Source organism: Saccharibacillus alkalitolerans (genome assembly GCF_011090185.1).
In the GTDB taxonomy this organism is placed as follows: domain Bacteria; phylum Bacillota; class Bacilli; order Paenibacillales; family Paenibacillaceae; genus Saccharibacillus; species Saccharibacillus alkalitolerans.
The window spans coordinates 115,343-172,438 of record NZ_JAAFGS010000003.1 but is presented as its reverse complement, the minus strand read 5'-3'; the positions used below and the strand labels follow the sequence as shown (position 1 = coordinate 172,438).

The following is a 57,096-nucleotide window of genomic DNA, read 5'->3' as shown; positions in this document are numbered from 1 at the left end:
TGCACGAAATGAACCGCGAGGTGCTCTCCAAGTACGACGTGATGACGGTGGGCGAGATGCCGGGCGTGACGGTCGAAGAGGCGAAAAAATATACGGCGGAGGAGCGCGAGGAACTGCAGATGGTGTTCCAGTTCGAACATATGCGCCTCGACGGCGGTCCCGGCGGCAAATGGGACATCGTGCCGTGGAAGCTCCCGCAGTTCAAAGCCGTCATGCACAAGTGGCAGATCGGCCTGGCGGAAAAAGGATGGAACAGCCTGTATCTGAACAACCACGATCAGCCGCGCATGGTGTCCAGGTTCGGGAACGACGGCGAATACCGCGTCCAGTCGGCCAAGCTGCTCGGCACGCTGCTGCATACGCTCAAAGGGACGCCGTACGTGTATCAGGGCGAGGAGCTGGGCATGACCAACGTCAAGTTCCCCATGATCGACGATTACAAAGACATCGAAAGCCTGAACATGTACCGCGAGCGGGTCACGCACGGCGGCGCCGATCCCGGCACGGTCATGGCGGCGATCCAGACGAGAGGCCGCGACAACGCGAGGACGCCGGTGCAGTGGGACGACAGCGAATATGCGGGATTTACGACGGGCACGCCGTGGATCGGCGTGAATCCGAATTATGTCGCGATCAATGCCAAGCAGCAGCTGGACGATCCCGATTCGGTCTTTCATTACTACAAACGGCTGATTGCGCTGCGCAAACAAAATCCGATCATGGCGTACGGCGATTACGAGCTGCTGCTGCCGGATCACGAAACGCTGTACATGTATACGCGCACGCTGGGCGAGGAAACCTGGCTGGTGGCGCTCAATTTCTCGACGGATCCGACTCCGTTCGACTGGCCGCCTAATCTGGCAGGGCGCGAAGCGTCGCTCGTCATCGGCAATTATGGCGAAGAAGGCATGGAAAGCGGGCAGCTGCGTCCTTATGAAGCGAGAGTATACGCGCTGAAATAGGTTTTGCAAATTCGGAATATGCTCGCCTACTCCACAACAAGATGAAGAAAAGGTGGGATGACCATGGACGGAAGACATGGAAACGAAGACGGCGGGAATTCGAGAGTCGATCTCTACAAAAACGAAGCGGGCGGCGGTTACCGGGACGAAGGGCCTGACGAATCGGGTATCCGTAACGGGCGGTCGCCCTGGCTGGAAGTTTGGCTGCATCCGAGACAGGTGACGCGATGGTTCCTCGATTCGGCGAATCCGCTGCGCGGCGCGCTGGCGCTGGCGCTGGTCTCCGGCGTGCTCAATGCATTCAACTCGGCTTCGAACGGGAATTGGGGAGACGTGTACTCGACCGGCGGCCTCATCGCTAGAGCGATCGTTATCGGCCTGATCGGAGGGCTTATCGGTTATTATGTCGGATCCTTTTTAATCAAGTGGGTCGGCAGCTGGTTCGGCGGAGTCGGCTCCATGTCCGATATGCAGGTCGTCGTCGGACGGATTTCGGGCATGACGAGCATCGTGCTCGGACTGCTGCTGATTCCCGAACTGCTGATCGCGGGCCGCGAATTGTTTACGGAACAGACGCCGTATTTGGACGCGCATCCGCTCCGCAGCCTGCTGCTTGCGGCAGTGCTGTTCGTGGAATTCGCGCTGAGTGTCTGGATATTCGTCATTTTGCTGCACGCGATCGGCGAAGCGCACGGTTTCTCGGCCTGGAAGGCGCTGCTCGTCGAATCGATTTTGATCGTGGCGGTCGTCGTCGTCGTATTCGTCGTCGTGTTCGCCATGCTGGGGGCCGCGGGACCTTCGCCGGGATTTTGAGCGGTTTTCCCGATAAAAGCAAAGAAGAAGAGACGCTCCGCGCAAAAAGCCCGCGTACCGGTGTTCGGTACGCGGGCTGTGTCGGTCGAGAGCTTTTAGGAACGGCAGGCTTTATTTCGCGAGGCTGAGAATTTGCACGTCCCGGCCGGCGATATTGGCGGAACCGCTCAGCGCATCTCCGGTCAGCAGGTTGACGTAGTCGCCGTCGAGCTCGTAAGCCGATTCCTCGGCGTTGTGGTTCATGACGAACAGGAACTCTTCGCCGTCCTTGACGCGCCGGGTCACTTCGACGCCCTGCGGCGTATCCAGCAGCGGCCGAATGCCTTTGTCGGCGCACAGCTGCTCCAGCAGGCCGTCCAGGAACGACTGCTCCGGATCGGAAGCGACGTAATAGGCTTGTCCTTCGCCGTAAGCATTTCGGGTCAGCACCGGCATGCCTTTGTAGAAGTCGTCGCCGTACTCGGCCAGCGTCTCGGCGCCTTCCGTATGCAGCAGGTCGCACAGCATGTCGCATTCGTATTCGCCTTTGAGGCTGCCGAATTCGCCGCTGAGCACGATCTTGTTGCGCATGTCCGGGAACAGGGCGTCGATCTCTTCGACCCAGATGCCCAACAGATTGCGCAGTTCTCCCGGATAACCGCCCGTCTTGACCAGATCGGACTCGTCGACGATGCCGCTGAAGAAGGTCGTCAGGAACGTCCCGCCTGCTTTCGCGAAAGCTTCCAGCTTGTCGGCCAGGCCCGGCTTGACCATGTACAGCACAGGCGCGACGACGATGTCGTATTTGCTGAAATCCGAATCGACGCCGACGATATCGACGGGGATGTTCCGGTCGTAGAACGATTTGTAATATTTGTGGATCTGGTCGACGTAGTTCAGCGCGACGGTCGGTCCGCTGGACTTCTCGACGGCCCACCAGTTTTCCCAGTCGAACAGGATGCCGACTTTCGCGGGAAGGCGGGAGTCGAGCAGCCGGTCGCCGAGTTCCCCGAGTTCGCGTCCCAGCTCCGATACCTCGCGGAAGACGCGGGTGTTTTCATGGCCGACATGCTCGATCACGGCTCCGTGATACTTTTCGCACGCGCCGACCGAGCGGCGGAGCTGGAAGAACATGACCGTATCCGCGCCGTGCGCCACCGCCTGGTAGCTCCACAGACGCATGACGCCCGGACGCTTGAGCGAGTTGTAAGGCTGCCAGTTCTGTTGGCTCGGCGTCTGCTCCATCAGCATGAACGGTTCGCCGTCCTTGAGGCCGCGCATCAGGTCGTGCGCCATCGCCGTAAAGCTGACCGGCGTCTGCAGGCCCGGATAGTTGTCCCAGGAGACGATATCCATTTCCTTCGCCCATTTGAAGTAGTCGAGCTGTTTGAAAAAGCCCATCAAGTTCGTCGTGACGACGGAATCCGGGATATGCTTTTTGATTGCCGCGTGCTCCAGCTTATAACATTCCAGCATGCTGTCGGAATTGAAGCGCGAATAATCCAGCGAGATGCCTTGGAACGTCGAATTGTTGTCGCCCCAATGTTCGCTGAGATTGTTCGGCGTCACGATTTCGTCCCAATCGTAGAACGTATGGCCCCAGAAGTTGGTGTTCCAGGCCCGGTTCAGCCGATCCAGCGTGCCGTATCTCTCTTTCAGCCATACGCGGAACGCTTTCTCGCAGTTCTCGCAGTAGCAGTCGCCGCCGTATTCGTTGGAGACGTGCCAGACGAGCACCGCCGGATGATCTTTGTACCGTTCGGCGAGCCTGTCTGCAATCGCTTCCGAGAATTTGCGGTAGGTCGGGCTGTTCGGACAGGAGTTGTGGCGTCCGCCGAATTTGCGTTTGCGGCCGTCCGCGTCGGTGCGCAGCACGTCGGGATAGCGCTTCGCCATCCAGGCCGGATGCGCGGCGGTGCTGGTCGCCAGGCATACATAAGTGCCGTTAGCGTGCAGACTGTCGATAAGCTCGTCGAGCCATTCGAAATTGTAGGTGACTTCGTCCGGCTGATTCAGCGCCCAGGCGAAAACGTTGACGGTCGCGATGTCGATGCCCGCGAGCTTGAACATGCGAAGGTCTTCGCGGTGGGTGGCTTCGTCCCATTGTTCGGGATTGTAGTCGCCGCCGTAAAAAATTTTGGGAAGTTTGCTGCTAATCATTCAAATTCACCTCAACATATAAGAATAATTCTATATTAATTCAAGATAAAATATTATAAAATATAATAAAAAGGGAGAACGGTATAAGAAAAAAGAAATATTCGGGTCCAAAGGGGATACGGGGATGAACAGCGCGCACAGACGATATTTTACGGAACTCAAAGACCTGCCTCTGCCTCTTTACACGGAGAGCATCGGCTACAATCCCGACCAGGAAGCGATCTCCCGGCCGGAAGGATACAACTGCTATCATTGGCTGCAAACCGTAGGAGGCAGAGGCGAAATCACGATGGGCGGAGCCCGGTACATGCTGGAGAGCGGAACGGGCATTCTTCTTCTTCCCGGCGAAGCGCACGAGTACCGGCCGATCGAGGAGCGGTGGGAAACCTATTACATGACGTTCGGCGGCGCCCAGGCCGGAGCCATTCTCGGAACGTTGGGGCTGCCTGTCTCCTCCTACTACAATTGGGACCGCGGGGCCGAGCTGGACGGATTCGTGCCGGGACTTTTGAACAGCATCGGAAGCGAGCGGGATCTGTCGGGCCTCAACATCTCCGTGGAGGTGTATCGTTTTCTGACGCTGCTCAAAAAAGACGGCCGGGTCAACCGCATGCCGTCGCTGTCGAATTCCGTTCGCCGGCTGTCTCCGGTGCTGGAATTTCTCGATCGTCACTACGCGGATTCGGACATCGGGCTGGAAGACATGGCGCAGCGGGCGGACATTACGCCGCGGCATCTGAATACGCTGTTCAAGCAGGCGTTCGGCATGACCGCTTACGCCTATCTGATTCTGCTTCGTCTGCGCAAAGCGAAGGAAATGATGACGCTGCATCCGCGCATGACGATCAAGGAAGTGTCGGGTCTGGTCGGATTCCGCGACGCCAGTCATTTCGTGGCCACGTTCCGCAAGCAGGAAGGCGTGACGCCCGAGCAGTTCCGCTCGCTGCATTGAGCGGAACCCGAAGTCCGGGAAAAGACGCAGAACGCAAAAGAAAAAAGCGTTTTCTAACAGGAATATGCGGAATCAAGCTCGAATGTCTGAATTTATGCGAAGCGAAAGCCGGACGCGAGAGGCGGCGCGGGACGCTCCCGCCCGGGAAAGCGTTCGGCTGCGCGAAGCGAATGCGCAAATGCCGAGGAGATGGAAACAAAGATGAAATTGGCTCATAACGATAAGCTGCTGTTGATCGGAGACTCGGTCACCGATGCGGGCCGGGCTTACCCGGTCGGTTACAAAAACGGTCTCGGAAACGGTTACGCCGCTCTGGTCGACGCCCTGCTGCGCACCGGCTATCCGGAGCTGAACGCCCTGGTGCTGAATACCGGGATAGGCGGCAACACCGTCCGCGATCTGAAAAAACGCTGGCAGACCGACGTGGTCGACCTGAAGCCCGACTGGCTGTCGGTCATGATCGGCATCAACGACGTCTGGCGGCAGTTCGACACGCCGGAAGCGATCCATTCGTTCATCTCGCTGGACGAATACGAATCGACGCTGCGCGAGCTGCTGGACGCCGTACAGCCCAATCTTAAGGGATTGATCCTGATGACGCCTTATTACATGACGGGACAGGAAGATCCGATGCGCTCCATGATGGACCGCTACGGCGCCGTCATCAAGCGTCTGGCCGGCGACTACGGCGCGGAGCTGGTCGATACCCAGGCGGCGTTCGACCGGATGGGGCATCACATGATCCAGTCCTCGCTCTCGAACGGTTGGGATCACGTGCATCCGAATACGGCCGGCAGCATGGTGATTGCACGCGGGCTGCTCAACGCGCTCGATTTCGAATGGGAGCGGAGTTAAGGGCCGGCATGCTGTTTCGCTGCAGGCCCGGAGTCGCGGGACTGCCGGCTTATCGATTCGGAACGGCATAAGGAAGTCACGGACCGAAAGATTTGGGTAAAGATACGGCGGGAGCCGCAAAATATGCGGCCGGAAGACGATCATCAATCCATCAACGGAAGGAGCAGCGATATGAACGAATTGCAAGGCATAAAGCCGGAGCCGGTCTCCGAATACCGTGCTGTGCTCGGAGAAGGACCCAATTGGCTCGAGGACGTGCAGACGCTGATGTGGCTCGATATCGAAGGAAAACAGCTGCGCTTTTACAACCCGGAAGACGGAAGCGAAGAAGTGCATGAGCTTCCGGAAAGAGCGGGGGCGGCTGTCGGTCACGCGGACGGCAGAATCGTGCTGGCTTCGGAAAACGGCTTTGCTTTCTACGATCCGGACAGCCGCGACCATCAAGCGATCCACGACCCGGAAAATCGCTCGGACAACCGTTTTAACGACGGGAAGTGCGACGCGGCGGGACGGTTCTGGGCCGGCACGATGAGCCTGGAAGGCAAGGAGAAGCAGGGCAGCTTCTACCGGATGGACGGGGATCTGTCCGTGCGGCATATTTTCGGCGAAGTGTCCACGTCCAACGGTCTGGGCTGGAGTCCGGACGGCACGGTCATGTACTACATCGACACGGGCGCGGGTAAAGTGCAGGCATTCGAGTTCGACGCGGAAACGGGAGAACTCGGCGCCGATCGCATGGTGGTATCTTTCGAAAACGAGGAAGGTTTCCCGGACGGCATGACCGTGGACTCGGACGGCAATCTGTGGATCGCGCATTACGGCGGAGGCCGCGTCAGCAAATGGGATCCCGTGGCGGGCCTGAAGCTCGGAGAAATCATGCTGCCGGTCGATAACGTGACCTGCTGCGTATTCGGCGGAGCCGATTACGGCGATCTGTACATTACGACCGCGCAGGACGGGCTGTCCGACGAACAAAAAGCGGAGCAGCCGCTTGCGGGAGCGCTGTTCTGCTGCCGTCCGGGCCCGAAAGGACAGCCCGCGCATCTGTTCCGGCAGACGGCGGCCGAGTAGAAATCCGGGGGAACGTCCCTGCCGAATCGGGGAGGCGCTTTCTTTACGAGCGATACGGGCAAAGACCGCAGGCGAAGCCCCGAGGGGTAACGGGCGGTCTTTTCTTTTGGCCTTCTCGGTTCCTCGCGCGCCTGCGCCGCCCGGGCATCGGAACGGCGCGGCGGCGAAGAGGAGCGTCGTTTTCCTCGCCGCCGGGTTGTGTTACGATAGGACAAGCCGATATGAAGGCACAGCGGAGAGAACGGGAGGACGAACAGGCGTGAGAGTGGTAGCAGGGGAAGCGAAGGGAAGACCCCTTAAAGCGGTGCCGGGCAGCGGAACGCGCCCGACGACCGATAAAGTGAAAGAAGCGATATTCAGCATGATCGGTCCCTTTTTCGAAGGGGGAACGGCGCTCGATCTGTTCGCCGGAACGGGCGGGCTCGCGATCGAGGCGCTGAGCCGGGGCATGGAACGGGCGGTCTTCGTCGATGCCGATGCCAAAAGCATCGAGGTGGTGAAGTCCAACTTGAAAGCGACGGGATTCGAAGGGAAAGCGGAAGTGTACCGTAACGATGCGCAGAGGGCGCTCAAAGCGCTCGCCAAGCGGGAAACGAAGCTGGATTTGGTCTTCCTGGATCCGCCCTACCGAATGAAAAACGGGGCGGAACTGATGCTTAAAATGGAGGAAGCCGGTCTGCTGGAAGCGGGAGCCGTCGTCGTTCTGGAGTACGAATCGTCTTACGAATATCCGGAAAGCTTCGGCGCGTTCGCTCTGCGCCGCAAAGCGGTATACGGCGAGACCGCCGTATCCATTTACGATTGGACGCCGAAGGATCGCGAAGAAAGCCAGCCCGCAGAGGAGGACTTGGAGCCCTGATGGAAAAAGGAAGCAAGATCGAACGCATCGCCGTGTATCCCGGCAGTTTCGACCCAGTGACGCTTGGGCATATGGATATTATCCAGCGCGCCGCGAAGCAGTACGACCGGCTGATCGTGGCCGTGCTCAACAACTTGAGCAAAAAGCCGCTGTTCAGCGTCGAAGAACGGGCGCAGCTGCTGCGCCAGGCGACCGCGGACATGCCGAACGTGGAAGTGGACGTGTTCCGCGATCTGCTCGTCAACTACGTGGATCAGAAGAAAGCGCAGGTCGTCGTGCGGGGCGTGCGTTCCGTGACCGATTTCGAATACGAGCTTCAAATCGCCACGACCAACCGCAAACTGAACGAAAACGTGGAGACCATCTTCATGATGACCAACCCGCTTTATTCGTATCTCAGTTCCAGCGTGGTCAAGGAGATCGCCCAATTCGACGGAGACGTGAGCGAGCTGGTGACGCCGGAAGTCCAAGCGGCGCTGAAGGCCAAGCTGCACGGCAAATGAACGGCCGCCCGGCGGGAGAAAGCTCCCGCCGGGCGGCAGCACGAGAGTATAAAGCAAGAGGAGATGAACGACCATTATGCTGCGCTCCAGACTGCCGCGGATTCGGACTCTGGCTTATTTGCTCTGTCTCGCCCTATTGGTCTACGTCATGATCTACATGCCGACCTCGTATACGATCGAGCGCCCGGGCAGTGCGGACGAAGTGAAACCGATGGTCAGCGTGGCGGGAGCGGACCCGGAAGAAAAAGGTTCGTTCATGATGACGACCGTGTCGGTCACGTACGCCAATCTGGCGCTGCTGGGGGTGTCCCTGTTCGACGATAACGCCGAAATCGGGGAACGCAACAAGGATCAGGACGACGACGAGTACCGGATCACGCAGCAGTACTACATGAATTCGTCCCAGTCTTCGGCAATCGCCGCCGCTTACCGGGAAGCCGGGGTGAAATTCGACGTCGAAACGGAGTACGTGTTTATCACGACGGTTCCCGACCGCGATCCGCAGCAAAAAGAGTTCGTGGCCGGCGATAAGATCGTCGCTCTGGACGGCAAACGGGTGTCCACGCTGGAGGAACTGCGGGGGCTGCTGGAAAGCCGTTCCGCCGGCGACGAAGTCGACGTGTCGCTCGAGCGGGGAGGCCGTCAGCTCGAGGAGCGGGTGCGGCTGGTCGAGATCCCGAACGGCGACGGTACGACCCGTCCCGGTTTCGGCGTTTCGACGGGCGAAGTGCTGCGTATCGATCCCGAAGATCCGAAGGACGAAGTGCTTTTCACGCAGACGCAGGTCGGCGGGCCGTCCGCGGGCTTGATGTTCACGCTCGAGATTTATAACCAGCTGACGCCGGGCGATCTGACGCGCGGCTACCGCATCGCGGGAACGGGAACGATCAAATCCGACGGCACGGTCGGCGAAATCGGCGGCGTGCAGCACAAGATCGTGGCCGCCGAGCGAAAAGGAGCGGATCTTTTCTTCGTGCCGGAAGCGAACTACGAGTCCGCGAATGGAAAACTCGAAGAAACGGACGGAACGATGAAGCTCGTTCCCGTCAAGACGCTGCAGGACGCGCTGGACTATATCGGCCGTCTGCCGGCGAAGGGCTGAACACGCCCTGCGAAAGAAAAAAAGCCGGTCGCGGAATCAAAATTCCGTAACCGGCGGAGCGTAATAATCGGCGTACATCTCCCGGATGCCGGGAGAAGGGAAAGCCGAAGCGTGAACGGCGGCAGCCCGGATATCGAGCCCGAGCTGCGGATGATCGAAATCCGCGGCCCGGACGACGACGGGAAGCTTCGCCGTTTTTTTCATGGTCTTAAGCAGCTGCCGGCCTTTCGGCGAGAAGCCGAGCACGCGGATATACCGCGGTCCGCGGGCGAGGCTGTCGCGGCCGAACAGGGGGCCGCGGTGGTTCAGCAGCGCGTGCGCCAGCAGCCGCTGCAGCCGGGTGCGCGTATAGCGCTTGGTCTTGATCGCGGACAGCAGCGCCTCCGTGCCCGGCACGGGCAGGCGCGGCAGCGCGGCCGCGATGCGGTGCTCCAGGCCCTCGTCCATGCCGGGGACGAGGGCGAGTTCTTCCGGCGATCGCGTAATGAGCGCCGTCAGCAGAGGCTGCGCCAGCGCCTCCCAGCCGTCCGCCAGCATGCGGCCGGCCAGCGCCTCGCGCCGAAGCACGGCCAGCGAGGAGGGAGGCAGGTACGGGGCGGCCTCGCCGGGGCCGCCTTCGCCGCGCGCGAGCGCCGCGCGCACCGCCGTCGCGCTGGCGATGCTTCCGCCCGCGGGCAGGCCGGCATCGTGGTAGCCGGCCTGTTCGCGCCGCACGGCGAGCGGCGTTATGCCGCTGGCGAGCCGGCGCAGCGCCAGCACGTAATGCAATCCGAGCATGTCGTTCGGATTGCCCAGCAGGGCGGCGGCCGCGGCGGAATCGCCGCCGCCCTGCCCGGAGGCCGCCTTCGCGTAGGCGGCCGGGAAGCTCAGGCCCTCGGCCAGGGCCTGCTTCAGCGCTTCGCGCATGGCCGGCGATTCGCCGCCCTGCATGCGCGAAGCCAGCTCCTCCAGCGGCGCGATCTCGCCGCTCTCGCTGCCGAAGCAGAGGCTGCTTACGACGCCCGTGGCGTCCAGCAGCGACGCGCCGCCGAAAGCGAACCATTCGGCGGGCTGCAGCGCGTACAGGACCGGAAGCTCCAGGACGAGATCGACGCCGGCGGCCAGCGCCATTTCGGCGCGGGCGCGCTTGGAGAGGAGAGCCGGTTCGCCGCGCTGGGTGAACGGACCGCTCATGACGGCCACCGAGGCGTCGGCGCCGGAAACCCGGAGCGAACGTTCCAGGTGAAGCAGATGTCCGTTGTGGAACGGATTGTATTCGACGATCAGGCCGACCGTTTTCATAAAAAGAAAGCAGCTCCTCTCTTAACAGGCCAGAAAAAATATGGTAGAATAAAGATTCGTCCGGTATTGCCGAACCAGCCGTTTTTCGGTGCGAACGGCAATGCCGCGGGGAATGCAAACGGATCAACGGATCAACGGACGCTTCTCCTAGCTTACACGCGCGGAGGCTCCGGCGAAAGAGCAAAAGCGCTGCTCAAGCCGCGCCGCGCGCCGAAAAGGGCGTAAATGAAAAATACTTGACTGACGGTTGACAAAACGGAAGTGAAGTCGATATAATAACTTTGTTTGTTTGGAGTGATGAATATGCGTCTGCATCTGCGCAGAACGATTCAAAACGGCGAACCGGTTCGTTTGAACGGCAGCGTGCCGGTCGAACGATCGATCGAAGGTCGTACGGACGTGATCTCTGCGTCTCCTTTCCAGGCCGACCTGACGGCTTATCCGTCGCTGGACGGCATGGTGGAAGTGCGCGGAACGCTTTCGGGACATTTGGATATGGTTTGCTCGCGCTGTTTGGAGCCCGCCCATATCGAGCTCAGCATTCCGTTCGACGAACGGTTCAAGGAGCGCGAAGAAGGCGAAGAAGACCTTGAAGACGACGAGGACATGATTCTTTCGAACGAAGATGAAGTGGAACTCTCGCCGTATCTGGAAGAGTACGTGACGCTGGGCGTACCTAGCGCTCCGCTCTGCAAGGACGACTGCAAAGGGCTTTGCCAGACTTGCGGAACCAATCTGAACGAAACGGCCTGCGGCTGCGACAATACGGTAATCGACCCCCGGCTTGCCGGGCTCAAAGATTTCTTCAATTGATTGTCGATGCCCGTCGTGCTTTGACTTCGGCATCGGCAGGAACGCACGGAGTTTCAGGCTAAACGTCCGGCCTTCGGGCCGGTTGACTTGAATAAGGAGGTGTTAAACATGGCAGTACCTCAACGGAGAACGTCCAAGACGCGCCGCGACAAGCGCCGCACGCATTTCAAGCTGGCGGTGCCGGGCATGGTGAAGTGCGAACAATGCGGAGAGCTCAAACTGGCTCACCACGTATGCAAAGTTTGCGGAACTTACAAATCCAGAGAAGTTATCTCCCAGTAATGGGCGATAAAGGAATGAGTGCGCGTTTTTGATGGAGAAGTTTCCGAGCTTCAGGGAGACCGCTCAATCGATTGGCGGCAGTTATTCCGGCGGATTCGCTAACATTCTCGAACCCGAACCGGCTGGCCGGTTCGCGAAAAGCCTCGCCTTCGGGCGAGGTTTTTTTTGCGTTCGCGCGCTCCCGTGACGCCGGGCGAGCGCGAAGCGGCCTCGGGAAGAGGCGGACGTTCGGCCTTATTCTTCTCAAAGCGAGCCCGTTCGAAGCGCTTCGGCGGCGGGCCCCTTTCTTTTTCGGGAAGAATGCTTTATACTAGCGGTTAGTACCAGGTTCTAAAAGACTTCGCGACGGACCTACATAACAAGCGCACCCGATTGCGCGGCCTTCGCAAAGGCTTCGATTCAAAGGGGAAGCGGCCCGGAAGCGGGCGCGAAAACGGATCAAGCATTACCCAGGCGGTTCAGGAAAGGCCGGCGTTCTCGGAACGCCGGGATAAGGAGGAGACCGGCATCGAACGTTTACCGAAACGTCAGCGCCAGCAGAGGCTCGTCGAACTGATCGACGAGAATCCGTTCGTAACCGACCGGGAACTGACCCGCCGCCTTAAAGTCAGCATTCAGACCATTCGTCTCGATCGGATGGAGCTCGGCATTCCCGAGCTCCGCGAGCGGATGAAGCTGATGGCGGAACGTTCTTACGATCAGGTGCGGTCGCTGGCCGCGGAAGAAGTCATCGGCGACATTATCGACCTTCAGCTCGACCGGAGCGGCATTTCGATCTTCGAAATCCGTGAGGAGCATGTATTCAGCCGCACGCAGATCGCGCGCGGACACCATATTTTCGCTCAGGCCAATTCGCTTGCCGTTGCGGTAATCAACGACGAGATCGCGCTGACCGCATCGGCGGATCTGCGCTTCGTCCGCCCGATTCATCTTGGCGAGAAATGCATCGCCAAAGCTTATGTTCGGAGCAGTCCGGGCAGGGCGGCCAGGGCGAAAGTCGAAGTGCTCTCTTATGTGGGCGAAGAAATGGTATTTCAAGGGAATTTCGTCATTTACCGGTCCGACGACAAGAACCGGCAGGACGGTTAAAAGGCACATTTTCCGGCAACGTTCTTTTGAAGAATAGAGCATCGGCGAACGCGGCTTTTTAAGCAGAACACCTACGGGGAGGATACGGAAATGATTATTGCAATAGACGCCATGGGCGGCGACCACGCCCCGGACAGCACGGCGGCGGGCGCGCTCGCGGCCGCGTCCGAATGGAGCGACGTCACGATCAAGCTGGTCGGCGACGAAAACAGGCTGAACCCGCTGATCGGCGAAGGACGGCCCAATCTCGAGATCGTCCACGCGGGCGAGGTCATTTCGGGCGAAGACGAACCGGTCCGGGCCGTTCGGCGGAAAAAAGACGCCTCGATGGTGGTGGCCGGACGGATGGTCAAAGAAGGCGAAGCCCATGCGATGATCTCGGCCGGCAACACGGGCGCGCTGATGACGGCGGGACTGCTTGTCGTCGGCCGCATGACCGGCGTGGAGCGCCCGGCGCTTGCCCCGATGATTCCGACGCTCGACGAGAGCGGACAGGGGACGCTCGCGCTCGATCTGGGCGCCAATATGGATGCCAAGCCGGAGCATCTGGCGCAGTACGCCCTGATGGGCAGCCTGTACCGGGAGAAGGTGCACGGCATTCAGCGGCCGCGCGTCGGCCTGCTGAACGTGGGCACCGAGCCGGGCAAAGGCAACGAACTGACGAAGGCGGCGTTTCCGCTGCTGTCGGAGCTGCCGATCCACTTCGTCGGCAACGTCGAAGCTCGCGACATTCTGGACGGCGTTTGCGACGTGCTCGTCTGCGACGGATTCGCGGGCAATATTTTGTTGAAGTCGCTCGAGGGCACTGCAGGCGCGGTATTCAAGCTGCTTAAGCAGGAGCTGACGTCGTCGTTCAAAGCGAAGATCGGAGCGGCGCTCGTCATGCCGCAGCTGCGGGGATTGAAATCGAAAATGGATTATAAGGAACACGGCGGGGCGCCGCTGCTCGGACTGAACGGACTCGTGATCAAGGCGCACGGCTCGTCCGACGCGGAAGCGATCAAAAACGCCGTCCGACAAGCTCGAACGGCACTGGAACATCGCCTCGTCGAGAGCATTTCGGAAAGCATGGAACAAGTGAACCAGCAAATCAGCGGGAAGTGAGTGACATAGAGATGAAGAATTTACGGCCGGTCGGCGTGATCGGAACGGGCAAATACGTACCGGAGCGGATCCTGGACAATGCGGAGCTCGAAAAAATGGTGGACACGAACGACGAATGGATCGTCAGCCGGACGGGGATCCGCGAGCGGCATATCGCGGCTCCGGAGCAGGCGACTTCCGATCTGGCGTACGAAGCGTCGATCAAAGCGCTCGAATCCGCGGGAATTGCCGCCGAAGAGATCGATCTGATTATCGTGGCGACGATTACGCCGGATACGTCTTTCCCTTCCACGGCCTGCATCCTGCAGGAGAAGCTCGGCGCCAAAAAGGCGGCGGCTTTCGACCTCAGCGCGGCATGCTCTGGCTTCGTATACAGCCTGGCCGCTGCCACGGGCTTTATCCAGAACGGCATGTATAACAACGCGCTTGTTATCGGCGCGGATACGCTGTCCCGCATTACGGACTATACCGACCGCAACACCTGCGTGCTGTTCGGCGACGGAGCCGGAGCGGTCGTTCTCGGCGAAGTGGCAGAAGGTCGGGGCTTCCAATCGTTCGACCTGGGTGCCGAAGGCGCCGGCGGCGATCTGCTGAAGCTTCCTGCCGGCGGTTCCCGCCTGCCGTCTTCGAACGCGACGCTGGAGGCGAAGCAGCATTTCATTTCCATGAACGGACGGGACGTATTCAAGTTCGCGGTGCGCGTCATGGGTACGGCAACCGAGGAAGTGCTGCGCAAAGCGGAGATGACCAAGGACGATATCGACCTGTTTATCCCGCATCAGGCGAACATCCGCATTATTCAGTCCGCCATGCAGCGGCTTGACCTGTCGGAAGACCGCGTCATGATCAATGTGGACAAATATGCCAACACGTCGGCGGCCTCGATTCCGCTGGCGTTGGTCGAAGCGGCCGAACAGGGACGGATCAAAGAAGGCGACCGCGTAGTGATGGTCGGCTTCGGAGGCGGTCTCACCTGGGGCGGAGCGGCGCTGATCTGGTAAGGGAGGAGCATTCACGATGGGTAAAATAGCATTCGTATTTCCCGGACAGGGCGCGCAGAGCGTGGGCATGGCCCGCGACGTCTACGACGTGCTGCCGGAAGCCAAAGCGCTGTTCGAGCGTGCCGACAAGACGCTGGGATTCGGACTGACGGAGCTGGTCTTCGAAGGTCCGGCCGAAGATTTGAAACAAACCGCCAACACGCAGCCTGCGCTGCTGACGGCAAGCCTCGCGCTGCTTGAAGCGGTCAAGGCGAAGGGGATCCAAGCCGACTACGCGGCCGGACACAGCTTGGGCGAATACAGCGCGCTTGCGGCGGCGGGCGTCCTGTCGTTTGAAGACGCGGTATCGACCGTGCGAGCGCGCGGACAGTTCATGGAAGCCGCCGTTCCGGGCGGCCGCGGCGCCATGGCGGCTGTACTGGGCGCGGATCGCGATAAACTGACGGATCTGTGCGCCGAGATTTCGGCGGCAGGCACGGTCGTAGAACCTGCGAACCTCAACTGCCCGGGACAGATTGTCGTATCCGGTTCGGCGGAAGGCGTGGAGGCGCTGAGCGCCCGCGTCAAAGAAATCGGCGCCAAGCGCGCGATTCCGCTTGAAGTCAGCGGGCCGTTCCATTCTTCGCTCATGAAAGAAGCGGCGGAGCGGCTCGGCGGCAAACTGGCGGCGGTGACCTTTGACGAGGGAACCGTTCCGGTCGTCGCCAACGTCAGCGCCCGTCCGGCAGCAGGCGCGGATGCCGTGCGCGAGTCTCTCGTCAGCCAGGTGTACTCCCCGGTACTGTGGGAAGACAGCGTGCAGTGGCTGATCGGCGAAGGCGTCGACACGTTCGTCGAAATCGGGCCGGGCAGCGTGCTGGCGGGACTGATCAAAAAAATCGACAAATCCGTTCGGGTATTCAGCGTGAACAGCCTGGAAAGCGCGGACGCGCTGGCCGAAGCGTTGGCGTAACCGAGCGATGCGGGAGGTTAATATGGAACGGTCAATCAAGGGACAAAACGCTCTCGTGACGGGCGCCTCGCGCGGTATCGGCCGGGCGATCGCGCTCGAGCTGGGACGCCGCGGCGCCAACGTCGCGGTCAACTACGCGGGCAACGAATCCGCGGCGCTCGAAGTCGTGCGCGAGCTGGAAGCGCTGGGCGTCAAAGCGGCCGCCTTCAAGGCGAACGTGGGCAAAGGCGCGGAAGCGGAAGAGATGGTCAAAGCGGTAACCATCGAATTCGGCAGCCTCGATATCCTGATCAACAACGCGGGCATCACCCGCGACAATCTGGTCATGCGGATGAAGGAAGAAGAATTCGACGACGTGATCGAGACGAATCTCAAAGGCGTATTCAACTGCATCAAAGCCGTCACGCGGCCGATGATGAAGCAGCGTTCCGGAAAAATCGTCAACATTTCGTCCGTCGTGGGAGCGATCGGCAATGCCGGACAGGTCAATTACACGGCGGCCAAGGCGGGCGTGATCGGCATGACCAAGTCGTGCGCGCGCGAGTTCAGCAGCCGAGGCATCACCGTGAACTGCGTCGCTCCTGGCTTTATCGACACGGACATGACGGACGTGCTGTCCGAGGAGATCAAGACGGGACTGCTCGCGGGGATTCCGCTGAACCGTCTCGGCCGTCCGGAGGAAGTCGCGACGGCCGTCGCTTTTCTGGTTTCGCCCGACGCTTCGTACATGACGGGACAAGTCCTGCATGTCGACGGCGGCATGTATATGTAATCCATCGCCGGACGGGGCTGCAAACGCTTGTTTGCAAAGCCGTTCCGCAAACAGTGGCATTTTGGCGGAGCTTCTCGTATAATACCATTTGAAGAGGAGGTGAATCGGATGTCTGATGTACAAGAGCGCGTGACGCGCATCGTTGTGGACCGTTTGGGTGCCGACGAAGCGGAAGTTACGCCGACGGCTTCTTTCAAGGAAGATCTCGGAGCGGACTCGCTCGACGTGGTCGAATTGGTAATGGAGCTCGAAGACGAGTTCGACATGGAGATCTCTGACGAAGACGCAGAGAAAATCACGACCGTAGGTGACGTTGTAAGTTACATACAATCGCACACCTAAGGGCGTTTAAGAGTCCCGCTCCGCGCTTTTTTCACAGAGCCGGCTCGGGACTTCTCCTTCATTATGGAATAAAATAAGACGCCCCGGAATCGGGGATTCGTAAACGATAGAGGTGACCCATATGGAACAGCAGCACAGAGTAGTCGTTACCGGTATGGGAGTCGTGACTTCCCTCGGCAAGGACGTGGAAACGTTTTGGAACAGTTTGCTCGCGGGCAAATCGGGCATCTCGAAAATCGAGAGCTTCGACGTCAGCGAGTATCCGACGCAGATTGCCGCGGAGATTCACGACTTCAATCCGGAAGATTACGTAGAGCGCAAGGAAGCGCGCAAGATGGACCGCTATGTGCAGTTCGCTTATGCGGCCTCCACGCAGGCGCTGCAGGACAGCGGCCTGAAAATCGGCGACAACGTCGAAGCGGAACGGATCGGCGTCATCGTCGGTTCGGGCATCGGCGGCCTCGGCACATGGGAAGACCAGTTCACCACGCTGATGCAAAAGGGACCTAAGCGGGTCAGCCCGTTCTTCATCCCGATGATGATCGCGAACATGGGCTCCGGCGACGTATCGATCAAGCTGGGCGCCAAAGGCCCGAACACGTCGGTCGTGACGGCCTGCGCGACGGGCACGCATTCGATCGGAGATTCGTTCAAGCTGATCGCGCGCGGCGATGCCGACGCCATGATCTGCGGCGGCGCGGAAGCGACGATCCGTCCGACCGGACTTGCGGGCTTCTGCGCGATGCGCGCGATGTCCACGCGCAACGACGATCCGACTAAAGCGAGCCGTCCGTTCGACAAGGACCGCGACGGATTCGTGATGGGCGAAGGCGCGGGCGTATTCGTGCTTGAATCGCTGGAGCATGCGCTGGCGCGGGGCGCGCACATCTATGCCGAAGTGGCAGGCTACGGCCTGAGCGCGGACGCGCACCACATGACCGATCCGGATCCGGACGGCGCGGCGCGCTGCATGAGCATGGCGCTGAAGAGCGCCGGTTTGGAGCCGGAAGAACTCGACTACATCAACGCGCACGGCACCTCGACGCCGGCGGGCGACAAGTCGGAAACGACGGCCGTCAAAAAGGCGCTCGGCGATCACGCCTACAAAGTCGCCGTCAGCTCGACCAAATCCATGACGGGACACCTGCTCGGCGCCGCCGGCGGCGTGGAAGCGGTCATCTGCGCCCTGTCGCTGGAACACCAGATGCTGGCGCCGACGATCAACATCGAAAATCAGGACGAAGCATGCGATCTCGACTACGTGCCGAACCAGGCGCGCAAAGCGGATCTGAATGTGGTGATGTCCAACTCGTTCGGGTTCGGAGGCCATAACGCTTCCGTCATTCTCAAAAAATTCGAAGCGTAAGGAGCCGGGACGTTGAGCGGAGATCTGAAACAACTGCAGCACAAACTAGGAATCCAGTTTGCGGACAAGCCTCTGCTTAAACAGGCTTTCACGCATGCGTCGTATGTCAACGAACACCGGTTCAGTCAACATCATGACAATGAGCGGCTCGAGTTTTTGGGCGACGCGGTACTAGAGCTGACGGTGTCGGAATTTCTCTACAATCGTTTCCCAGGACGTCCCGAAGGGGAGCTGACCAAGCTGCGTGCGGCGATCGTCTGCGAGCCTTCGCTCGTCAAGTTCGCGGAAGCGCTCAATTTCGGCGCTTACGTGCTGCTGGGCAAAGGCGAAGAGCTGACGGGCGGCCGCAGCCGTCCCGCGCTGCTCGCGGACGTGTTCGAATCGTTCGTGGGCGCGCTTTATCTCGATCAGGGACTGGAGGCGGTACGGGGATTCCTGGACCGCTACGTGTTCCCGCAGGTAGCCTGGGACGGCAAACTGCAGATGAGCGACTTCAAGACCGAGCTTCAGGAACTGACCCAGCATCATAATCTCGGCGTGCTCGAGTACCGGATCGTGGAAGAACGGGGCCCGGCGCACGAGCGGGAATTCGTGTCCGAAGTGTACATGGGCGAACGCAGCCTGGGTCGCGGAATGGGGCGTTCCAAGAAGGAAGCCGAGCAGCAGGCCGCGGCTGCGGCGCTGGAGACGCTGAAGCTGTAGCATGCGGCGCACGCGCCGTTTCGGTATACAAGTAAAGAGCAAAGAGCGGCCGCAAGCGATATGTCGGGATACTCCGAACCAGCCCGGGCCGCTTTTTGCTCTTTTCATTGTAGAAGGGACCGGCGATCGACGCCTGGCGGGAGAGTCATTAGCAGGATCAACATCAAAGGGGAGGTGAGCGACGGTCATGTATCTGAAACGGATCGAACTCGCCGGATTCAAATCGTTCGCCGACAAAACGGAAATGGAATTCGTCCGCGGCATTACCGCGGTCGTCGGGCCGAACGGAAGCGGGAAAAGCAATATTTCCGACGGCATCCGCTGGGTCCTGGGGGAACAAAGCGCCAAAAGCCTGCGCGGCGGAAAGATGGAAGACATCATCTTCGCCGGCAGCGACGCGCGCAAAGCGGTGAACTACGGGGAAGTATCGCTGACGCTCGACAACACGGATCATGCGCTGGAGCTTGATTTTGCCGAAGTGACGGTTACAAGACGCGTTCATCGCAGCGGAGACAGCGAATATCTGATCAACCGTCAACCGTGCCGGCTCAAGGATATCACGGAGCTGTTCATGGACACCGGGATCGGCAAGGAAGCTTACTCGATTATCGGTCAGGGCCGGATCGAGGAGATCCTGAGCACGCGCTCGGAGGACCGCCGCGGCATTTTCGAAGAAGCGTCCGGCATCGTCAAATATAAGTCGCGCAAAAAGGAAGCGAACCGCAAGCTGGCCGATACGGAACAAAATCTGCTTCGCATCCATGACCTGGTTACGGAGCTGGAAGACCAGATCGGGCCGCTCAAGGCGCAGGCCGAGAAGGCGCGCCGGTACAAGGAACTGAAGGAAGAACTCAAGGACAAGGAAATTGCCCTGTTCGTATACCAGATCGGCGAAATTCACGAAGCGTGGACGGCCGCGTCGGAAAAACTGGCGGAGTTCGAGCGTCATCGGGAGCGGCTGGCCGCCGTCGTGGAGCAGCATGACCGGACGCTGGACAGCGACCGCCAGGCGCTTCGCGCGGTGGAGGCCGAGATCGAAGAGCTTCAGGGACGCCTCCTTCGCTACAGCGAGCTGTCCGAGAAATCGGAAGGCTACGCGCAGCTGCTGGAGGAACGGCGCCGCAATCTCGAACAGTCGCGCGAGCAGCTGAAGAAGGCGATCGAGAACGAAGGCGAACTTTTCGATCAGCGCAAGCAGGAAAGCCTGTTCGTGCAGAACAAGCTTGATGCCGCACGGTTGGAATTGGAGCACCTGCAGACCGAGCTGTCCGCCGAGCAGGCCAAGCTGACCGGCGTGACGGAAGGGATCAGCCACGAGCAGGAGGAAAAGCTGAAGGGCGAACTGCTCGAACTGATGAACAAAATGGCGCAGACCCGCAACGAGATCCGCTACGCCGACCAGCAGAAGGAAGGCGTCCTGCGACGGATGAACCGCGTGGACGAGGAGTCCGGACGCTGGGAAGCGGAGAAAAAGCGGCTGGAGCAGGAATTGGCGGAACGAAAAACCGCGCTGGAGCAGGCGACCGCCGATATCGCGTCGCTGCGCCGCTCGTATATCGAAGAGAGCGAAAAGCTGCATACGCTGCAAAAGGCGGCGGCCGACAGTTCGTCTTCCGCCCGCAAATGGGAGCAGAAACGCGAAGCGCTCGTCTCCCGCCGCGATACGATGCAGGAGATGCAGGAAGACTTCGAAGGCTTCATGGTCGGCGTCAAGGAAGTGCTCAAAGCTTCGCGAGGCCGGCAGCTCGAAGGCGTGCACGGGGCGGTCGCGGAATTGATCCGCGTGCCGCAAAAAGTCGAGACCGCCATCGAGACGGCGCTCGGCGCTTCGCTGCAGCACGTCGTGATGGAAAACGAAGCCGTATCGCGCAAAGCGATCGGCTATCTGAAGCAGCGCCAACTGGGCCGCGCGACGTTCCTGCCGCTGGACGTTATCCGTCCGAGGCATATGAGCGAAAGCGACAAGCGGGCCGCCGGCGGGGCGCAGGGCTTTGTCGGAATCGGAGCGGAATTGGTCGAAACCGACGAACGGTATGCGGGCATCGTGGGCAGCCTGCTCGGCGGCCTCGTCGTCGCCGAGACGCTGGAAGACGCCAACGTCATCGCCTCGCGGTTGAACTACCGCTACCGGGTCGTGACGCTGGAGGGCGACGTGGTCAACGCCGGCGGTTCCATGACCGGCGGCAGCCAGAACCGGCGCGGAGGCAGTCTGCTCGGGCGCAAGAGAGCGCTGGAACAGCTGGAGCGCGAGATCAAGGAGAGCGAGCGCGAGATCGCGCGCCTGACGCGCGAAGAGCGCGAAAACGGCGAATTGGCCCAAACCAGCGAACAGCGGTTGGCGGCGCTGCGCGAGCAGGGCGATAATCTGCGGGCGGAGCAGCAGCGGCTGGACGGCGAGCTTAAGCAGACGGAGCACGGGCTGCGCCACGTCAACGAGCAGTTCGCGCTGCACGGCGAAGAGCGTTCGGGGTATAACGAGGAATTGGAAAGCGCCGGGGAAAGCCGCAAAAAAGCGGAAGAACGGCTCAAAGAGCTGGAAGCCGAGGAAGCGGCGACCCGCCAGTCGATCGCCGCGGCGGAGTTCGCGCGCAAGGCGAGCGAGTCGGCCAAGGAAGAGCTGCAGGACAAGCTGACGGAACTGCGCGTCCGCGAAAGCCGGCTCGTCCAGGAGACGGCTTCGCTCGAAGAGCGGCTGGGCCGTCTGGGCGAAGAGACCGGAACGGTCTCCAGCCAGCTGGCCGATCGGCGCAAAATGCTGCGTGCCGCGGAAGCGGAACTGGCGGCGAACCGCCGGGACGCCGAGGAACACGTTCGCGAACTGCAGGAAGCCAAAGAGCTGAAAAGCGGCACGCAGGAACGGCTCGAAGAAAAGCGGCAGGAGCGCGCGCAGCGCCAGCGCAAGCTGGAAGAGCGCGAGCACGAGACGCACAAGCAGCGCAGCGAACTCAAGACGGTCGAAGAAAGTATCCGGCATACGGAAATCCAGGCGACCCGTCTCGACGTGGAGCTGGAAAACACGCTGCAAAAATTGACCGAAGAATACGGCATCGGCTACGAACTCGCCAAGCAGCGCTACGAGCTGCCCGAAGATCCGGAGTCGGCGCGTCTCGACGTCCGGGAGATCAAGCGCAAAATCACGCTGCTCGGCGAGGTGAACCTCGGCGCGATCGAGGAATACGAGCGCGTCAGCGAGCGCTATACGTTCCTGGACGAGCAGAAAAACGATTTGATGGAAGCGAAAGCGCAGCTGTATCTGGTTATCCGCGAGATGGACGACGAAATGTCCAAGCGCTTCAAGTCGACGTTCGACGCGATCCGGCGGCAGTTCGGGACGGTGTTCTCGAAGCTGTTCGGCGGCGGACGGGCCGATCTGGTTCTGCTCGATCCGGACAACATGCTGGAGACGGGCATCGACATCGTCGCCCAGCCTCCAGGCAAAAAGCTGCAAAATCTGCAGCTGCTGTCGGGCGGCGAGAGAGCGCTGACGGCCATGGCGCTGCTGTTCGCCATCCTCCACGTCAAGCCGGTTCCGTTCTGCGTGCTGGACGAGGTGGAAGCGGCGCTCGACGAAGCGAACGTCATCCGCTTTGCCCAGTATCTGAGAGAGTTTGCGGAACAGACGCAGTTTATCGTCGTGACTCACCGCAAAGGCACGATGGAAGAAGCCGACGTGCTGTACGGGGTAACGATGGAGGAGGGCGGCGTTTCGAAGCTCGTATCGGTACGCCTGGAAGACGAAGAAGTCGGCATTGCCTGATCCTGTTTGCGGCATAGCGACCATAGACGACTTACGACTGGAGGAAGAAAAAGGATGAGCTTTTTTCGCAAGCTGAGAGACAGCATCGCGGGCAAGACGGAGGAAGTGACCAAACAGTTCAAAGACGGACTCGAAAAAACGCGCAAAGGATTCGTGGAGCGCGTCTCGAACCTGATGGTACGCCGACGCAAGATCGACGAAGAATTCTACGAAGAACTGGAAGAAATTCTGATCGGAGCCGACGTCGGCGTCAACACGGTCATGGAACTGATCGACGATTTGCGCGCGGAAGTCAAAAAGCGCCGCCTGAACGATGCGAGCGAACTGCGCCCGGTGCTGTCCGAGAAGTTGGTCGAGCTGCTGCGCGGCGAAGAAGACAATTCGATCAAGATGAATCCGGACGGCACGACGGTTATCCTGTTCGTCGGCGTCAACGGCGTAGGCAAAACGACGACCATCGGCAAACTGGCGCACAAGTTCAAAAGCGAAGGCAAAAAGGTGCTGCTCGCCGCGGGCGACACGTTCCGTGCCGGCGCGATCGAACAGCTTGAAGTCTGGGGCACGCGTACGGGCGTCGAAGTGATCAAGCAGAGTCCGGGTTCCGACCCCGCGGCCGTCATGTACGACGCCGTGCAGGCCGCGAAGCAGCGCCGCGCGGACGTGCTCATCTGCGACACGGCCGGCCGTCTTCAGAACAAGAGCAACCTGATGGACGAATTGAACAAGATTTTCCGCGTCATCCAGCGCGAGATTCCGGGAGCGCCGCACGAAGTGCTGATGGTGCTCGACGCGACGACGGGACAGAACGCGCTCAGCCAGGCCAAGCTGTTCGGCGAAAAAAGCGGCGTGACCGGCCTCGTGCTGACCAAGCTCGACGGCACGGCCAAAGGCGGCATCGTGGTGGCGATCCGGCAGGAGCTGAATATTCCGGTCAAGCTGGTCGGTCTGGGCGAGAAAATGGAAGATCTGCAGGAATTCGATTCCGAGCAGTTCGTGCATGCCCTGTTTGCCGGATTGATCGAGGAAGAACTGGTGGACGAGAACGGCGAGGTTCAGCAGCCCGAATAAACGAGCAAGGCCCTTCCGCGCGCCGACCGCCGGAAGGGCCTTTTTGCGAGTCGAAAACGAACGGTCCGGCGCCTCTGCGCGCCGCGGCACGAGACTGCCCGAAGACAAAGTGGCAATGCGGCGCCGTAAGGGTTATAATCGGGATATCAGGTTTTTTGAAAACGGACAGATTTTGCAGAAAACGAATTTTGGAAGCAAAGGGAGGAATGCCCGTATGGCCAATACGCATACGTATTCCCGCAAGGAAGAAGTCGCCAACGCGGTGACGCACGGCATAGGCGCGGCTTTGAGCGTCGCGGCGCTCGTGCTGCTGATCGTGTTCGCAAGCACCAAAGGAACCGCCTGGCACGTAGCCAGTTTTACCGTATACGGCATTACGATGCTGCTGCTGTACATGAGCTCGACGCTGGTGCACAGTTTTCCCGAGGGCAGAGTGAAGGATTTCTTCGAATTCATGGATCATTCCTCCATTTACTTGTTTATCGCGGGGACCTATACGCCGTTTATGCTGACCGCCGTGCGCGGGCCGCTCGGCTGGACGCTGTTCGGACTCGTCTGGGGCATCGCGATCGGCGGCGTGATTTTCAAAGCTTTTTTCGTCAAAAAGTTTCTGTTCATGTCGACGCTGTTCTATCTGCTCATGGGTTGGCTGATCGTTCTGGCCTGGGGGGCCCTGACGGTGGCCATTCCGGCCGCGGGGATCCATCTGCTCGTCGCGGGCGGCCTGATGTACACGGTGGGCACCGTCTTCTACGTGTGGCGCGGCTTCCCGTATCATCATGCGATCTGGCATCTGTTCGTACTGGGAGGAAGCATCCTTCATTTCTTTTGTATTTTGATGTACCTGCTTCCTTAAATCCAAAAAGCGATTTCCGATAAACCGAAAAAGAAGCCGGACGTTTTGACCGGCTTCTTTTTCGCTTCCGCGACCGTGAGCGATTCGATCGAATTAAGGAAAAAGGCTCCGCGGAAGAGCGTCGGATCATGCGGCGAAACAAATTTCATCAAACCTCGAAGATGTTAAGCGCAAACGCTTGACATCTTCTTTTGTTTTCGGTATGATAGGGAACGTTGATTGATGTGTAAAGTGTTTTTCCTTGACGAGAGGAGCGTTCCGGATGACTCAGGAAACCCGTCTGGAAAAGACGAACCGGATCAACCTGCTGTTCGCTTTTTACGAGCGCCTGCTCACCGAGAAGCAGCAGACTTTCCTGAAGTATTATTTTCACGACGACTTCTCGCTCGGCGAGATCGCCGCGGAATTCGAAATCAGCCGCCAGGCGGTGTACGAACATATCAAGCGTGCCGAACAGACGCTGGAGAATTACGAAGCGAAGCTTGAACTGCTGCGGAGGCACGAGAGCCGCATGCACGAAATTCGCGAACTTGAAGCGCTGTCGCACAACGACAAACTGCCGGAAGAGACGCGCAGGGAGCTCGGTGCGATCGCCGGCAAGCTGCAGGCGCTGGAATAACGGCAAGCCTGCGACTTTGCAAATTCGATAATGAATACCCTTCGGTATATAATAGTAGAGAGTAGAAGCGGAACGGGGGTGAATGTATGGCATTCGAAGGATTGACAACCAGGCTGCAGAACGTATTCGGCAAACTTCGGGGCAAAGGCAAAGTTTCCGAGGACGACGTGAACGACGCGATGCGCGAAGTTCGTCTGGCGCTGTTGGAAGCGGACGTCAACTTCAAGGTCGTCAAGGACTTCATCGGCAAGGTGAAGGAAAAGGCGCTGGGCAAGGAAGTGTCGGAGAGCTTTACGCCGGGCATGGTCATCATCGATATCGTCAATAAGGAATTGACGGATCTGATGGGCGGCACGCAGTCGAAGCTCAACAAGAACAACCGCCCGCCGACCGTCATCATGATGGCGGGTCTGCAGGGCGCCGGTAAGACGACGACGACCGGCAAGCTGGCGAAGATGCTGCAGAAGCAGGGCAGCCGGCCGATGCTGATCGCGGGCGACATTTATCGCCCGGCCGCGATCAAGCAGCTGCAGGTGCTCGGCGAGCAGCTGAACGTGCCGGTATTCTCCCTCGGCGATCAGATCAGCCCTGTCGAGATTGCCCGGAAGGGTCTGCAGGAGGCCAAGGATAAAGGTCACGATTACGTGATTATCGATACCGCCGGCCGCCTGCACATCGACGAGCAGCTGATGGACGAGTTGAAGCAGATTCATTCGGAGACGAAACCGGACGAAGTGCTGCTGGTCGTGGACGCGATGACCGGTCAAGACGCCGTCAACGTGGCGCAGAGCTTCAACGAGCAGCTGTCGCTGACCGGCGTCGTGCTGACGAAGCTCGACGGCGATACCCGCGGCGGCGCCGCATTGTCCGTCAAAGCTGTAACCGGCTGTCCGATCAAGTTTATCTCGCTCGGAGAGAAGCTTGACGCGCTGGAACCGTTCCACCCGGAACGCATGGCTTCGCGGATTCTCGGTATGGGCGACATGCTCTCCTTGATCGAGAAAGCCCAATCCGGAATCGACGAGAAGAAAGCGAAGGAAATGGAGCGCAAAATGCGCAACGCGGAATTCACTTTCGACGACTTCCTCGAACAGATGGAGCAGGTCAAGCAGCTTGGACCGCTCGATCAAATCATGGACATGATTCCGGGTATGAACAAGATGAAGCAGAAGACCGACATGAAAGTCGACGACAAACAGGTCGGCCGGATCGAAGCGATCGTGCACTCGATGACGAGCGCGGAGAAGCAGTCGCCGGACATTATCAACTACAGCCGTCGCAAGCGGATCGCGGCAGGCAGCGGAACGTCGCTGGCCGAAGTTAACCGCTTGATCAAGCAGTTCGACGAGATGAAGAAGATGATGAAGCAGCTCTCGGGCATGATGGATCCGAAGGGCGGCGGCAAGAACAAAGCGATGAAGCAGATGCAAAAGATGAGCAAAGGTATGAAGTTCCCCTTCCGCTGAGCGGAGAAGGAACATTTCCATAAAGGCTGATTCAGCCGTTTATTTCTTGAAGGAGGTGATTTTCGTGGCAACTCGCATTCGTCTGAAGCGCATGGGTGCGCATAAAGCGCCTTTCTATCGTATCGTGGTATCGGATTCCCGTTCCCCGCGTGATGGACGCTTTATCGAAGAGATTGGTTACTACAACCCGGTCGCTGAACCGCAAGTAGTAAGCATCAACGAAGAAAAAGCTCTGGCTTGGCTGCAAACCGGCGCGCAAGCGTCCGATACCGTTCGCAACCTGCTGAGCAAAGCCGGCATCATGAAGAAATTCCATGAAGCCAAACTGCAAAAATAAGACAGTGACTCGGAGGGGTTGACGTGGAACAGTTAGTAGCGGTCATCGCAAAAGCTCTGGTCGATCATCCGGAAGACGTCAAGGTCCGTACCGTAGAGAAAGAGTCCCTGGTCGTATACGAACTTTCCGTGCATCCCGACGACATAGGCAAGATCATCGGGAAGCAGGGACGGATCGCCAAGGCGCTGCGTACGGTCGTGACGTCGGCAGCAGTCAAGCTGGACAAACGGGTTACCGTAGACATCCAGTCTTAAAGGGAAGGCTCAGGCTTTCCGGTCTTAAAGATATACGAAAAGGGGTTAGGAGATTATTTTCCTAGCCCCTTTTCGTACATGGTGAAGACTTCGGCGGAAGACCGCCTTCCGATAAAAATCTCAAACGTATAAGCGAGGAAAGGACAGAATACACATGATGGAACCCCAATTTTTAAGCGTAGGCAAAGTCGCGAACACGCACGGCATACGCGGCGAACTGAAAATTTTCCCGTACACCGACTTCCCGGAGATCCGTTTTGCTTCCGGCAAAGAGCTGCTGCTGATTTCGCCGGAGGACGGGGCAAAGTTGAAAGTGAAAATCGTATCGGCGCGCGAACAAAAAAACGTCTATGTCGTCAAGCTGGACGGTTACGACAATATTAACCAGGTGGAGAAGTATAAAGGCTGGGACGTCAAAGTACCGAAAGAAGAAGCCGTGGAAGCGGAAGAGAACGCTTTTTATTTCCATGAAATCATCGGCTGCAAAGTGCTCACGGAGGAAGGCGAGGAACTCGGCGTGATCAGCGACATTCTGACGCCGGGCGCCAACGATGTGTGGGTCGTGAAGCGCAAGGGCGGCAAGGAGCTGCTCATTCCTTTCATCGAAGACATCGTGAAAGACGTCGACGTCGCCGAAAAAACGGTACGCATCGAAGTGATGGAAGGACTGCTGGACTGATGCGGATCGACGTGCTCACTTTATTTCCGGAGATGTTCGAGGGCGTGTTCGGTGCCAGCATTCTCGGCAAGGCGCGGGACAAAGGAATCGTAGAGCTGTCCGCCGTCAACTTTCGGCAGTATTCGCTCAACAAGCACGGGCAGGTCGACGATACGCCGTACGGCGGAGGCGGAGGCATGGTGCTGAAGCCCGAGCCGATCTTCGCGGCGGTCGAAGATCTGCTGCGCCGACGGGAGTCGGATGCCGAAGAAGGCACAAAAAGCTCCGAACCGGGAGAGAAGGCGCAGACGGAAGGAACAGGTCGGGTACGGCCGAGCGCTTCCGGTACGGAGGAAGAAGCGCTCGCGAAGCTGGCATCCGTTCCTTCTTGCGCCGAAGCAGAGTCGGACGTGCCGGAAAATGCCGGGCTGCCTGCGGAGGAGTTGAATAAATTGGCCGGAATCTCGACCTCTTCCCGCCCGCGCATCGTGCTGCTCTGCCCGCAGGGCGAGACGTTTACGCAGAAAAAGGCGGAAGAGTTCGCGAAAGAAGAGCATCTGATCTTTATCTGCGGCCATTACGAGGGGTATGACGAGCGGATCCGTACCGGTCTGGTGACGGACGAAATCTCGATCGGCGACTATGTGCTGACGGGCGGAGAACTTCCGGCTATGGTCATGATCGACAGCACCGTCCGGCTGCTGCCCGGCGTGCTGGGGAATGAAAACAGCGCCGTGACGGATTCATTCAGTACGGGACTGCTGGAATATCCGCATTATACGCGTCCGACCGAGTTTCGCGGCATGAAGGTGCCGGATATCCTGCTGTCGGGTCATCATGCCAACATCGAGTCCTGGCGCCGCCGGGAATCGCTGCGCCGCACGCTGCAGCGCCGCCCGGAGCTGCTGGAACGGCTGGAACTGACCAAGCAGGAGCGGAAGTGGCTGGAGGAACTGAAGCGGGAAGAGCATGCCGCCCAAGACTTATCCGACTGAACGTTTTTTGCCGTTTGCCGAACAAGATCAACCTGCGCGAAAAGCCCGCTGCTCCGCATACACGGAGAGCGGGCTTTTTTTGTTTTTTACGGCTTGATCGAGATATCGCCTGAGGTCGCGCGGACTTTGATCGTGTCGCCGTTTCGGCCCGGGGAATCGGGAGCGTCGATCGATCCCGAGGTGGCGCGCACGTCGTACACGCCGGCGAAATCTGCGGCAGGCTTGATCGAAATGTCTCCGGAAGAGACTTCGACGTCCAGATTGGCGCTGTTTTTCTGAGTCAGGTCAATCGTGCCGGAAGTCGCCCGAATGACCGAGTCGCCGTTCATTGCGCCGATTTGCAGATTACCCGAGGAAAGCTCGATCCGGCTCGCGCCATCCAGTTCCTTCACGTCGATGCTGCCGGAAGTCATCGTAAGGTCGGTATGCTTGGCGCTCAATCGGCGGGCGTTCAAGTCGCCCGAGCTCAACTGAATGGACAGTTTCTCCGCGGTCAGCTCTCCGAAGTCGCCAGTCCCCGAGCTGCTCGCGAACGAAACGTTTTCCAACTGCGTGGCATCCCGCAGACCGAGCGTAAGATAGACGTCCGCATCGTTCGAGCCGAACGAGAGGAATTGAATTTTCGGCTTGCCCGTAAGATCCAGCGAAATGCCGTCGGCTTCTCCGCCCGTACGGAATGCGCGCTCGGCAGCCTCGGGCGATACGACCCCGCGCAGTTCGAGATAATCCGTGGAAGCGTCGGTTTTGACTTGAATATGTAAGTTGTAGTCGGTCGACAGGGACAGATTTTTGAACGCGCCCGAATCGAATTCCCATCGTTTTTCGACTTTTTGCCATTTGCCGTCCTTTTCCGGCGCCGCTTCGATCGCTTGAGCGGAAGGAGCGGTGCCCGCTGTCTGGATATGTTCGGGTGCGATCGGGGCTGTCGGGTCGGCTTCGGGGCCTGCTACTTTTGCGCCCAGTTCCGAAAAATTCACGATCAAGCCGCCCGCTCCGATTACGATCAGAGCGACAGCCGCCCATTTGGATAAGCGTTTCATTTTAATTCCTCCCCATAATGAATGTGACGTTCCATACGGCATAGCGTCTGGCGGCAGCCGCCAGAAGCCGAATAAGTTTCAAAAAAGGTCCGACGGTCAGCATACCGATGCCGAGCAGAAGCAGGACGGCAAAGAACTCCGCCGTATTTCCTGTCCGGTTGATCAGAAGATCGGCGGCAAAGAGCAGCGGACTGGCGAGCGAGGCCAAGACGAAGGCGCCAAGGGCGACCGCAAACGACCAAGCGACGAGCCAGGCGGGAATGGCCAGAAGACTCCAAAAGAGCAGCATAATCAGCCTGACCGGGCTGAAGGAAGATTTCCGCTTCGTTTCGGCGCGCGTACCGCCGACATGGGATGCCGCTTCCGGGCCCGGATAGGACGCTGCGGCAGGCCGCAGGGCGAGAGCTTCCTGCGCCAGTTCTTCAGGGCTTCCCAGTTCGAACGCGATCTCTTCCTCGCTCTTGCCGTGTTCCAATCCCGAGCGGAAATGGTCTTCGTAATCGGCCAGCAGCTCTTTGCGCATCTCCGGAGGCAGCGCGGACAATCCGCCGCTCAAGCGAAGCATAAATTGTTCTTTATTCATGATCTTCTCCTTCTTCCAGCAAGCGGGTTACACCGGCAACGAACGCGCGCCATTCGCTGACCGTTTCCCGTGCGTATTCGCTGCCTTCCGGCGTGATTTGGTAATATTTGCGAGGCGGGCCTCCCGACGATTCCTGCAGATAGGTCGTGCAGTAACCGTCCCCGACAAGCCTTCGCAGCAGCGGATACAGGGCGCCTTCCGCGACTTCGATATGGCGGGATACCTCCTGGGCAAGCTCGTAACCGTACCGGTCTTTGCGTTCGATCAGAACGAGTACGCAGAGTTCGAGCACGCCTTTTTTAAATTGGGTATTGACGTTCATGTGCGAGGCCTCCTCCAAAACTCTTCAGGAATATCATATCACCAGGTATTGAACAATGCAAGGTAGTGTGCGTTAAGTATTAGCAAAACGATTCCTTCTTTTTTCGCGAAAATGGTAAACTGGAAGGGACAGCCGGGAAGGGCAAGGTTACATAGAAAGAGAATGTTGGAGCGGCAAAAAGATGGCGGACATGGAAACAGGAGGGCTGAATCATGCTGAAAAAAAATGGAAAAAGACTTATCTCGCTGCTGTTTGCGGCGATGCTGCTGCTGGCGGTCGCGCTGCCGGCATCGGCGAACCCGCGGATGAGCGGAATGGTCACGGATGAAGGGGGCTTGTTCACTTCAAGTCAGATCGATCGGATGGAGCGCGTACTTTCGGGAGGAAAATACAAAGTTTATGTGCTGACGGAAAGAGGCTTGAGCGAAAACGAAGCTTCTCGGCTGTCGGCGCAAACCTACGAAGACTGGCGCCTCGGATCGGATGAGATGCTGCTGCTGATCGTGACGGATCCGAACTCGGTTCAGCTGGAATTGAACAATTCGGCTTTGGGCGATGCGCAGACCATTATTGACCGCGCTTTCGTTCCGGCCGCGTCGAACGGCGATCCGGCGGCGGGAGCGCTCGCGGTCGCCAAATACGTCAACAAGTCCGGAAGCCCGTTTGCGGGAGGAAACTGGCTGTACATCGTGCTGGCGCTCGGAGTGCTCGGCATTGCCGCCTATGTGCTGCTCAGCATGTTCCGCGCCGGATCCCGGGTGAAGAGACGGGCCGGCGAGCTTAGAGAGCGGCAAAAAGCGTCGGCGGCGACCATCGACGGAATCATGGTATCGGAGCTGTTCCGCGAAGTCGAAATGGGATTCGTGCAGGGCGAGACGCTAAAAGAAGCGGAGAGCATCAGCCGCGAAGCCGTCGAACTGCACCGCGGCGGGGGCGAATTGGCGTCCCGATTGGAAGCGTTCCGTCCCGGCGCGTTTGCGTCGAGCGCGCAGCGCAGACAGCTGGACGCGCTGACTCAAGAGGTCCAGGATTGGGAAGGCCGCGTGAAGGCGCTGAACGATCATTTCGAGCAGGTATCCGCAAGTTTTGCCGAAGTGCGGAAGCGGGTGAGGGAAGGCAAAGAACTCGAGGAAAAAACGCGCGCAGCGTTGGAAAAACTGAAAGAGGATACGGGATATCCGCTCCAGACGCTGCAGCGGCAGTTCGAGGAAGCGGCCGCGCTGCTCGAAAAAGCGGACAGCCTGGACGAATTCGATGTCATGCAGGCTTCCGCTCCGGCGGATCGGGCATACTCGGGATTGAAGGAAACTGCCGGTCGCGTCGAATCGCTCGGCGCACTGGCTTCGGCGGCTTCGGAGTGGCCGGAACGCATCGTGGGAACAGAGCGGGAGCTGCGGCCGGTCGTGGAGCGCGAAGGCTTGCTGCTGACCGAAGAAGACCCGTTCCGCGTGCTGAGCGAAGCGGGCGGGGAGACGCAGCGTCTGGCCGGCTTGATCCGGGACGGAGACGTGCCGGGGGCAACGGAATGCGCGGAAGGCATCGCCTCCCGGATCGCCGAAGCGAAAGATATCGTGCGGAGGCGGCTGGACAGCCGGAAGTCGTCGGCGGAGTCGCTGTGCGACGCCGAACGGCTGCTTCAGGAAATCGAGGAATTCCAGCAGCGCTACGAACGGGAACTCGCAGAGCTCCGCGGCCGTTACGCCGAGTCCCATCTGGCGGCGCAGCAGGAGCGCGCCGACGAGATCGCTCGGGCCGAACAAGAGACCCGCCGACTGCTGCCCGAGATCCGGTCGGCTCTCAATCCGCAGGTTCAATATTACAAGGCGGCGCGCGAGAAGAGCGATCGTACCGACGAGCTGGCTGCCCGGTCGCGCGAATTGATGCACGTGGCTTTGGGATACGCGAGGACGCTGGACGACCAACGCCGGGCGTCCGAACAGCGCTTTGAAGGGGCGCGAAGCGTGTTCCGCCAAGCGGGCGCTTCTTATCGGGGGCTCGGACTGCAGATGGCGGAATACGATCGGGCGCTCGAGACGGCGGAGCGGGAAGGAGAGGCCGTTCAGGCGGCACTGCGCGCGGAACCGGTCGATCTGCTGCGTGCCGAACCGCTTCTGGCCGCTTACGAACGCAGCGCCGCCGACTTCGCGCAGCATATTCGCGAACTGCAGGAGCGGCGGGAAGAAGCGCTGCGGCAGCTGGATCGGTTAAACGGCGATTTTCTCGGACGGGAACGGTCGTACGGCGGTTATCTGCAGACTCGTTCCTATGCCGGCCGTTACGGAGGCTTCGAAGCCGAAGCGCGGCGCCTGATTGCGGCGGGACGCTTCGAAGAGGCGTTGGCGCAGGCCGCGTACGGACGCCAGGTGATGGAGGAAATGGAGCGCGATTATCGGCGTGCCGTTCAGCGTGCCAACCAGAATCGAGGCGGAGGCGGAGGATTCGGCGGAGGATTCGGCGGACCCGGGGGAGGCCGCCCGGGAGGAGGCCGTTCGTCGGGCGGCGCCGGCTGGGGAGGGGGAGGCCGTTCAAGCGGATCTTCGTCTTGGGGCAAAGGAGGAGGCCGTTCGTCGGGTTCTTCCAAATGGTAGAGCGCATTGACCTCGTTTTCCGGACTTCAAAAAAAATGTCTGAAATTTTGATTTATTTGCGTTAACGTATTGCCTTTTTGCATGGTTCCATGGTAAAATCAATCCGTTGTGTAATCTTGCGGTCCTCTGCGAATGATGAGGCGGAAAAACGTTTCCGAAGAAGACGTATGAACGCATGTGTGGAAGGAGGAAACAAACATGAATTTGATTCAAGCTCTGACTCAGGAACAACTGCGCAAAGATATCCCGAGCTTCCGTCCTGGCGACACTTTGAAAGTGCACGTTAAGGTTATCGAGGGATCCCGCGAGCGTATCCAGTTGTTCGAAGGCGTAGTCATCAAACGTAAAGGCGGCGGTATCGCCGAAACTTTCACCGTTCGTAAGATCTCTTACGGCGTCGGCGTTGAAAGAACGTTCCCGATCAACTCGCCTAAAATCGACAAAATCGAAGTCGTACGTCACGGTAAAGTGCGTCGTGCGAAACTGTACTACCTGCGCGAACTGCGCGGTAAAGCAGCCAGAATTAAAGAAATTCGCCGTTAATCTTCCTTTTTCGGAAGAGCCGACGGACGAAAATGGGGAGCTTGGAAACAAGCTCCTTTCGTTTTATCTCCGGAATGCAGAAATCGCGCTGCGGCGGGCGCCGCGGCGTATTTCTCCCGTGAATATGAGCATTTCTCAAAAACGGACGACCGTAGGCTGCGGTTTTCGATCGGACGTTTTTGCAAAATGCTGATGTTTGGATATCAAGCGTAGTAAGGAGAGGGCAAGCTTATGGAAGAAAACGTGAACCAATCCGCAACGGCATCGGAAGACGAGCCTAAAAATCCGAAAAACAAAGTCAAAAGCGAAACGCTCGAATGGGTCAAGGCAATCGCGATCGCGCTGGTCCTGGTCTTTGTGATCCGCTGGCTGCTGTTCGCGCCTTATATGGTCGACGGCACCTCGATGCAGCCGAATTTCCACGACGGCGAACGCGTTATCGTCAACAAGATCCTGTATGACATCCGTCCGCCGAAAAAGGACGAAGTTATCGTTTTCAAAGTGCCTTCCGAGGACAACAAAGAGTTCATCAAGCGGGTTATCGCGCTTCCGGGCGACACGGTCAAAGTCGAAGGCGACGAAGTCACGGTCAACGGCGAGGTCATCAGCGAGCCTTATATCCAGGACGTGCTGGATCAAGCCCACGCCAACGGAGAAACGTACAACAACAACACGAACTTCCCGAACGCGACTTTCCCGGACGGAACGGTTCCCGAAGGCCACGTATTCGTCATGGGCGACAATCGACCGAACAGCAAGGACAGCCGCATGATCGGCTATGTCCCTTACAGCGACATTACCGGCCGGGCCGACCTGGTCTTCTGGCCGTTCAGCGATATGCATATCGTCAATCATTAAGCGCCCGCCGGCGGCAGGCGCACAGCATGACCGGGAGGAATGAGATTCGTCCGATTCCTCCCGGAAGGAGAGGTGAAACGCCGTTATGACAATCCAATGGTTTCCCGGTCATATGACCCGGGCGCGGAGACAGATCGAAGCGAAGCTGAGCCTGATCGATCTGGCGATCGAGCTGCTCGACGCGCGTCTTCCGCTGTCCAGCCGCAATCCGATGATCGGAGACATTTTAAAAGACAAGCCGAGGCTAATTCTGCTCAACAAGTCGGATCTGGCCGATCCCGAAATGACGAAGAAGTGGATCGACTATTTCCGCGAAGAAGGGCATGTGGCCGTCGAGACCGACACGCCGGGCGGACGGGGAGTTAAGGATATCTCCGTGCAGGCCAAAATGCTGCTGCAGGAGAAAATCGATCGCCAGATATCCAAGGGAATGAATCCGCGGGCGATTCGGGCACTGATCGTCGGCATTCCGAACGTCGGCAAGTCCACGCTGATCAACCGCCTCGCGGGAAAAAGCATTGCCGAAACGGGCGATCGCCCGGGCGTAACCAAAGGCCAGCAGTGGATCAAGGTCGGCAAAGAAATGGAACTGCTCGATACGCCGGGCATTCTGTGGCCGAAGTTCGAAGATCAAAACGTGGGCATGAAGCTCGCCGTTACCGGCGCGATCAAAGAAGATGTGCTAAACGTCGAAGAAGTGACGTTTTTCGCGATCAAATATTTCGCGGAGCACTACTGGGAGCGGTTGTCGGAACGGTACGGACTGGGAGAGCGTCCTTCGGTATTCGACGACGCGGATGAGATCGTTCGAATCATGGAAGAGATCGGGCGCAAGCGGGGCTGCCTGATGAGCGGCGGTCGCGTGGATCTCGAGAAAGCTTCCATTTTGTTCCTGCGCGAGCTTCGCGCCGGAAAAATGGGACGATTCTCGCTCGAAGAGCCGTTTTGAAGACCGAGCGGCAAAGCGGATCGAGACCGGTCCGTCCAACCGCATAAGCAAAGAGGAACCGCGCAGGCAGCGCGGATAAGGATCGCCGAGTTTGGCGCGTTGACCGGATTGGGGTGGATGTTCGATGTCGAACATCCAGCGCGGTCGGCGCGCAGGCTCGGGGTCCTTTTTGCGTATCGGAGAAATCCGGCAAATCGGGTAAAATGGACAAAAGAAGCGGAGGAGAGCAAATGCCGAGAACGAAGCAGGGCGAAGGACTGTCGGCGAAGCCGAAAGCCAAAAAAGCGAAGGTTGAAATCGACCGCCTTCTGCTCGAAAAAGAAATGTGGGCGGAAGGATATGAAAAAATCGCGGGAGTCGACGAAGTCGGCCGGGGCTGCATGTTCGGCGACGTGGTTGCGGCCGCGGTCATTCTTCCGACAGGTCTGAAAATCGAAGGAATCGACGATTCCAAAAAACTGTCGGAGAAAAAACGCGACGAACTGTACGACGTGATCATGCGGGAGGCGATTGCCGTGGCCGTAGGAAGGGTCGACCCGCGGACGATCGATCGAATCAACATTAAACAGGCTTCCCGGCTCGCGATGAAGATGGCCGTCGAAGCGCTGGGGGAGCGTCCGGACTGTCTGCTTGTGGATGCCGAGAAGATCGAGGCCGATCTGCCGCAGCGTGCCGTCATTAAAGGGGATTCGCTGAGCCAAAGCATCGGGGCGGCTTCCATCATCGCGAAAGTGACGCGAGATCGTCTCTGCGCCGGCGAATGGGAACGGGATTATCCGGGTTACGGAATCGCGGGACACAAAGGCTACGGGACGGCCGCGCATCGCGAAAAGATTTTGGAGCTGGGAATCAGCGATCTGCACCGTCATAGCTTCTTGGTCAAGATGAAGGCGGAATACGAACAGCTGCGCTAAAAAAGCCGGCCGTCCGAAAAGCGTATCGCAGAAACCCGAGAAGAAGAGCGGACGGGATATTCGAAGCGCCGTTTTTGCGAAACGCCGCTTATTGCGGAGGGCGTTTTTTCCGATATATCGGATATACTGCGTTGACGCGCATCAATAGGGGAGTGAGGTGAGCGGGATGAATATCGGTTCATTATTCAAAAACGTGATGGGCGACGCTAAGCCGGGGGATGCCAAACAGCTCGAGCTGCGCGCGGGCCAGGTCGTCAGAGGCGTGGTTCAATCCGTGTCGGAAGACGGCAAAGAAGCGGTCGTCCAGATTCAAGGCGTCAAAGTGAATGCCAAGCTGGAGGCTCCGCTGCAGGCGGGGCAGACCGCTTTTATGCAGGTTCAGCCCTCCGCCGAAGACGGCTCGATCGTCATGAAGCCGGTTCCGGCTCCGCCCGGAACGGCGGCGGGCGCCCAGTCGATGGAAGACACCCTCAAGCAGATAGGATTGCCGGATAACAAGCAGAACCGCGAGTTGGTCCGCATGATGCAGCAGGCGGAAGTTCCGCTGACCCGCGAACAGGCATCGGAAGTCCGTAATCTGTTGGCGCAAAAGCCGGCGTCCGCGGATGCGCAGCAGTGGGTTCGTTCCATCGGCATTTTGCAGCAGAGAGGGCTTCCGGTCACGCCGCAGAGCGTGGCGGGCATGCAGCAGGCGGTGTTCGGGCCTCCGGCCTCCGTCCTGCTGCAAAATCTGGAGCAGCAGGTAGCCGCGGCACTGTCGCTGCTCGGCGAAGCCGGAGGCGAAGAAGGCGCCGCTTCCGGACGCGCGCAGGCGAACGTCCAGGGCGCAGCCTTCGGGCAGGGCTCTGCCGCGAGCGCAGCTTCCGGCGGCCAGGCCGGAGCGGGCGCCGCAGTGCCCGCCGGGACCGCCGCAGCCGCCAGCGGCGCTAGCGCAGGCGCTCCCGCAGCCGGAGCGCCGGGCGGCGCATCCGCGCCTGCGGCAGCGGACGCGGGGGAAAGCGGGCCGCAGGCGCAGGCCCGCGCCGCCGCCCAGGCGGCCCCCGGCGCAGCGGGCGGCGCCGGGAATCCGGCCGTGCCGGACGCCGCGCAGCAGGCGGCCGGCACGGCGAAAGCCGCCGGCGCGAATGCGGCGCCGACAGTCGGCGCGGCCGCTGCGCAGGCCGCGCAGGGGTCCGCCGCATCGGCGGACCCTTCCGGACGCCCTGCGGCAGCGGGCGGCCAGCCGGCGCAGACGGCCGGCGCAGCGGCGTCCGCGTCCTCGGACGCCGCGCTGCTGCGCAAAGTGCAGGCGCTGCTCGGCGAGCTTCGCTCCGCCGCGTCCGGCAGCGCCGGAACGGCGGACGGGAATCCCGCCGCGGCCGCCGGTCAAGCCGCGCCTCAGGCGCAGCCCGGCAAAGCCGAAGCCGGCCCGTGGATCGGCCGGCTGTTCAAGATGCTCGGCGCGGAGCATGAGCAGCAGGCGGCGCGTTCGACGCTCTTGAACGCGCCGCCGACCGCCGCGCCGCAATCGGCCCAGCAGGCCGCGCAGGCGCAGTCCGGCCAGGCTGCGCCTCAGGCGCGCGGCTCCCAAGCGCCGCTGCAGGCGCAGCAGGGAGCCGCACAGGCCGCTGACGGAACCGCCCGGACAGAATCCGCCGCATCGGCCGCGAAAGCGGAAGGACAGTCGAACGTGCAGGCGTCGGCGCGTCCGGGGACGGAACAGGCGCTGCGCGCCGTTCAAAGCGAACTCGGCCGTTCCGACGCCGTTCACGCGGAATCGCGAGCGGCGCAGCCGGCGGCGGCCGAGGTGCGTGAAACGCTGAAGTCGCTGCTGCTGCAGCTTTCGGCCTCGGATTCGCTTCCGGCGGCCGTGAAGGATGCCGCCCAGCAGGCCGTTCAGCAGATGACCGGACAGCAGCTGCTGCTGAATACGGACCGTACCGCTCCTTTTGCGCAGGTCACGATGTTCCTTCCGTTCGTCGGTCCCGACGGGAGCCAGACGGCTTCGGTGCAGATCGAATCGCGGAGAGGACCGAAAGGAGAGCTGGACGCCTCGAACTGCCGCCTTTGGTTCGATCTGGACATGAAGGCGCTCGGCCGCACCGTCATCGACGTGCAGGTGGTGGACCGCAAAGTGAGTTTGAATTTCCGCAACGACGAAGAATGGGCGCGGCCTCTGCTCGAAGCGGGTCAGCCGCAGATCGCTTCGGCGCTCGAAGCCGCGGGTTATCAGCTGCTGGCGCTGCGCACGGACGCCCTTCCGCAGAGGAACGCGGAGGCTGCGGAGGATAAAGGCGCGTCATTGTCCTATACGCCGCCTTCTTACCGGGGAGTGGATATGAAAATATGAAGAATTCGAAGCCGGAAGAGGCCGCGCGCAAGCGTGCGGTCGCCCTCAAATATACGCCGGAGCAGATGTCCGCTCCGACCGTCGTCGCCAAAGGCAGCGGCAGCATCGCGGAAGCGATCTTGACCCGAGCCCAGGAAGCGGGCGTTCCGATCCAAGAGGATGCCGCCCTGGTCGAGGTGCTCTCCAAGCTCGACCTGGATCAGCAGATTCCCGCCGAGCTGTACGGGCTCGTCGCCGAACTGCTGTCGTTCGTATACCGGAGCGACCGGGAAGCGGGCAGGAGGCTGGGACAATGAACGGATCCGAGAGCGGCGATCTTTCGCGAAGATCGTATGCCAAGCCGCCGCCGCCGCGCTTGAACTCCAAGGAAGCGAAGCCGCCCTGCCCGGACAGCGGCTCGGCTTCCGTGCCTCGCGATCACTCCGCTCCGCCTACGCGCAAAGACAAAGGCAGAGCCGCCGAAGAAGCCGCCGCCCTGCACCTGCAGCGGGAAGGCTGGGACATTGCCGAACGCAATTGGAGCTGCCGTACCGGCGAACTCGATTTGATCGCGACGCAGGGGGAGACCGTCCTGTTCGTCGAGGTTCGCAGCCGGAGCGGCATCGGCTTCGGCCTGCCGGCCGAGTCCGTCGACGCGCGCAAGATCCGCCAGGTGAGACGCACCGCGGAAGTATATCTTCATCGTTTCGGCCTGTCGGATCGGCCGGTCCGTTTCGATGTCATTGCCGTCATGCTCGGGCGAGATCTGCGGGTGCGGTCGCTGGAGCACATCCGGGAAGCTTTTTGACCTCGGCATTTTCGCGAACGGTGCCGCCGGAGCGACCGGAGCGACCGGAGCGACCGAAGCGACCGGAAACGGCTTTTCCGTCCGAAACCAATAAAGCCGAACGGACTCTTTCCCTGAATCGGAGGAAGAGTCCGTTCGGCTTTTCGAAGCTTCGTGCGTCGCGGCCGGATATCGGTTTGGGTCCGGCGAAGGACATGCGGACCGATCGCGAACCGAATCCGGCCGTTCGATCCTTTTTGAACGGTTTATTCGTTCATTCTGCGGTCCATCTGCCGATACTGCAGCGCTTCCGCGACATGTTCAGTTCTGATCTCCGGCGAGCCCTCCAGATCGGCGATCGTAAGCGCCAGTTTCAGAATCCGGTCCCGCGAACGCATGCTCAGCCCGAGCGCGCCGATCGCCGTGTCGAGCAGCATGCGCGCTTCTTTGCCGGGAGCGGCGTATTTGCGCAGAAGGGCGCCGCCGAGTTCGCTGTTGCAGCGAATCGACAGCGACCGATACCGTTCCTGCTGCAGCTCCGACGCGGCCCGGACCTGTCTGTGAAGGTCGGCGGACGCGGCGCCCGAGCGGAGCAGTTCCTTCGGCGCGGGCTGCGGAACTTCGACCTGCATGTCGATCCGGTCGAACAGCGGTCCGGAAATCCGGCCGCGGTAGCGGGCGACGGCAAGCGGCGAACAGGAGCAGGCGGATTGTCCGTTTTCCCCGCGCCCGCCGCCGCAAGGACAGGGATTCATGGAGCAGGCCAACATGAAGTGCGCCGGAAAAGTAAAGGCGGCTCTCGCCCGGCTGATCGTCACCGTACGGTCTTCGAGCGGCTGCCGCAGCACCTCCAGCGCGCCGCGCGAAAATTCCGGCAGTTCGTCCAGAAACAGAACGCCCCGATGCGCCAAGCTGACTTCGCCCGGGCGGGGCACCGAGCCGCCGCCCGCCAGTCCGGAAGGCGAAATGGTATGGTGGGGCGAGCGGAAAGGACGGCGCCGCACCAGTCCCTGACGGGCGCTGTTCAGGCGCCCGGCCGCGCTTAGAATTTTCGTGGCTTCGAGCGCTTCGGTCTCGGTGAGATCGGTCATGATGCCGGGCAGACGCTTGATCAGCATCGTTTTTCCCGTTCCCGGAGGACCGGACAGCAGGATGTTGTGCATCCCGGCGGCCGCGATGGTCAATGCCCGTTTGGCCTGCTCCTGACCGAGCACGTCGGCGTAATCTTCGAAGTCCGGAAGAGCGGGTGCGGAGACTGCGCCGATCCGTCCGCGGTCGTGGCGAAGGCCGGCTTCGTCGAAGGCATATCGTTTTTCTTTTCCCGAAGCCAATTCTTCGCGCTGCCTGTCCGGAACGAGCAGACGCAGATTCGGCAGCGCATAGACGTCAAGCCCGTCGACAAGACCGGCTTCGTCGGCATTGGCCGGCGAAGTCAAGATGGCGTCGAACCCCTGCCGCCGCGCGCAGTCCGCCATGGCCAGCACGCCCGGAACGGGCCTCAGCGAGCCGTCGAGAGACAATTCCCCGACCGCGACGAAGCGCCGGTCTTCCGGGAGCGCAAGCTGTCCGTCGGTCAGCAGGATGCCCAGCGCGATCGCCAGGTCGAGCGAAGAGCCCTCTTTGCGCAGGTCGGCCGGAGCCAGGTTAATGGTTACGCGCCGATTGGGAAAGCGGAAACCGCAGTTTTTGAGCGCCGCTTTGACCCGATCCGTCGCCTCCCGTATGGCGGAATCCGGCAGGCCGATAATGGCCGTTTGCGGCAGGCCGTTGGTGATGTCGACCTCGACTTCGACGATAACGCCGTCCACGCCGTACAGGCAGGCGCTGTAACTTTTTCCGTACATAATAAAAAACACCTCTTTTTATCGGATGGCAGGGATGGCCCGCGGCATCGAAAAAGGGTGCTTCCTCTTTTTTCGGGGAACGGTTATATTCCGTATGGCTTAATTGTAACCGTACCGCGCCGAAAGTCAAGAAAGCGGCAGTCGGCCGAAACCGTCCCTTCCCGGATTAACGGACGACATTTTTTATTCATGCGAAAAACGCCGATTTGCGGCTTTAAACGGATAAATCCGATGAGCATGCAAGTTTTTTTGCATAAATTCAGGGTCAACGTATTTACAACAATCAAATTTAATGCGATTATGTTTGTAAATGATTTTAGGGAATTCAGCAGGGCAAGAGAGGAGTACGCAGAATGGGCAAAGTGAATGAATATCCGCAGCTTCAGCTGGACAACATGCTGTGCTTCTCGATTTACGCAAGTTCGCGCGAGATCACTAAAATGTACCAGCCTTATCTGGAACAGCTGGGCGTCACATATTCGCAGTATTTGGTTTTGATCGTGCTGTGGGAACAGGACGAACGGACCGTCAAGGAACTGGGGGAAGAGCTGTTCCTGGACTCGGGCACGCTGACTCCGCTGCTTAAGCGGCTGGAAACTGCGGGACTCGTCGAGCGCAACCGCTCGACCGAAGACGAACGCAAGGTATTTATTTCGTTGACGGCGAAAGGGCGGGAGCTGCGCGATAAGGCGGCGCATATTCCGGAATGCATGTCGAAGGATCTGAACATGGACGTCTCGGAATTCCGGGAACTGCTCGGCAGGTTCCAGAATCTGCTTGCGCGCGCGCATCAGGTTAACTTGGGATCGTCGGGAAAGTAAGCGGCGTAATTTCGAACAGAATACGCAAGAACACGGCAAAAGCCGGAAACCTCAAGGTTTCCGGCTTTTGCCGTGTTCGCCTTCGGACGGAGGCATTTTGCGCGGCGCAGGCTTTTTTGTCGGAACTTTATGCAAGTGGGCGTCGGACGGGCCGGAATGCCCGGGAAAAATGTCGAAAAAAGCGGAATAGTTCGAATTTTAAGAAAGCGTTTTAAATTTGATTGTCAGTCGTGCTATAATGATTGAGGTTGTACTTTTCTGCCTGGCAACCCGCCTGGTGCGAGCCAATTTGATAGGAGGATTCACACATGAATATCCACGAATATCAAGGCAAAGAAGTTTTGCAGCAGTACGGAGTATCCGTGCCGCGCGGGAAGGTAGCGTTCAGCGTCGAAGAAGCCGTGAACGCGGCCCGCGAACTCGGAAGTCCGGTCGTCGTCGTCAAGGCACAGATCCATGCGGGCGGACGGGGCAAGGCCGGAGGGGTCAAAATCGCCAAGAGTCTCGATGAAGTGCGGACCTACGCCGAAGAACTGCTCGGCAAGGTGCTGGTGACCCATCAGACGGGCCCCGAAGGCAAAGAAATCAAGCGGCTTCTGATCGAAGAAGGCTGCGATATCCAAAAAGAATATTATGTCGGCGTCGTCGTCGACCGCGGCACGGGCAGCGTCGTGCTGATGGCTTCGGAAGAAGGCGGAACGGAGATCGAGGAAGTGGCGGCCGCCACGCCGGAGAAGATTTTCCGCGAAGTGGTCGACCCGGCCGTAGGGCTGCAGCCGTTCCAGGCTCGCCGCTTGGCTTACGCGATCAACATTCCGAAGGAATTGGTCAACAAAGCGGCCAAATTCATGATGGCGCTTTACAGCGCTTTTGTGGACAAGGACTGCTCGATTGCCGAAATCAATCCGCTCGTCGTGACAGGCGGAGGAGAAGTCATGGCGCTCGACGCCAAGCTGAACTTCGATTCCAACTCGCTCTTCCGTCATAAAGACGTCCTGGCGCTGCGCGACCTGGACGAAGAAGACGAGAAGGAAATCGCCGCTTCCAAGTTCGACCTGAGCTACATAGCGCTGGACGGCAACATCGGATGCATGGTCAACGGCGCGGGCCTTGCGATGGCGACGATGGACATTATCAAGTATTACGGCGGCGAACCCGCGAACTTCCTGGACGTAGGGGGCGGCGCGACGAAGGAGAAGGTAACCGAAGCCTTCAAGATCATTCTGTCCGATCCGGAAGTCAAAGGCATCTTCATCAATATCTTCGGCGGGATCATGCGCTGCGACGTCATTGCCGACGGCGTGGTCGAAGCGGCGAAGCAGATCAAGCTGGACAAGCCTCTTGTCGTGCGCCTCGAAGGCACGAACGTCGAGCTGGGCAAAAAGATCCTGAACGAATCGGGACTCAATATCGTATCCGCGGACTCGATGGCCGACGGCGCGCAGAAGATCGTGGAATTGGTATAATCGACTGAACCAACGCAGCGTCAGTTTCGCAAACCGACTTTAAACGGAGGATGTGGATCGGCATGAGCATTCTGGTGGATAAAAATACGAAAGTCATTACGCAGGGGATTACGGGCGAAACGGGCCTCTTCCATACGAAGGGAGCCCTGGAATACGGCACGCAGATGGTCGGCGGGGTTACCCCGGGCAAAGGCGGCACCGAAGTCGAGATTCAGCTTGAAAACGGCAGCAGCGTCAAGCTTCCGGTATTCAATACGGTAAACGACGCGGTCAAGGCGACGGGCGCGACGGCGAGCGTCATCTACGTTCCGCCGGCTTTCGCCGCGGACTCCATCATGGAAGCCGTAGACGCGGATCTCGATCTCGTCATCTGCATCACGGAAGGCATTCCGGTGCTTGACATGGTCAAGGTAAAGCGCTACATGGAAGGCAAAAAAACGGTGCTGATCGGACCGAACTGTCCGGGCGTCATCACGCCGGAAGCGTGCAAAATCGGCATTATGCCGGGTTATATCCATAAAGCGGGCAAAGTCGGCGTCGTTTCCCGAAGCGGAACGCTCACGTACGAAGCCGTGCATCAGCTGACGACGCGCGGCATCGGCCAGTCGACGGCTGTCGGCATCGGCGGAGACCCGGTCAAAGGCTCGGAGTTCATCGATATTCTGAAGCTCTTCAACGAAGACGAAGGCACGCAGGCTGTCGTTATGATCGGCGAAATCGGCGGTACCGCCGAAGAAGAAGCGGCCGAGTGGATCAAAGCGAACATGACCAAGCCGGTCGTCGGCTTCATCGGCGGCGCGACGGCGCCTCCGGGCAAACGGATGGGCCATGCCGGCGCGATCATTTCGGGCGGCAAAGGCACGGCGGCGGAAAAAATCGCGAAGCTGGAAGAGTGCGGCATTCGCGTAGCGCCGACTCCGGCGGAAATGGGCGCGACGCTCGTTTCCGTATTGGAAGAACGCGGCGTGCTGGAGACCTTCACCGCGGGTTGATTCCTGCCGGGTTTTCTGGCACAATAGCGGAAGGACAATAACCGGATAAGATACGTCATTAAGGCAGGCAGCCTTTCTTTCCCGCGGGGAAGAAAGGCTGCTTTTTGCGTTTGCGGCAGTTTTTTCCGGAGAGAACGAAGGAGGCGGAACCCCCGAATGGCCCACAGTCAATCGACCGCGGCGCTCTGGATCGTCGCAATGAACGAAATGAAAGGCATCGGTTGGAAAAGCATCAATACGCTGATGAACATCGTACGGCACCGCGGAATTCCATACGAAGAATTGTTTCGGATTCCGGAAAAAACGTGGCTTGGGCTGGGAGCGGAACCGAAGCAGGCGGAAGCGGCGGGCAAAGTCCGTTTTGAAGAAGCGGGCGACCGCGTATTCAGGCTGCGGGAGCAGGGAATCGAGCCGATTACATGCTTCGACGCGGAGTATCCCATTTTAATGAAGGAAACCGCCAAACCGCCCTGGATGCTTTATACGATCGGGCGGCGCGAACTGCTGGGGAATTTCGGCATCGGCGTCGTCGGTACGAGGTCGCCCACCTCCTACGGCCGCATCGTCTGCGAGCGGATCGCGGGAGACTTGGCCGACCGGGGCGTATGTTTGATCAGCGGCATGGCAAGGGGAATCGACGGCTTCGCCCATAAGGAGGCGTTGAAGAGAGGCGGCGCGACGATCGCGGTGCTGGGCGCGGGTCCGGACGTCGTTTATCCGCCGGAACACCGGCAGCTGCATCGCCAGATCGGCGAGCAGGGGCTGATCGTGTCCGAATTTCCTCCGGGCACCCGCCCCTCCCCCGGCCTGTTTCCGATGCGAAACCGGATCATTGCGGGATTGTCGCGAGGCGTATTGATCGTGGAAGCCGCGGAAAGAAGCGGTTCGCTGATCACGGCCGATTATGCGCTGGACAGCGGGCGCGACGTATTTGCCGTCCCCGGTCAGATTACGTCTCCCAAAAGCGCGGGCACTTTCGAGCTGATCAAAAACGGGGCGAAACCCTGCGCGAACGCCGAAGACATTTTGGAAGAATATGCGCATCTGTTCGTCCCCGTCGCGCGAAGCGTCGAAAAAAAAGAGGCACATGAAAAATTGACAAAAGAGGAGCGGAAGATATACGTTATATTGGAACAAGGGGATGCCAGCATCGACGAACTGCAGCGGAAGACATCTTGGGATTTTGGACTTTTACATTCCGTTCTGCTATCGTTAATCATAAAAAGCCAGGTGAAATCGCTCTCCGGCGCCGAGTACACATGGATAGGAGATCCGATCCGCTGATCCCGGCCTTATATCCACCAACATTCACTATCGTATGCTATCAAGCAAAAAATGCGCGGTTCAGGGCAGCAATCCGGAAAGCCGCGCTCGTACAACCTGAGAGGAGGACGAACCTATGGCGGATTCGCTCGTTATCGTGGAATCGCCCGCAAAGGCGAAAACGATCGGCAAATACCTGGGCAGTAAATTTATCGTAAAAGCGTCGATGGGCCATATTCGAGATCTGCCGAAAAGTCAGATTGGCGTCGAGGTCGAGAACGAATTCAATCCCAAATATATTACGATCCGCGGAAAAGGCTCTATCCTGAAAGAGCTGAAGGATGCCAGCAAAAAAGTGAAAAAAGTCTATCTCGCGGCCGACCCCGATCGCGAAGGGGAAGCCATCGCGTGGCACCTGGCGCATGCGCTGGATATCGACAACGTGGAGGACTGCCGGGTCGTATTCAACGAAATTACGAAACAGGCGGTCAAAGACGCGTTCAAGACGCCGCGCCCGATCAACATGGATCTGGTCAACGCCCAGCAGGCGCGCCGCATTCTCGATCGGCTCGTCGGGTATAAGATCAGCCCGCTGCTGTGGAAAAAGGTCAAGAAAGGATTGTCCGCGGGCCGGGTTCAATCGGTAGCGGTCAAGCTGATCATCGACCGTGAGAACGAAATTTCGGAATTCGTTCCGGAAGAGTACTGGAGCATTACCGCCCGCTTGGCCGTGAAAGGCAACGAATTCGAAGCCAAGTTCCATCAACTGGACGGCGGAAAGAAAGAGCTCCGCAGCGAGCAGGACGTTCAGGAAGTGCTGACCGCTTTCGAAGGAAAGGATTTTGTCGTAGGCGAAGTGAAGGAAAGAGAACGCCAGCGTCATCCGTCCCCTCCGTTTACGACAAGCTCACTGCAGCAGGAGGCCGCCCGCAAGCTGAACTTCCGCGCGGCCAAAACGATGTCGGTCGCTCAGCAGCTTTACGAAGGTGTCGATCTCGGCAAGGAGGGCACGGTCGGCCTGATCACCTACATGCGTACCGACTCGACCCGGATTGCCGGCAGCGCGCAGGAAGAAGCGAAAGCCTTTATCACGGAACGTTACGGCGAGGAGTTTGCGCCGGAAACGCCGCGCCAGTATTCCAAAAAGTCGGCAGGGTCCCAGGACGCGCACGAAGCGGTCCGGCCGACCTCGATGGAACGCGATCCGGAATCGGTCAAACCGTTTATGAGCCGCGACCAGTTCCGTCTCTATAAGCTGATCTGGGAACGCTTCGTCGCCAGCCAGATGTCTTCCGCCGTGCTCGACACGCTGTCGGTGGATATCCATTCGGGCAGCGCGACGTTCCGCGCGGTAGGCTCGAAAGTCCGCTTCCAGGGCTTCATGAAAGTCTATGTGGAAGGCAACGACGACGGCAGCGTGGAAGAGGACAAGTTCCTGCCGGCGCTCGCCAAAGGCGACAAGCTGGAACGTAAAGATGTCGAGCCCAAACAGCATTTTACGCAGCCGCCTCCGCGTTACACGGAAGCACGTCTCGTCAAAACGCTGGAGGAGCTCGGAATCGGGCGTCCGAGCACGTATGCGCCGACTTTGGAGACGATTCAGAAGCGCGGTTACGTGGCGATCGAAGAGAAGAAATTCATGCCGACGGAGCTTGGAGAGTTGATCAACGAGCAGATGGAGGAGTTTTTCCCGGAGATTCTCGATGCCGAATTTACCGCCCATATGGAAGAGAGTCTGGACCATGTGGAAGAGGGCGAAGAGCAGTGGGTTCGCGTGCTGCAGGAGTTTTACGGCACGTTCGAGAAGCGGCTTGAGTTCGCGGAAGAAGAAATGAAAGAAATCGAGATTCAGGATGAAGTCTCGGACGAGATTTGCGACAAATGCGGCAAGCCGATGGTGTACAAAATGGGCCGATTCGGCAAGTTTCTGGCCTGCTCGGGCTTCCCGGACTGCCGCAATACGCGGCCGATCGTCAAGAACATCGGCGTTACCTGTCCGAAGTGCAAGGAAGGCCATGTGGTCGAGCGCCGCAGCAAAAAGGGACGCGTCTTCTACGGCTGCGACCGGTATCCGGAATGCGACTTCGTGTCGTGGGACCGTCCGTCTGCGAAGCCTTGTCCGACATGCGGTTCGCTGATGGTGGAAAAACGCAGCAAGCAGGGCACGAAGCTTCAATGTACGTCGTGCGACCATACGGAAGTGCTTGAAGACAACGAAGATACGGCGGAAGCTTAAATATATAGGGGGAACATGAAGTGAGCAGCAATCAACGGGTAACGGTAATCGGAGCGGGATTGGCGGGAAGCGAGGCGGCATGGCAGATCGCCAGCCGCGGCGTTCCGGTCACGCTCTACGAGATGCGGCCGAAGGTGAAGACGCCGGCCCATCATACGTCTTATTTCGCGGAGCTGGTCTGCAGCAATTCGCTGCGCGCCAACGGATTTACCGGAGCGGTCGGCGTGCTTAAGGAAGAAATGCGCAGACTCGACTCGCTGGTCATCGGGAAGGCCGACGCGAGCGCGGTGCCGGCGGGCGGCGCGCTTGCCGTCGACCGCGACCTTTTTTCGGGAGGCATTACGCAGGCGCTTAAGGAGCATCCGCTTGTCGACGTGCGGGAAGAGGAAGTGACGGAAATTCCGGAGGACGGCATTACCGTCATCGCGACGGGACCGCTGACTTCGCCGGCGCTGTCCGCGCAGATCAAAGGGTTCATGGGCGAGGAATACTTCTATTTCTACGACGCGGCCGCGCCGATCATCGAGAAAGACTCCATCGACATGGACAAAGTGTATCTGGCTTCGCGCTACGACAAAGGAGAAGCGGCTTATCTGAACTGCCCGATGACCGAAGAGGAATTCGACCGCTTCTACGAAGCGCTGATTACGGCGGAAACGGCGGAGCTCAAAGAGTTCGAGAAAGAAATTTATTTCGAGGGCTGCATGCCGATCGAAGTCATGATGCGCCGCGGCCGCCAGACGGCGCTGTTCGGACCGATGAAGCCGGTCGGCCTGCCGGATCCGCGCACGGGGAAAATTCCGTTCGCGGTCGTGCAGCTGCGCCAGGACAACGCGGCGGGCACGCTGTACAACCTTGTCGGATTCCAGACGCATCTGAAATGGGGCGAGCAGAAGCGGGTGTTCCAGATGATTCCGGGTCTGGAGAACGTGGACATCGTCCGCTACGGCGTCATGCATCGCAACACGTTCATCAATTCGCCGAAGCTGCTCGAGCCGACCTACCAGTGCAAAAACAAGCCGAACCTGTTCTTCGCCGGACAGATGACGGGCGTGGAAGGCTATGTCGAATCGGCGGCTTCCGGACTGATCGCCGGCATCAACGCGGCGCATCTGGCATTGGGACGCGAGCCGATCGTGTTCCCGGAAGAAACGACGCTCGGCGGCATGGCGCGTTATATCACGACGGCCGATCCGGATCATTTCCAGCCGATGAACGCCAACTTCGGTCTGCTGCCGAAGCTCGAACAGAAAATCCGCAACAAAAAAGACAAAAACGAAGCTCTGGCGATGCGGGCGCTCGATCGTTTGTCGTCCTTCACGGCGGAACAATCGCTGAACGGCGTCCGCAGCTAATGCAATCCGCGTTTGCGGGAAAAGGAGGATTACGATGGAAATCTCGTTCCACGCGACGACTATTTGCGCCGTTCGCAAGAACGGCAAAGCGGCCATCGCCGGCGACGGCCAGGTGACCATGGGGCAAAACGTCATCATGAAGCAGCATGCGAAGAAGGTGCGCCGGCTGTACCGCGGCCAGGTGCTTGCGGGATTCGCCGGTTCCGTCGGCGACGCCATTACGCTGTTCGAAAAATTCGAAGCCAAGCTGGAAGAACATCAGGGCAACCTGCAGCGTGCGGCCGTCGAGTTGGTCAAAGAATGGCGGACCGATCAGATGCTGCGCAAGCTCGAAGCGCTGATGATCGTTATGGATAAGGACGGCATGCTGCTCATTTCGGGCAACGGAGAAATCATCGAGCCCGACGACGACATTATCGCTATCGGCTCGGGAGGCAACTTCGCCCTGTCGGCAGCCCGCGCGCTCAAGCGCCATGCGGAACTCGAAGCCAAGGAAATCGCTCATGCTTCCCTGAAGATCGCCGCCGAAATTTGCGTCTATACAAACGACAACATTATCGTCGAAGAACTTTAACGCCAACAATTACAGGGGTGTGCACAGACGACGGGGCGATCCCGCGCAGTTTGCGCGCATATCCTAAGAGTGGAGGGTATGGCTAATGGCTATGAAAAACGAAGCCCTGACACCGCGGGAAATCGTGGCGGAATTGGACAAGTACATCGTGGGGCAGAAGAAAGCGAAACGTTCGGTCGCCGTCGCTTTGCGCAACCGTTACCGTCGCAATCTGCTGCCCGAAGAAACGCGGGACGAAGTGGTTCCGAAAAACATTCTGATGATCGGGCCTACCGGCGTCGGAAAAACCGAAATCGCGCGGCGTTTGGCGAAACTTGTCGGCGCGCCGTTCATCAAGGTGGAAGCGACAAAATTCACGGAAGTCGGTTATGTGGGACGCGACGTGGAAGCGATGGTACGCGATCTGGTTGAGACGTCGATTCGGATGGTCAAAGCGGAGCGTACGGAGAAGGTCAAAGACCGTGCCGAGGAAATGGCGAACGAGCGAATTGTCGAAATTTTGGTTCCTGCGGCCAAATCTTCGTCTTCGCAGCGCAATCCGTTCGAAATGCTGTTTGGCGGCCAGGGAAAAACCGCGCCGGAACCCGAGCCGGAGAAAACCGCGTACGAAGAGGGCAGTCTCAGCGAACGCCGCCGCAAGGTGCGCTTCGACTTGTTGGCCGGGAAGCTGGAGGACGACGTAATCGAGATCGACGTCGAAGACGCGATGCCGAACATGTTCGATATGCTGGCGGGGCAGGGCAACGAGCAGATGGGCAACATCCAGGAGATGCTCGGCAGTTTTCTGCCTAAGCGAACCAAACGTCGCAAGCTGCCGATCCGCGAGGCGCGCAAAGCGCTGACACACGAGGAAGCGTCCAAGCTGATCGACATGGACGACGTCAATCAAGAAGCGGTGCGCCGAGCCGAGCAGTCCGGCATTATCTTTATCGACGAAATCGACAAGGTTGCCGGCAGCGGACGCGGCCATGGACCCGACGTATCGCGCGAAGGCGTGCAACGGGATATCCTTCCTATTGTCGAAGGTTCGACCATTATGACGAAGTACGGCCCGGTGAAGACGGATTACGTTCTGTTTATCGCTGCTGGCGCTTTTCATGTATCGAAGCCTTCCGATCTCATTCCGGAACTTCAGGGACGGTTCCCGATCCGGGTCGAATTGGAGAGCCTCACGCTAGAAGACTTTATTGCGATTCTGACCGAGCCGCAAAACGCGCTGACCAAGCAGTACGTGGATCTGCTCAAAACGGAAAATATCGAAATCGGCTTTTCCGAAGAAGCGATTCGGGAAATTGCGAGCATTGCGGCTTCGGTCAACCAGAATACCGAGAATATCGGCGCGCGTCGCCTGCATACCATTTTGGAAAAGCTTCTCGAAGATCTTTCTTTCGAGGCGCCTGAACTTAATTTAGAGCAAATGACGATTACTCCGGAATACGTGCGGGAAAAACTTGCCGACATCGCAAAAGATCGCGACCTAAGCCAATACATTTTGTGAACGCATTTTTGAAGTTCACTTAATTGGCAAAAAAAGGCGAGCTTTTGTTTGACTCCGGGAACCGGCTTTGAAAGCCCCTTCTTTTTTCGAATGAAATTTAGGCTTGCGGAAAGCAAATCAAAATAAGAAAAAGCCCTGTCTTTCAACTAGGGAAAGATAGGGCTTTTTTCTCATTGTTTTATAGGCCCAACTCGAAGAAACTTAGATTAGACATTATACAGTTGCACCAGTGGGCGAATTTCCAAATGATGGTGTAGTACAGGGCATATTTGATAGTTCGGCAGAGCTAGAGAGCAAGCGGGCACTTTGGCCGAATTTGATTTTGTAAAATTTATAGAATGCACAAGGCTTATTAACTAAGGGAGTGGAATCGATGAATATTTTGAACGATACCGGTTTTAACCGCCTGCGCAGCGCAATCGATGCGTCGAACACGAGACAACAAGTCATTTCCAACAACATTGCGAACGCGGATACGCCGTATTTCAAGCGTTCCGAAGTGTCGTTCGAAAGCCTGCTTCAATCGGAAATGAACGGTGTAAGTTCGATTAAGGGTCGGATGACGAATCCCCGGCATATCGCGATCGGTTCCGGTTCCATTCCTACCGCCAAGATCACTACCGATAAGAGCACGGCCATGAATAACAATATGAACAACGTGGACATCGACAGCGAAATGACGTCGTTGGCAGAGAATCAGCTCCGTTACAACACGTACATCGAAGAAGTCAATCACCAAATCAAAATGATGCGCACGGCGCTGGGAGGTAACGCATAACAATGAGAATCAGCAGCGGATTTGACGTCAACGCCTCCGCTCTTACGGCGCAGCGCCTGCGGATGGATATCATCTCGTCCAACATTGCGAACGCCGATACGACGAGAGCTCAGGTGATCGACGGAAAGGTTCAACCTTATAAGCGGAAAGTGGCCGTCTTGTCGGAAAACAACCAGACGCCGTTCGCCAAGACGCTGAATGCGGCCATGAACGGCAAGAGCTCGGCGAGCGGGGTGAAAGTAACTGCGATCCAGGAAGACAAAGAGCCGTTCAAGTTGGTCTATAACCCGACTCACCCGGATGCGGACGAGAACGGTTACGTGCAGATGCCGAACGTGGACATCGCCAAGGAAATGGTCGACATGATCTCGGCGACGCGTTCTTACGAAGCCAACGTAACCGCATTGAACGCGACGAAAGCCATGATTACGAAAGCTCTGCAAATCGGCAAATAAAGCTTGGGCTTGACGCTATGGAACGGCGCATTGACAATCAACGGAAATATGGCCGCTAAGCGGACCGACAGGAAAGGGAGATCGCGATGATTCAAAATCATATGTTTAACCCGGTTCAAGCAGCCAACCGCACGCTCGCGGGACTGCAGGAGAAAAATACGGTTACGCCGCAGGACACGATGCAGGATTTCGGACAGTATCTTCAAAATGCCCTGCAGGGCGTGGCGGATATGGAAAAGACGGCCGACGAGACAGGGAAGCAATTCATGCTTGGACAAGCGAATGTGGATCAGGTCATGATCACTTCCGAGAAAGCGCTGTTGGGACTTCAAATGACTTCCCAGGTACGAAACAAAGTGATCGAAGCTTATCAGGAAATTATGCGTACACAACTGTAGTCGAACGTTAATTAAGTATAATGCTGCGTAGTGGGGTGAAATTGTGAACGAAAGATTGACCCGAATAAGGGATTCGCTCTTGGGCTATTGGAATCGGCTCAGCAAAACACAAAAGGCTCTGCTGGTCTCGACGGTCGCCATTACGCTGTTGACGATTGTGATTTTGACCATGCAGTTTTCCAAGACCCAATATGAAGTGGCCTTTCAAGACTTGAACAGCGAAGATGCGGCCGCGGCCATGACTTACCTTGATTCGGCGGGCATTCCGTATAAACTGAGCACTGACGGAAAAAGCTTGTCGGTACCGAGCACAAACGCTTCAAGGGTACGGGTAGATATCGCGTCGCAGGGAATTATCCAAAACGGATCCGTCGGATTCAATAAAATGTTCGGGACAACGACGTCCGCCCTGGGCATGACCGAGAACGAGTTTAACGTGAAGTATAAGAGCGCGTTGAACGGAGAAGTGGAATCCCTTCTCAAGATGATGACCGGAGTTGAAAGCGCGAGGGTGTTAGTGAACTTGCCTCAGGAGAGTCTGTTCGCGAGCGCCGAAGATCAAGAGCAGGCTTCGGCTTCCGTCGTCATGACATTTAAGCCGGGCTATCGTCCGACCCAGGAAATGATCGACGGTTACTTCAATCTCGTGAAAACGTCGGTACCGAACTTGCCCATCGACAACATCACGATTACCAGCGATAACACCGAATTGTACGCCTCGAATGCGGGAAGCGGCTTTGGAGCGGGCTCCGCGGGGGCGATTCAGGATAACCTGGCGATGCAGCGCAAGTACGAGAGCGACATCGAAAAAAGCGTCAAGATGTTCCTCGGCAGCATCGTGGGAGCTGATAAAGTCAACGTCCTCGTAGCTTCCAAGTTGAACTTCGATCAGGTAAACACGACCGAAAATCTCTACACGCCTGTCGATGAAGAAAACATGCGCGGGATCGAAATCAGCGTGCAGGACGTTCAGGAGAGCTACACCGGAGCCGGAACGGCGAACAGCGGAGTAGCAGGGACCGGTACGGAAGCCGTGCCGACTTACCCGGGGGATACTTCGGCCGGCCAGACGACTTCGGAAAGTTCCAACCGAATCGTGAATTACCAAGTTAACCAAATTACCAAGCAAATCGTACAAAGTCCCTATATCGTAAGAGATTTAACCATAAACGTAGCGGTTGAACCACCTGCCGGCCAAACAACGTTAAATGACGAAACCCGGACAAATATCGAAGGCATTCTGGTCAACATTATCGGAGCTTCGCTTGCCGACTCCGGAGCTACTTATACAGACGCCCAGCTTCAGCAAAAAGTTTCAGTGTTTTCTTCGATCCCTTCGACCGAAACGGCCGATGCGGACGCGGGAATGTCCAGAGCGCTGCTGTGGAGCATTATCGGCGGATTGGCCGCCCTGCTGGCTGTCGCGATCTTCCTGATCGTGCGCCGCAGAAGAAAGAACCGCGAAGAAGAGCTGCTCGAAGAAATGGAGCTGCCTACGCCGGCGGAGATGCCGTCCATTAACCTCGATACGGTCAGCGGAGAAAGCCAGATGCGGAAACAGCTTGAGTCGCTCGCCAAAAAGAAACCGGATGAGTTCGTCAATCTGCTGCGCACATGGTTAGCCGATGAATAGGAGTGAACAAGTGTGGCTAAAGCAAGCGCGCAAACGTTAAGCGGACGGCAGAAAGCCGCCATTCTGCTGATCTCGCTCGGGCCGGAAGTCTCGGCCCAAATATTCAAACATCTTAGAGACGAGGAAATCGAGCAGCTTACGCTCGAGATCGCCAACGTCCGCAAGGTGGACAGCGCGGAGAAAGATTCGGTGCTTGCCGAATTTCATCAAATCTGTCTGGCGCAGGAATATATTTCGCAGGGCGGTATCAACTACGCCAAGGATATCCTGCAAAAAGCGCTCGGCGAACAAAAGGCGCTCGAAGTCATCAACCGACTTACCGCTACGCTTCAGGTTCGTCCGTTCGACTTTGCCCGCAAAGCCGATCCGGGCCAAATCTTGAACTTTATCCAGAACGAAAATCCGCAGACGATTGCGCTCGTGCTTTCTTATCTGCAGTTCGATCAAGCCTCGGTGATTCTGTCCTCGCTTCCTCAGGAAAAGCAGGCCGAAGTGGCGAGACGGATCGCCATGATGGACAGCACTTCGCCGGAAGTCATCGCCCAGGTCGAGCGGGTGCTCGAGCAGAAGCTGTCTTCGACCGTCACGCAGGACTTTGCGACGGCGGGCGGCATCGAATCGATCGTTTCGATCCTGAACGGGGTCGATCGGGGCACCGAGCGTACGATTTTGGACGCGCTCGAAATCCAGGATCCGGAACTGGCGGAAGAAATCAAAAAGAGAATGTTCGTATTCGAGGACATCGTCAATATCGACGACCGTTCCATTCAACGCATTATCCGCGACGTCGAAAATGCGGATCTGCAGCTCGCGCTCAAAGTCGCCAGCGAAGAAGTCCGCGAAGTCGTGTTCAAAAATATGTCCAAACGGATGGCCGAAACGTTCCGGGAAGAAATGGAATTCATGGGACCCGTGCGGCTGCGTGACGTCGAAGAAGCGCAGACTCGCATCGTAACGATTATCCGTAAGCTGGAAGAAGCGGGCGAGATTATCATCGCGCGCGGCGGAGGAGATGATATCATTGTCTAACCTCATTAAGTCTTCGCAATATGTGCCAAAAGAAGATTTTGTCAAGCTTGATCTGCACCGGCACTACGCCTCGAAGCAGGAATATGCGGAAGGGGCGGACGAACCCCAGCTGCCGGTTGCGGATAAGCAGACGGTTATGCTCAAAGACGAAATGATTCGCGACGCGAAAGAATTCGCCGAGCTTCAAATTCGGGAAGCGGCCGAACAGGCGGAGAGAATGCTGCTTGAAGCGCAGCAGCAGATCGAAGCCTGGTGGCAGGAGAGACGCGAGCAGGACGAACATTTGGTCGAAGCGGTCAAATCGCAGGGGTTCCGCGAAGGATATGAGGAAGGCAAAATCCAGGCGGAGGCAGAGCTTGCCGTACGGATGCAGCAGGCTTCGGAAGAAGCGCAAGAATTGATCAAGGAAGCCGTTCGCACCAAGGAAGAGATCATCCAGGAGGCCGAGCCGTTCCTGGTTGATCTCAGTTCCGCGATCGCGGAAAAAGTGATCGACCGCAAGTTGGAGGAAGACCAGGAACTGACGCTGAGCCTGATCCGCAAAACGTTATCCCGCAAAAGGGAGCAGGGGACGATCGCGCTTTGCGTGGCGCCTTCGCAATTTTCCCTGATCAACTCCGCGCGCGAAGAGCTTGCTATGTCGATCGACTCGCAGGCGGAACTGCAAATCCTTCCGGATGCGACCGTACAGGACAGGGGCTGCGTGATACGATCGAACTTCGGAAGCGTGGACGCGAGAATCGATACGCAGCTGTCGGAAATCAAGCGCGAGCTGCTGAGATTGGCTCTGCACGAAGAAACGCCCAACGCTTAATTCCGAAGAGGTACTAGTCGACTGGGAAGCGGAGTAGGAATCGAGGTAGGTTGCCGGGTTTTTTTAAATTCGGGAAAT

The 57,096-nt window shown here is 58.6% G+C and carries 55 protein-coding genes (1 of these 55 running past the window's edge); 49 read left to right on the top strand and 6 right to left on the bottom strand.

Annotation, left to right across the window (positions count from 1 at the left end):
* Both GYN08_RS09540 and GYN08_RS09535 read left to right on the top strand, forming a co-directional pair.
* Positions 1-962, top strand: partial view of a glycoside hydrolase family 13 protein gene (locus GYN08_RS09540; protein WP_166273985.1) — the 3' portion only. 706 nt of this gene lie to the left of the window's left edge; the window shows 962 of its 1,668 coding nt (coding positions 707-1,668); the start codon falls outside the window, past its left edge; its stop codon occupies positions 960-962.
* Between the two features lie 63 nt (positions 963-1,025).
* A complete protein-coding gene (locus GYN08_RS09535) occupies positions 1,026-1,775 on the top strand; it encodes a Yip1 family protein (protein ID WP_166273984.1) in 750 nt (249 codons plus the stop codon).
* A gap of 111 nt (positions 1,776-1,886) precedes the next feature.
* Here GYN08_RS09535 and GYN08_RS09530 read toward each other — a convergent pair whose 3' ends face one another.
* Positions 1,887-3,914 (bottom strand): beta-galactosidase, encoded by a 2,028-nt coding sequence (locus GYN08_RS09530; protein ID WP_166273983.1) that lies wholly within the window; start codon positions 3,912-3,914, stop codon positions 1,887-1,889.
* A 124-nt stretch (positions 3,915-4,038) separates the two neighbouring features.
* On the opposite strand from GYN08_RS09530, the gene GYN08_RS09525 reads away from it, so the two are divergent.
* From GYN08_RS09525 to GYN08_RS09500, 6 genes are all read left to right on the top strand, one after another.
* The gene (locus GYN08_RS09525) at positions 4,039-4,866 is read left to right on the top strand and encodes an AraC family transcriptional regulator (RefSeq protein WP_166273982.1); all 828 of its coding nucleotides are present in this window, start codon (positions 4,039-4,041) and stop codon (positions 4,864-4,866) included.
* Positions 4,867-5,067: 201 nt separating this feature from the next.
* Positions 5,068-5,721: an SGNH/GDSL hydrolase family protein gene (locus tag GYN08_RS09520; protein ID WP_166273981.1), complete on the top strand. Its 654-nt coding sequence runs from the start codon at positions 5,068-5,070 to the stop codon at positions 5,719-5,721.
* A gap of 171 nt (positions 5,722-5,892) precedes the next feature.
* The gene (locus GYN08_RS09515; protein ID WP_166273980.1) at positions 5,893-6,792 is read left to right on the top strand and encodes an SMP-30/gluconolactonase/LRE family protein; all 900 of its coding nucleotides are present in this window, start codon (positions 5,893-5,895) and stop codon (positions 6,790-6,792) included.
* Between the two features lie 259 nt (positions 6,793-7,051).
* Entirely contained in the window at positions 7,052-7,651 is a 600-nt protein-coding gene (gene rsmD / locus GYN08_RS09510; RefSeq protein WP_166273979.1) for a 16S rRNA (guanine(966)-N(2))-methyltransferase RsmD, read from the top strand.
* Positions 7,651-8,154, top strand: coding sequence for a pantetheine-phosphate adenylyltransferase (gene coaD / locus GYN08_RS09505; protein ID WP_166273978.1), 504 nt, complete (start codon positions 7,651-7,653; stop codon positions 8,152-8,154). Before rsmD ends, coaD begins: the two co-directional genes overlap by 1 nt.
* A 76-nt stretch (positions 8,155-8,230) precedes the next feature.
* Entirely contained in the window at positions 8,231-9,256 is a 1,026-nt protein-coding gene (locus tag GYN08_RS09500; RefSeq protein WP_166273977.1) for a SepM family pheromone-processing serine protease, read from the top strand.
* Positions 9,257-9,292: 36 nt separating this feature from the next.
* Here the strand turns inward: GYN08_RS09500 and GYN08_RS09495 are convergent, their stop codons facing one another.
* Positions 9,293-10,537 carry a tRNA(Met) cytidine acetate ligase gene (locus tag GYN08_RS09495; protein WP_166273976.1) on the bottom strand — a complete coding sequence of 415 codons (1,245 nt, stop codon included), beginning with the start codon at positions 10,535-10,537 and terminating at the stop codon, positions 9,293-9,295.
* Between the two features lie 303 nt (positions 10,538-10,840).
* Here GYN08_RS09495 and GYN08_RS09490 point away from each other — a divergent pair, with 303 nt between their 5' ends.
* From GYN08_RS09490 to trmD, 19 genes are all read left to right on the top strand, one after another.
* Positions 10,841-11,350, top strand: a complete 510-nt coding sequence (locus GYN08_RS09490; protein WP_166273975.1) for a YceD family protein — start codon at positions 10,841-10,843, stop codon at positions 11,348-11,350.
* Positions 11,351-11,458: 108 nt separating this feature from the next.
* Positions 11,459-11,632: a 50S ribosomal protein L32 gene (gene rpmF / locus GYN08_RS09485; protein WP_018975076.1), complete on the top strand. Its 174-nt coding sequence runs from the start codon at positions 11,459-11,461 to the stop codon at positions 11,630-11,632.
* A gap of 507 nt (positions 11,633-12,139) precedes the next feature.
* Positions 12,140-12,721 (top strand): transcription factor FapR, encoded by a 582-nt coding sequence (gene fapR / locus GYN08_RS09480; RefSeq protein WP_166274427.1) that lies wholly within the window; start codon positions 12,140-12,142, stop codon positions 12,719-12,721.
* Positions 12,722-12,811: 90 nt separating this feature from the next.
* On the top strand, positions 12,812-13,825 hold the full coding sequence (gene plsX / locus GYN08_RS09475) for a phosphate acyltransferase PlsX (RefSeq protein ID WP_166273974.1): 1,014 nt from the start codon (positions 12,812-12,814) through the stop codon (positions 13,823-13,825).
* An 11-nt stretch (positions 13,826-13,836) separates the two neighbouring features.
* Complete coding sequence (locus tag GYN08_RS09470; RefSeq protein ID WP_166273973.1) at positions 13,837-14,826, top strand: beta-ketoacyl-ACP synthase III; 990 nt, start codon at positions 13,837-13,839, stop codon at positions 14,824-14,826.
* A gap of 16 nt (positions 14,827-14,842) precedes the next feature.
* A complete protein-coding gene (fabD, locus tag GYN08_RS09465) occupies positions 14,843-15,778 on the top strand; it encodes an ACP S-malonyltransferase (RefSeq protein WP_166273972.1) in 936 nt (311 codons plus the stop codon).
* Between the two features lie 22 nt (positions 15,779-15,800).
* Positions 15,801-16,550, top strand: coding sequence for a 3-oxoacyl-[acyl-carrier-protein] reductase (gene fabG, locus GYN08_RS09460; RefSeq protein ID WP_166273971.1), 750 nt, complete (start codon positions 15,801-15,803; stop codon positions 16,548-16,550).
* A 108-nt stretch (positions 16,551-16,658) separates the two neighbouring features.
* The gene (gene acpP, locus GYN08_RS09455) at positions 16,659-16,892 is read left to right on the top strand and encodes an acyl carrier protein (protein WP_018975070.1); all 234 of its coding nucleotides are present in this window, start codon (positions 16,659-16,661) and stop codon (positions 16,890-16,892) included.
* Between the two features lie 121 nt (positions 16,893-17,013).
* The gene (fabF, locus tag GYN08_RS09450; RefSeq protein WP_166273970.1) at positions 17,014-18,258 is read left to right on the top strand and encodes a beta-ketoacyl-ACP synthase II; all 1,245 of its coding nucleotides are present in this window, start codon (positions 17,014-17,016) and stop codon (positions 18,256-18,258) included.
* A 12-nt stretch (positions 18,259-18,270) separates the two neighbouring features.
* Positions 18,271-18,960, top strand: a complete 690-nt coding sequence (gene rnc, locus GYN08_RS09445) for a ribonuclease III (RefSeq protein ID WP_166273969.1) — start codon at positions 18,271-18,273, stop codon at positions 18,958-18,960.
* Positions 18,961-19,147: 187 nt separating this feature from the next.
* Positions 19,148-22,717, top strand: coding sequence for a chromosome segregation protein SMC (gene smc, locus GYN08_RS09440; protein WP_166273968.1), 3,570 nt, complete (start codon positions 19,148-19,150; stop codon positions 22,715-22,717).
* Between the two features lie 54 nt (positions 22,718-22,771).
* The gene (ftsY, locus tag GYN08_RS09435; protein ID WP_166273967.1) at positions 22,772-23,785 is read left to right on the top strand and encodes a signal recognition particle-docking protein FtsY; all 1,014 of its coding nucleotides are present in this window, start codon (positions 22,772-22,774) and stop codon (positions 23,783-23,785) included.
* A gap of 214 nt (positions 23,786-23,999) precedes the next feature.
* Entirely contained in the window at positions 24,000-24,641 is a 642-nt protein-coding gene (trhA, locus tag GYN08_RS09430) for a PAQR family membrane homeostasis protein TrhA (protein WP_166273966.1), read from the top strand.
* Between the two features lie 262 nt (positions 24,642-24,903).
* On the top strand, positions 24,904-25,260 hold the full coding sequence (ylxM, locus tag GYN08_RS09425) for a YlxM family DNA-binding protein (RefSeq protein WP_166273965.1): 357 nt from the start codon (positions 24,904-24,906) through the stop codon (positions 25,258-25,260).
* An 86-nt stretch (positions 25,261-25,346) separates the two neighbouring features.
* Positions 25,347-26,726: a signal recognition particle protein gene (ffh, locus tag GYN08_RS09420; protein WP_166273964.1), complete on the top strand. Its 1,380-nt coding sequence runs from the start codon at positions 25,347-25,349 to the stop codon at positions 26,724-26,726.
* A 64-nt stretch (positions 26,727-26,790) separates the two neighbouring features.
* Entirely contained in the window at positions 26,791-27,063 is a 273-nt protein-coding gene (gene rpsP, locus GYN08_RS09415; protein ID WP_018975061.1) for a 30S ribosomal protein S16, read from the top strand.
* Positions 27,064-27,086: 23 nt separating this feature from the next.
* Positions 27,087-27,317 (top strand): KH domain-containing protein, encoded by a 231-nt coding sequence (locus GYN08_RS09410; RefSeq protein WP_087800850.1) that lies wholly within the window; start codon positions 27,087-27,089, stop codon positions 27,315-27,317.
* A gap of 157 nt (positions 27,318-27,474) precedes the next feature.
* Positions 27,475-27,996 (top strand): ribosome maturation factor RimM, encoded by a 522-nt coding sequence (rimM, locus tag GYN08_RS09405; RefSeq protein ID WP_166274426.1) that lies wholly within the window; start codon positions 27,475-27,477, stop codon positions 27,994-27,996.
* On the top strand, positions 27,996-28,970 hold the full coding sequence (gene trmD / locus GYN08_RS09400) for a tRNA (guanosine(37)-N1)-methyltransferase TrmD (RefSeq protein ID WP_166273963.1): 975 nt from the start codon (positions 27,996-27,998) through the stop codon (positions 28,968-28,970). The genes rimM and trmD overlap by 1 nt, the downstream gene beginning before the upstream one ends.
* Before the next feature lie 86 nt (positions 28,971-29,056).
* On the opposite strand, the gene GYN08_RS09395 is transcribed toward trmD, so the two are convergent.
* Genes GYN08_RS09395 through GYN08_RS09385 form a run of 3 tightly spaced genes read right to left on the bottom strand, consistent with a single transcriptional unit; the run spans position 29,057 to position 30,915 of the window.
* A complete protein-coding gene (locus GYN08_RS09395; protein WP_166273962.1) occupies positions 29,057-30,010 on the bottom strand; it encodes a DUF4097 family beta strand repeat-containing protein in 954 nt (317 codons plus the stop codon).
* Position 30,011: 1 nt separating this feature from the next.
* Complete coding sequence (locus GYN08_RS09390; RefSeq protein WP_166273961.1) at positions 30,012-30,593, bottom strand: DUF1700 domain-containing protein; 582 nt, start codon at positions 30,591-30,593, stop codon at positions 30,012-30,014.
* On the bottom strand, positions 30,586-30,915 hold the full coding sequence (locus GYN08_RS09385; RefSeq protein WP_166273960.1) for a PadR family transcriptional regulator: 330 nt from the start codon (positions 30,913-30,915) through the stop codon (positions 30,586-30,588). Before GYN08_RS09385 ends, GYN08_RS09390 begins: the two co-directional genes overlap by 8 nt.
* Before the next feature lie 212 nt (positions 30,916-31,127).
* On the opposite strand from GYN08_RS09385, the gene GYN08_RS09380 reads away from it, so the two are divergent.
* The 8 genes from GYN08_RS09380 (at position 31,128) to GYN08_RS09345 (ending at position 39,883) form a co-directional block, all read left to right on the top strand.
* Positions 31,128-33,503, top strand: coding sequence for a TPM domain-containing protein (locus tag GYN08_RS09380; RefSeq protein ID WP_166273959.1), 2,376 nt, complete (start codon positions 31,128-31,130; stop codon positions 33,501-33,503).
* 198 nt (positions 33,504-33,701) lie between these two features.
* Positions 33,702-34,046, top strand: a complete 345-nt coding sequence (gene rplS, locus GYN08_RS09375) for a 50S ribosomal protein L19 (protein ID WP_166273958.1) — start codon at positions 33,702-33,704, stop codon at positions 34,044-34,046.
* A gap of 231 nt (positions 34,047-34,277) precedes the next feature.
* Positions 34,278-34,904 carry a signal peptidase I gene (gene lepB / locus GYN08_RS09370; RefSeq protein ID WP_166273957.1) on the top strand — a complete coding sequence of 209 codons (627 nt, stop codon included), beginning with the start codon at positions 34,278-34,280 and terminating at the stop codon, positions 34,902-34,904.
* Positions 34,905-34,989: 85 nt separating this feature from the next.
* Positions 34,990-35,853: a ribosome biogenesis GTPase YlqF gene (gene ylqF, locus GYN08_RS09365; protein WP_166273956.1), complete on the top strand. Its 864-nt coding sequence runs from the start codon at positions 34,990-34,992 to the stop codon at positions 35,851-35,853.
* A gap of 203 nt (positions 35,854-36,056) precedes the next feature.
* Positions 36,057-36,767, top strand: coding sequence for a ribonuclease HII (locus GYN08_RS09360; RefSeq protein ID WP_166273955.1), 711 nt, complete (start codon positions 36,057-36,059; stop codon positions 36,765-36,767).
* A gap of 166 nt (positions 36,768-36,933) precedes the next feature.
* A complete protein-coding gene (locus GYN08_RS09355) occupies positions 36,934-39,096 on the top strand; it encodes a flagellar hook-length control protein FliK (protein ID WP_166274425.1) in 2,163 nt (720 codons plus the stop codon).
* Positions 39,093-39,392, top strand: coding sequence for an EscU/YscU/HrcU family type III secretion system export apparatus switch protein (locus tag GYN08_RS09350; protein ID WP_166273954.1), 300 nt, complete (start codon positions 39,093-39,095; stop codon positions 39,390-39,392). The genes GYN08_RS09355 and GYN08_RS09350 overlap by 4 nt, the downstream gene beginning before the upstream one ends.
* Positions 39,389-39,883 (top strand): YraN family protein, encoded by a 495-nt coding sequence (locus tag GYN08_RS09345; protein WP_166273953.1) that lies wholly within the window; start codon positions 39,389-39,391, stop codon positions 39,881-39,883. Before GYN08_RS09350 ends, GYN08_RS09345 begins: the two co-directional genes overlap by 4 nt.
* Before the next feature lie 245 nt (positions 39,884-40,128).
* Here the strand turns inward: GYN08_RS09345 and GYN08_RS09340 are convergent, their stop codons facing one another.
* Positions 40,129-41,706, bottom strand: coding sequence for a YifB family Mg chelatase-like AAA ATPase (locus GYN08_RS09340; RefSeq protein WP_166273952.1), 1,578 nt, complete (start codon positions 41,704-41,706; stop codon positions 40,129-40,131).
* A 353-nt stretch (positions 41,707-42,059) separates the two neighbouring features.
* Here GYN08_RS09340 and GYN08_RS09335 point away from each other — a divergent pair, with 353 nt between their 5' ends.
* From GYN08_RS09335 to GYN08_RS09270, 14 genes are all read left to right on the top strand, one after another.
* The gene (locus GYN08_RS09335; protein ID WP_166273951.1) at positions 42,060-42,527 is read left to right on the top strand and encodes a MarR family winged helix-turn-helix transcriptional regulator; all 468 of its coding nucleotides are present in this window, start codon (positions 42,060-42,062) and stop codon (positions 42,525-42,527) included.
* Positions 42,528-42,835: 308 nt separating this feature from the next.
* On the top strand, positions 42,836-43,993 hold the full coding sequence (sucC, locus tag GYN08_RS09330; protein ID WP_166273950.1) for an ADP-forming succinate--CoA ligase subunit beta: 1,158 nt from the start codon (positions 42,836-42,838) through the stop codon (positions 43,991-43,993).
* 62 nt (positions 43,994-44,055) lie between these two features.
* Positions 44,056-44,985: a succinate--CoA ligase subunit alpha gene (gene sucD, locus GYN08_RS09325; RefSeq protein WP_166273949.1), complete on the top strand. Its 930-nt coding sequence runs from the start codon at positions 44,056-44,058 to the stop codon at positions 44,983-44,985.
* A 156-nt stretch (positions 44,986-45,141) separates the two neighbouring features.
* Positions 45,142-46,269, top strand: coding sequence for a DNA-processing protein DprA (gene dprA / locus GYN08_RS09320; RefSeq protein ID WP_166273948.1), 1,128 nt, complete (start codon positions 45,142-45,144; stop codon positions 46,267-46,269).
* A 115-nt stretch (positions 46,270-46,384) separates the two neighbouring features.
* Positions 46,385-48,484, top strand: coding sequence for a type I DNA topoisomerase (gene topA, locus GYN08_RS09315; protein WP_166273947.1), 2,100 nt, complete (start codon positions 46,385-46,387; stop codon positions 48,482-48,484).
* Positions 48,485-48,504: 20 nt separating this feature from the next.
* Entirely contained in the window at positions 48,505-49,839 is a 1,335-nt protein-coding gene (gene trmFO, locus GYN08_RS09310) for an FADH(2)-oxidizing methylenetetrahydrofolate--tRNA-(uracil(54)-C(5))-methyltransferase TrmFO (RefSeq protein ID WP_166273946.1), read from the top strand.
* Positions 49,840-49,873: 34 nt separating this feature from the next.
* A complete protein-coding gene (gene hslV / locus GYN08_RS09305; RefSeq protein WP_166273945.1) occupies positions 49,874-50,413 on the top strand; it encodes an ATP-dependent protease subunit HslV in 540 nt (179 codons plus the stop codon).
* Between the two features lie 91 nt (positions 50,414-50,504).
* Entirely contained in the window at positions 50,505-51,911 is a 1,407-nt protein-coding gene (gene hslU, locus GYN08_RS09300; RefSeq protein ID WP_166274424.1) for an ATP-dependent protease ATPase subunit HslU, read from the top strand.
* A gap of 373 nt (positions 51,912-52,284) precedes the next feature.
* Positions 52,285-52,689 (top strand): flagellar basal body rod protein FlgB, encoded by a 405-nt coding sequence (gene flgB, locus GYN08_RS09295; RefSeq protein WP_166273944.1) that lies wholly within the window; start codon positions 52,285-52,287, stop codon positions 52,687-52,689.
* Positions 52,690-52,691: 2 nt separating this feature from the next.
* Positions 52,692-53,144: a flagellar basal body rod protein FlgC gene (flgC, locus tag GYN08_RS09290; RefSeq protein ID WP_166273943.1), complete on the top strand. Its 453-nt coding sequence runs from the start codon at positions 52,692-52,694 to the stop codon at positions 53,142-53,144.
* Positions 53,145-53,230: 86 nt separating this feature from the next.
* On the top strand, positions 53,231-53,542 hold the full coding sequence (gene fliE / locus GYN08_RS09285; RefSeq protein ID WP_166273942.1) for a flagellar hook-basal body complex protein FliE: 312 nt from the start codon (positions 53,231-53,233) through the stop codon (positions 53,540-53,542).
* 43 nt (positions 53,543-53,585) lie between these two features.
* Complete coding sequence (gene fliF / locus GYN08_RS09280; protein ID WP_166273941.1) at positions 53,586-55,175, top strand: flagellar basal-body MS-ring/collar protein FliF; 1,590 nt, start codon at positions 53,586-53,588, stop codon at positions 55,173-55,175.
* A gap of 12 nt (positions 55,176-55,187) precedes the next feature.
* Positions 55,188-56,204, top strand: a complete 1,017-nt coding sequence (gene fliG / locus GYN08_RS09275) for a flagellar motor switch protein FliG (RefSeq protein WP_166273940.1) — start codon at positions 55,188-55,190, stop codon at positions 56,202-56,204.
* Positions 56,197-57,018, top strand: coding sequence for a FliH/SctL family protein (locus GYN08_RS09270; protein WP_166273939.1), 822 nt, complete (start codon positions 56,197-56,199; stop codon positions 57,016-57,018). The genes fliG and GYN08_RS09270 overlap by 8 nt, the downstream gene beginning before the upstream one ends.
* Positions 57,019-57,096: the final 78 nt, after the last annotated feature.

Coding starts and splice junctions, on each gene's coding strand:
- GYN08_RS09535 (WP_166273984.1), top strand. CDS start 1,026: ATGGACGGAAGACATGGAAACGAAGACGGCGGGAATTCGAGAGTCGAT.
- GYN08_RS09530 (WP_166273983.1), bottom strand. CDS start 3,914: ATGATTAGCAGCAAACTTCCCAAAATTTTTTACGGCGGCGACTACAAT.
- GYN08_RS09525 (WP_166273982.1), top strand. CDS start 4,039: ATGAACAGCGCGCACAGACGATATTTTACGGAACTCAAAGACCTGCCT.
- GYN08_RS09520 (WP_166273981.1), top strand. CDS start 5,068: ATGAAATTGGCTCATAACGATAAGCTGCTGTTGATCGGAGACTCGGTC.
- GYN08_RS09515 (WP_166273980.1), top strand. CDS start 5,893: ATGAACGAATTGCAAGGCATAAAGCCGGAGCCGGTCTCCGAATACCGT.
- coaD (WP_166273978.1), top strand. CDS start 7,651: ATGGAAAAAGGAAGCAAGATCGAACGCATCGCCGTGTATCCCGGCAGT.
- GYN08_RS09500 (WP_166273977.1), top strand. CDS start 8,231: ATGCTGCGCTCCAGACTGCCGCGGATTCGGACTCTGGCTTATTTGCTC.
- GYN08_RS09495 (WP_166273976.1), bottom strand. CDS start 10,537: ATGAAAACGGTCGGCCTGATCGTCGAATACAATCCGTTCCACAACGGA.
- GYN08_RS09490 (WP_166273975.1), top strand. CDS start 10,841: ATGCGTCTGCATCTGCGCAGAACGATTCAAAACGGCGAACCGGTTCGT.
- rpmF (WP_018975076.1), top strand. CDS start 11,459: ATGGCAGTACCTCAACGGAGAACGTCCAAGACGCGCCGCGACAAGCGC.
- plsX (WP_166273974.1), top strand. CDS start 12,812: ATGATTATTGCAATAGACGCCATGGGCGGCGACCACGCCCCGGACAGC.
- GYN08_RS09470 (WP_166273973.1), top strand. CDS start 13,837: ATGAAGAATTTACGGCCGGTCGGCGTGATCGGAACGGGCAAATACGTA.
- fabD (WP_166273972.1), top strand. CDS start 14,843: ATGGGTAAAATAGCATTCGTATTTCCCGGACAGGGCGCGCAGAGCGTG.
- fabG (WP_166273971.1), top strand. CDS start 15,801: ATGGAACGGTCAATCAAGGGACAAAACGCTCTCGTGACGGGCGCCTCG.
- acpP (WP_018975070.1), top strand. CDS start 16,659: ATGTCTGATGTACAAGAGCGCGTGACGCGCATCGTTGTGGACCGTTTG.
- fabF (WP_166273970.1), top strand. CDS start 17,014: ATGGAACAGCAGCACAGAGTAGTCGTTACCGGTATGGGAGTCGTGACT.
- smc (WP_166273968.1), top strand. CDS start 19,148: ATGTATCTGAAACGGATCGAACTCGCCGGATTCAAATCGTTCGCCGAC.
- ftsY (WP_166273967.1), top strand. CDS start 22,772: ATGAGCTTTTTTCGCAAGCTGAGAGACAGCATCGCGGGCAAGACGGAG.
- trhA (WP_166273966.1), top strand. CDS start 24,000: ATGGCCAATACGCATACGTATTCCCGCAAGGAAGAAGTCGCCAACGCG.
- ylxM (WP_166273965.1), top strand. CDS start 24,904: ATGACTCAGGAAACCCGTCTGGAAAAGACGAACCGGATCAACCTGCTG.
- ffh (WP_166273964.1), top strand. CDS start 25,347: ATGGCATTCGAAGGATTGACAACCAGGCTGCAGAACGTATTCGGCAAA.
- rimM (WP_166274426.1), top strand. CDS start 27,475: ATGGAACCCCAATTTTTAAGCGTAGGCAAAGTCGCGAACACGCACGGC.
- trmD (WP_166273963.1), top strand. CDS start 27,996: ATGCGGATCGACGTGCTCACTTTATTTCCGGAGATGTTCGAGGGCGTG.
- GYN08_RS09395 (WP_166273962.1), bottom strand. CDS start 30,010: ATGAAACGCTTATCCAAATGGGCGGCTGTCGCTCTGATCGTAATCGGA.
- GYN08_RS09390 (WP_166273961.1), bottom strand. CDS start 30,593: ATGAATAAAGAACAATTTATGCTTCGCTTGAGCGGCGGATTGTCCGCG.
- GYN08_RS09385 (WP_166273960.1), bottom strand. CDS start 30,915: ATGAACGTCAATACCCAATTTAAAAAAGGCGTGCTCGAACTCTGCGTA.
- GYN08_RS09380 (WP_166273959.1), top strand. CDS start 31,128: ATGCTGAAAAAAAATGGAAAAAGACTTATCTCGCTGCTGTTTGCGGCG.
- rplS (WP_166273958.1), top strand. CDS start 33,702: ATGAATTTGATTCAAGCTCTGACTCAGGAACAACTGCGCAAAGATATC.
- lepB (WP_166273957.1), top strand. CDS start 34,278: ATGGAAGAAAACGTGAACCAATCCGCAACGGCATCGGAAGACGAGCCT.
- ylqF (WP_166273956.1), top strand. CDS start 34,990: ATGACAATCCAATGGTTTCCCGGTCATATGACCCGGGCGCGGAGACAG.
- GYN08_RS09360 (WP_166273955.1), top strand. CDS start 36,057: ATGGACAAAAGAAGCGGAGGAGAGCAAATGCCGAGAACGAAGCAGGGC.
- GYN08_RS09355 (WP_166274425.1), top strand. CDS start 36,934: ATGAATATCGGTTCATTATTCAAAAACGTGATGGGCGACGCTAAGCCG.
- GYN08_RS09350 (WP_166273954.1), top strand. CDS start 39,093: ATGAAGAATTCGAAGCCGGAAGAGGCCGCGCGCAAGCGTGCGGTCGCC.
- GYN08_RS09345 (WP_166273953.1), top strand. CDS start 39,389: ATGAACGGATCCGAGAGCGGCGATCTTTCGCGAAGATCGTATGCCAAG.
- GYN08_RS09340 (WP_166273952.1), bottom strand. CDS start 41,706: ATGTACGGAAAAAGTTACAGCGCCTGCCTGTACGGCGTGGACGGCGTT.
- GYN08_RS09335 (WP_166273951.1), top strand. CDS start 42,060: ATGGGCAAAGTGAATGAATATCCGCAGCTTCAGCTGGACAACATGCTG.
- sucC (WP_166273950.1), top strand. CDS start 42,836: ATGAATATCCACGAATATCAAGGCAAAGAAGTTTTGCAGCAGTACGGA.
- sucD (WP_166273949.1), top strand. CDS start 44,056: ATGAGCATTCTGGTGGATAAAAATACGAAAGTCATTACGCAGGGGATT.
- dprA (WP_166273948.1), top strand. CDS start 45,142: ATGGCCCACAGTCAATCGACCGCGGCGCTCTGGATCGTCGCAATGAAC.
- topA (WP_166273947.1), top strand. CDS start 46,385: ATGGCGGATTCGCTCGTTATCGTGGAATCGCCCGCAAAGGCGAAAACG.
- hslV (WP_166273945.1), top strand. CDS start 49,874: ATGGAAATCTCGTTCCACGCGACGACTATTTGCGCCGTTCGCAAGAAC.
- hslU (WP_166274424.1), top strand. CDS start 50,505: ATGAAAAACGAAGCCCTGACACCGCGGGAAATCGTGGCGGAATTGGAC.
- flgB (WP_166273944.1), top strand. CDS start 52,285: ATGAATATTTTGAACGATACCGGTTTTAACCGCCTGCGCAGCGCAATC.
- flgC (WP_166273943.1), top strand. CDS start 52,692: ATGAGAATCAGCAGCGGATTTGACGTCAACGCCTCCGCTCTTACGGCG.
- fliE (WP_166273942.1), top strand. CDS start 53,231: ATGATTCAAAATCATATGTTTAACCCGGTTCAAGCAGCCAACCGCACG.